The organism is Nostoc sp. (genome assembly GCF_036917755.1).
Lineage (GTDB): Bacteria > Cyanobacteriota > Cyanobacteriia > Cyanobacteriales > Nostocaceae > Nostoc.
Genome location: NZ_JBALFC010000055.1, coordinates 1 through 56114, shown reverse-complemented (window position 1 = coordinate 56114; position 56114 = coordinate 1). Strand labels below are relative to the sequence as shown.

The 56114-nt window shown below is 42.7% G+C and carries 60 protein-coding genes, 1 tRNA gene and 1 pseudogene (1 of these 62 running past the window's edge); 33 read left to right on the top strand and 29 right to left on the bottom strand.

Annotated features, from left to right (window positions below; genetic code table 11):
• A protein-coding gene (locus V7L05_RS13700) for a hypothetical protein (protein WP_335164675.1) crosses the window boundary here: on the bottom strand, positions 1-101 show its 5' portion. Its footprint begins 118 nt before the window's first position; only the first 101 of its 219 coding nucleotides appear in the window; it begins with the start codon at positions 99-101; its stop codon lies off the left edge, out of view.
• 327 nt (positions 102-428) lie between these two features.
• Here V7L05_RS13700 and V7L05_RS13695 point away from each other — a divergent pair, with 327 nt between their 5' ends.
• The 3 genes from V7L05_RS13695 (at position 429) to dhaL (ending at position 3237) form a co-directional block, all read left to right on the top strand.
• Complete coding sequence (locus V7L05_RS13695; RefSeq protein WP_335164674.1) at positions 429-1304, top strand: MBL fold metallo-hydrolase; 876 nt, start codon at positions 429-431, stop codon at positions 1302-1304.
• Positions 1305-1506: 202 nt separating this feature from the next.
• Positions 1507-2580: a dihydroxyacetone kinase subunit DhaK gene (gene dhaK, locus V7L05_RS13690; RefSeq protein WP_335164673.1), complete on the top strand. Its 1074-nt coding sequence runs from the start codon at positions 1507-1509 to the stop codon at positions 2578-2580.
• A 21-nt stretch (positions 2581-2601) separates the two neighbouring features.
• Complete coding sequence (dhaL, locus tag V7L05_RS13685) at positions 2602-3237, top strand: dihydroxyacetone kinase subunit DhaL (protein ID WP_335164672.1); 636 nt, start codon at positions 2602-2604, stop codon at positions 3235-3237.
• 470 nt (positions 3238-3707) lie between these two features.
• Here the strand turns inward: dhaL and V7L05_RS13680 are convergent, their stop codons facing one another.
• Both V7L05_RS13680 and V7L05_RS13675 read right to left on the bottom strand, forming a co-directional pair.
• The gene (locus V7L05_RS13680; protein WP_335164671.1) at positions 3708-4322 is read right to left on the bottom strand and encodes a hypothetical protein; all 615 of its coding nucleotides are present in this window, start codon (positions 4320-4322) and stop codon (positions 3708-3710) included.
• Between the two features lie 101 nt (positions 4323-4423).
• On the bottom strand, positions 4424-6724 hold the full coding sequence (locus tag V7L05_RS13675) for an IMS domain-containing protein (RefSeq protein WP_335164670.1): 2301 nt from the start codon (positions 6722-6724) through the stop codon (positions 4424-4426).
• Positions 6725-7500: 776 nt separating this feature from the next.
• On the opposite strand from V7L05_RS13675, the gene pdhA reads away from it, so the two are divergent.
• The 3 genes from pdhA (at position 7501) to V7L05_RS13660 (ending at position 9612) form a co-directional block, all read left to right on the top strand.
• Complete coding sequence (gene pdhA, locus V7L05_RS13670; protein WP_335164669.1) at positions 7501-8535, top strand: pyruvate dehydrogenase (acetyl-transferring) E1 component subunit alpha; 1035 nt, start codon at positions 7501-7503, stop codon at positions 8533-8535.
• Positions 8536-8609: 74 nt separating this feature from the next.
• Entirely contained in the window at positions 8610-9479 is an 870-nt protein-coding gene (locus V7L05_RS13665) for an aldose epimerase family protein (protein WP_335164668.1), read from the top strand.
• Positions 9480-9540: 61 nt separating this feature from the next.
• Positions 9541-9612: transfer RNA gene (locus V7L05_RS13660), tRNA-Lys, on the top strand.
• Between the two features lie 391 nt (positions 9613-10003).
• Here the strand turns inward: V7L05_RS13660 and V7L05_RS13655 are convergent.
• The 3 genes from V7L05_RS13655 to V7L05_RS13645 form a co-directional block, all read right to left on the bottom strand.
• The gene (locus V7L05_RS13655; RefSeq protein WP_335164667.1) at positions 10004-10369 is read right to left on the bottom strand and encodes a hypothetical protein; all 366 of its coding nucleotides are present in this window, start codon (positions 10367-10369) and stop codon (positions 10004-10006) included.
• 142 nt (positions 10370-10511) lie between these two features.
• Positions 10512-10994: a tetratricopeptide repeat protein gene (locus V7L05_RS13650; RefSeq protein WP_334953114.1), complete on the bottom strand. Its 483-nt coding sequence runs from the start codon at positions 10992-10994 to the stop codon at positions 10512-10514.
• A gap of 417 nt (positions 10995-11411) precedes the next feature.
• Positions 11412-12728, bottom strand: a complete 1317-nt coding sequence (locus V7L05_RS13645; protein ID WP_335164666.1) for a CCA tRNA nucleotidyltransferase — start codon at positions 12726-12728, stop codon at positions 11412-11414.
• Positions 12729-12814: 86 nt separating this feature from the next.
• On the opposite strand from V7L05_RS13645, the gene V7L05_RS13640 reads away from it, so the two are divergent.
• On the top strand, positions 12815-13063 hold the full coding sequence (locus V7L05_RS13640; RefSeq protein ID WP_292790237.1) for a Ycf34 family protein: 249 nt from the start codon (positions 12815-12817) through the stop codon (positions 13061-13063).
• A gap of 309 nt (positions 13064-13372) precedes the next feature.
• Positions 13373-14773 (top strand): esterase-like activity of phytase family protein, encoded by a 1401-nt coding sequence (locus tag V7L05_RS13635; RefSeq protein ID WP_335164665.1) that lies wholly within the window; start codon positions 13373-13375, stop codon positions 14771-14773.
• Positions 14774-15508: 735 nt separating this feature from the next.
• Here V7L05_RS13635 and V7L05_RS13630 read toward each other — a convergent pair.
• The gene (locus tag V7L05_RS13630; protein WP_335164664.1) at positions 15509-15754 is read right to left on the bottom strand and encodes a hypothetical protein; all 246 of its coding nucleotides are present in this window, start codon (positions 15752-15754) and stop codon (positions 15509-15511) included.
• Position 15755: 1 nt separating this feature from the next.
• Positions 15756-15899: pseudogene (locus V7L05_RS34690) on the bottom strand (UbiA family prenyltransferase); the annotation flags it as partial.
• Positions 15900-16264: 365 nt separating this feature from the next.
• Here V7L05_RS34690 and V7L05_RS13620 point away from each other — a divergent pair.
• Positions 16265-18019, top strand: coding sequence for a Na/Pi cotransporter family protein (locus tag V7L05_RS13620; protein ID WP_335164663.1), 1755 nt, complete (start codon positions 16265-16267; stop codon positions 18017-18019).
• 197 nt (positions 18020-18216) lie between these two features.
• Here the strand turns inward: V7L05_RS13620 and V7L05_RS13615 are convergent, their stop codons facing one another.
• Entirely contained in the window at positions 18217-19173 is a 957-nt protein-coding gene (locus tag V7L05_RS13615; protein WP_335164662.1) for a heme o synthase, read from the bottom strand.
• A 256-nt stretch (positions 19174-19429) separates the two neighbouring features.
• Entirely contained in the window at positions 19430-20344 is a 915-nt protein-coding gene (locus V7L05_RS13610) for a COX15/CtaA family protein (RefSeq protein ID WP_335164661.1), read from the bottom strand.
• A 404-nt stretch (positions 20345-20748) separates the two neighbouring features.
• Between V7L05_RS13610 and V7L05_RS13605 the strand changes: the two genes are divergently transcribed.
• Complete coding sequence (locus tag V7L05_RS13605) at positions 20749-21858, top strand: cytochrome c oxidase subunit II (protein WP_335164660.1); 1110 nt, start codon at positions 20749-20751, stop codon at positions 21856-21858.
• A gap of 66 nt (positions 21859-21924) precedes the next feature.
• Positions 21925-23661 carry a cytochrome c oxidase subunit I gene (gene ctaD, locus V7L05_RS13600; protein ID WP_335164689.1) on the top strand — a complete coding sequence of 579 codons (1737 nt, stop codon included), beginning with the start codon at positions 21925-21927 and terminating at the stop codon, positions 23659-23661.
• Here the strand turns inward: ctaD and V7L05_RS13595 are convergent.
• Positions 23608-23769, bottom strand: a complete 162-nt coding sequence (locus V7L05_RS13595) for a hypothetical protein (RefSeq protein WP_335164659.1) — start codon at positions 23767-23769, stop codon at positions 23608-23610. The genes ctaD and V7L05_RS13595 overlap by 54 nt on opposite strands.
• 41 nt (positions 23770-23810) lie before the next feature.
• Here V7L05_RS13595 and V7L05_RS13590 point away from each other — a divergent pair, with 41 nt between their 5' ends.
• The 4 genes from V7L05_RS13590 (at position 23811) to V7L05_RS13575 (ending at position 28041) form a co-directional block, all read left to right on the top strand.
• The gene (locus V7L05_RS13590) at positions 23811-24437 is read left to right on the top strand and encodes a cytochrome c oxidase subunit 3 (protein WP_335164658.1); all 627 of its coding nucleotides are present in this window, start codon (positions 23811-23813) and stop codon (positions 24435-24437) included.
• A 580-nt stretch (positions 24438-25017) separates the two neighbouring features.
• Positions 25018-25152 (top strand): hypothetical protein, encoded by a 135-nt coding sequence (locus tag V7L05_RS13585; RefSeq protein ID WP_335164657.1) that lies wholly within the window; start codon positions 25018-25020, stop codon positions 25150-25152.
• Positions 25153-25546: 394 nt separating this feature from the next.
• Positions 25547-26830 (top strand): serine/threonine-protein kinase, encoded by a 1284-nt coding sequence (locus tag V7L05_RS13580; RefSeq protein ID WP_335164656.1) that lies wholly within the window; start codon positions 25547-25549, stop codon positions 26828-26830.
• Positions 26831-26967: 137 nt separating this feature from the next.
• Complete coding sequence (locus V7L05_RS13575) at positions 26968-28041, top strand: PstS family phosphate ABC transporter substrate-binding protein (protein ID WP_335164655.1); 1074 nt, start codon at positions 26968-26970, stop codon at positions 28039-28041.
• A gap of 71 nt (positions 28042-28112) precedes the next feature.
• On the opposite strand, the gene V7L05_RS13570 is transcribed toward V7L05_RS13575, so the two are convergent.
• From V7L05_RS13570 to V7L05_RS13535, 8 genes are all read right to left on the bottom strand, one after another.
• Positions 28113-28685 carry an REP-associated tyrosine transposase gene (locus V7L05_RS13570; protein WP_335164688.1) on the bottom strand — a complete coding sequence of 191 codons (573 nt, stop codon included), beginning with the start codon at positions 28683-28685 and terminating at the stop codon, positions 28113-28115.
• Positions 28686-28833: 148 nt separating this feature from the next.
• A complete protein-coding gene (locus V7L05_RS13565; RefSeq protein ID WP_335164654.1) occupies positions 28834-29169 on the bottom strand; it encodes a XisI protein in 336 nt (111 codons plus the stop codon).
• Complete coding sequence (locus V7L05_RS13560; protein ID WP_335164653.1) at positions 29157-29573, bottom strand: XisH family protein; 417 nt, start codon at positions 29571-29573, stop codon at positions 29157-29159. The genes V7L05_RS13565 and V7L05_RS13560 overlap by 13 nt, the downstream gene beginning before the upstream one ends.
• 91 nt (positions 29574-29664) lie before the next feature.
• A complete protein-coding gene (locus V7L05_RS13555) occupies positions 29665-31494 on the bottom strand; it encodes a tetratricopeptide repeat protein (protein ID WP_335164652.1) in 1830 nt (609 codons plus the stop codon).
• Entirely contained in the window at positions 31484-32776 is a 1293-nt protein-coding gene (locus V7L05_RS13550; RefSeq protein WP_335164651.1) for an ATP-binding protein, read from the bottom strand. The genes V7L05_RS13555 and V7L05_RS13550 overlap by 11 nt, the downstream gene beginning before the upstream one ends.
• 442 nt (positions 32777-33218) lie before the next feature.
• Positions 33219-33509, bottom strand: a complete 291-nt coding sequence (locus V7L05_RS13545) for a type II toxin-antitoxin system RelE/ParE family toxin (RefSeq protein WP_335164650.1) — start codon at positions 33507-33509, stop codon at positions 33219-33221.
• On the bottom strand, positions 33497-33844 hold the full coding sequence (locus V7L05_RS13540) for a hypothetical protein (protein ID WP_335164649.1): 348 nt from the start codon (positions 33842-33844) through the stop codon (positions 33497-33499). The genes V7L05_RS13545 and V7L05_RS13540 overlap by 13 nt, the downstream gene beginning before the upstream one ends.
• A gap of 228 nt (positions 33845-34072) precedes the next feature.
• The gene (locus V7L05_RS13535; protein WP_335164648.1) at positions 34073-34294 is read right to left on the bottom strand and encodes a hypothetical protein; all 222 of its coding nucleotides are present in this window, start codon (positions 34292-34294) and stop codon (positions 34073-34075) included.
• 171 nt (positions 34295-34465) lie between these two features.
• On the opposite strand from V7L05_RS13535, the gene V7L05_RS13530 reads away from it, so the two are divergent.
• The 3 genes from V7L05_RS13530 (at position 34466) to V7L05_RS13525 (ending at position 35539) form a co-directional block, all read left to right on the top strand.
• Entirely contained in the window at positions 34466-34813 is a 348-nt protein-coding gene (locus V7L05_RS13530) for a hypothetical protein (RefSeq protein ID WP_335164647.1), read from the top strand.
• Positions 34814-35156: 343 nt separating this feature from the next.
• Complete coding sequence (locus V7L05_RS34685) at positions 35157-35330, top strand: DUF6888 family protein (protein ID WP_323231084.1); 174 nt, start codon at positions 35157-35159, stop codon at positions 35328-35330.
• Complete coding sequence (locus V7L05_RS13525; protein ID WP_179073234.1) at positions 35327-35539, top strand: DUF6887 family protein; 213 nt, start codon at positions 35327-35329, stop codon at positions 35537-35539. The genes V7L05_RS34685 and V7L05_RS13525 overlap by 4 nt, the downstream gene beginning before the upstream one ends.
• A gap of 185 nt (positions 35540-35724) precedes the next feature.
• Here V7L05_RS13525 and V7L05_RS13520 read toward each other — a convergent pair whose 3' ends face one another.
• Positions 35725-35964, bottom strand: coding sequence for a hypothetical protein (locus V7L05_RS13520; protein ID WP_335164646.1), 240 nt, complete (start codon positions 35962-35964; stop codon positions 35725-35727).
• Positions 35965-36138: 174 nt separating this feature from the next.
• Between V7L05_RS13520 and V7L05_RS13515 the strand changes: the two genes are divergently transcribed.
• The 3 genes from V7L05_RS13515 to V7L05_RS13505 all read left to right on the top strand — a co-directional run bounded on the left by V7L05_RS13515 (position 36139) and on the right by V7L05_RS13505 (position 39832).
• Positions 36139-37548, top strand: a complete 1410-nt coding sequence (locus V7L05_RS13515) for an NACHT domain-containing protein (RefSeq protein WP_335164645.1) — start codon at positions 36139-36141, stop codon at positions 37546-37548.
• A 201-nt stretch (positions 37549-37749) separates the two neighbouring features.
• A complete protein-coding gene (locus V7L05_RS13510) occupies positions 37750-38715 on the top strand; it encodes a HEAT repeat domain-containing protein (RefSeq protein WP_335164644.1) in 966 nt (321 codons plus the stop codon).
• Positions 38716-38935: 220 nt separating this feature from the next.
• A complete protein-coding gene (locus V7L05_RS13505; protein WP_335164643.1) occupies positions 38936-39832 on the top strand; it encodes an Rpn family recombination-promoting nuclease/putative transposase in 897 nt (298 codons plus the stop codon).
• A gap of 120 nt (positions 39833-39952) precedes the next feature.
• Here V7L05_RS13505 and V7L05_RS13500 read toward each other — a convergent pair whose 3' ends face one another.
• From V7L05_RS13500 to ndhC, 3 genes are read right to left on the bottom strand one after another with little or no spacing between them, the layout of a single operon-like run.
• Positions 39953-40483: an NAD(P)H-quinone oxidoreductase subunit J gene (locus V7L05_RS13500; protein ID WP_335164642.1), complete on the bottom strand. Its 531-nt coding sequence runs from the start codon at positions 40481-40483 to the stop codon at positions 39953-39955.
• On the bottom strand, positions 40476-41213 hold the full coding sequence (ndhK, locus tag V7L05_RS13495) for a photosynthetic/respiratory NAD(P)H-quinone oxidoreductase subunit K (protein ID WP_335164641.1): 738 nt from the start codon (positions 41211-41213) through the stop codon (positions 40476-40478). The genes V7L05_RS13500 and ndhK overlap by 8 nt, the downstream gene beginning before the upstream one ends.
• Complete coding sequence (gene ndhC / locus V7L05_RS13490) at positions 41204-41566, bottom strand: photosynthetic/respiratory NAD(P)H-quinone oxidoreductase subunit C (protein ID WP_196526961.1); 363 nt, start codon at positions 41564-41566, stop codon at positions 41204-41206. The genes ndhK and ndhC overlap by 10 nt, the downstream gene beginning before the upstream one ends.
• A 309-nt stretch (positions 41567-41875) precedes the next feature.
• Here ndhC and V7L05_RS13485 point away from each other — a divergent pair, with 309 nt between their 5' ends.
• The 7 genes from V7L05_RS13485 to V7L05_RS13455 all read left to right on the top strand — a co-directional run bounded on the left by V7L05_RS13485 (position 41876) and on the right by V7L05_RS13455 (position 44318).
• Positions 41876-42211, top strand: coding sequence for a rubredoxin (locus V7L05_RS13485; RefSeq protein WP_335164640.1), 336 nt, complete (start codon positions 41876-41878; stop codon positions 42209-42211).
• 165 nt (positions 42212-42376) lie between these two features.
• Positions 42377-43399, top strand: coding sequence for a photosynthesis system II assembly factor Ycf48 (locus tag V7L05_RS13480; RefSeq protein WP_335164639.1), 1023 nt, complete (start codon positions 42377-42379; stop codon positions 43397-43399).
• Positions 43400-43412: 13 nt separating this feature from the next.
• The gene (locus tag V7L05_RS13475) at positions 43413-43550 is read left to right on the top strand and encodes a hypothetical protein (RefSeq protein WP_335164638.1); all 138 of its coding nucleotides are present in this window, start codon (positions 43413-43415) and stop codon (positions 43548-43550) included.
• A 51-nt stretch (positions 43551-43601) separates the two neighbouring features.
• Positions 43602-43850 carry a cytochrome b559 subunit alpha gene (gene psbE / locus V7L05_RS13470; RefSeq protein WP_012411800.1) on the top strand — a complete coding sequence of 83 codons (249 nt, stop codon included), beginning with the start codon at positions 43602-43604 and terminating at the stop codon, positions 43848-43850.
• A 9-nt stretch (positions 43851-43859) separates the two neighbouring features.
• On the top strand, positions 43860-43997 hold the full coding sequence (psbF, locus tag V7L05_RS13465) for a cytochrome b559 subunit beta (RefSeq protein ID WP_335164637.1): 138 nt from the start codon (positions 43860-43862) through the stop codon (positions 43995-43997).
• Between the two features lie 8 nt (positions 43998-44005).
• Positions 44006-44128, top strand: a complete 123-nt coding sequence (locus tag V7L05_RS13460; RefSeq protein ID WP_012411802.1) for a photosystem II reaction center protein L — start codon at positions 44006-44008, stop codon at positions 44126-44128.
• A gap of 70 nt (positions 44129-44198) precedes the next feature.
• Positions 44199-44318 carry a photosystem II reaction center protein J gene (locus V7L05_RS13455; RefSeq protein ID WP_152589562.1) on the top strand — a complete coding sequence of 40 codons (120 nt, stop codon included), beginning with the start codon at positions 44199-44201 and terminating at the stop codon, positions 44316-44318.
• Between the two features lie 156 nt (positions 44319-44474).
• On the opposite strand, the gene psaI is transcribed toward V7L05_RS13455, so the two are convergent.
• Positions 44475-44624, bottom strand: a complete 150-nt coding sequence (psaI, locus tag V7L05_RS13450; protein WP_292759491.1) for a photosystem I reaction center subunit VIII — start codon at positions 44622-44624, stop codon at positions 44475-44477.
• A gap of 231 nt (positions 44625-44855) precedes the next feature.
• Positions 44856-47879, bottom strand: coding sequence for a hypothetical protein (locus V7L05_RS13445; protein ID WP_335164636.1), 3024 nt, complete (start codon positions 47877-47879; stop codon positions 44856-44858).
• Between the two features lie 785 nt (positions 47880-48664).
• Here V7L05_RS13445 and V7L05_RS13440 point away from each other — a divergent pair.
• Both V7L05_RS13440 and V7L05_RS13435 read left to right on the top strand, forming a co-directional pair.
• Complete coding sequence (locus tag V7L05_RS13440) at positions 48665-48862, top strand: hypothetical protein (protein WP_335164635.1); 198 nt, start codon at positions 48665-48667, stop codon at positions 48860-48862.
• Between the two features lie 81 nt (positions 48863-48943).
• Positions 48944-49420 (top strand): Tic20 family protein, encoded by a 477-nt coding sequence (locus V7L05_RS13435; protein ID WP_322670288.1) that lies wholly within the window; start codon positions 48944-48946, stop codon positions 49418-49420.
• Positions 49421-49423: 3 nt separating this feature from the next.
• Here V7L05_RS13435 and V7L05_RS13430 read toward each other — a convergent pair whose 3' ends face one another.
• Positions 49424-50197 carry a fumarylacetoacetate hydrolase family protein gene (locus V7L05_RS13430; RefSeq protein WP_335164634.1) on the bottom strand — a complete coding sequence of 258 codons (774 nt, stop codon included), beginning with the start codon at positions 50195-50197 and terminating at the stop codon, positions 49424-49426.
• A 412-nt stretch (positions 50198-50609) separates the two neighbouring features.
• Here V7L05_RS13430 and rpsF point away from each other — a divergent pair, with 412 nt between their 5' ends.
• On the top strand, positions 50610-50960 hold the full coding sequence (rpsF, locus tag V7L05_RS13425; protein ID WP_334952830.1) for a 30S ribosomal protein S6: 351 nt from the start codon (positions 50610-50612) through the stop codon (positions 50958-50960).
• Between the two features lie 383 nt (positions 50961-51343).
• Positions 51344-51904 (top strand): Npun_F5560 family protein, encoded by a 561-nt coding sequence (locus tag V7L05_RS13420; RefSeq protein ID WP_335164633.1) that lies wholly within the window; start codon positions 51344-51346, stop codon positions 51902-51904.
• A 480-nt stretch (positions 51905-52384) separates the two neighbouring features.
• Here the strand turns inward: V7L05_RS13420 and V7L05_RS13415 are convergent, their stop codons facing one another.
• Entirely contained in the window at positions 52385-52738 is a 354-nt protein-coding gene (locus V7L05_RS13415; protein WP_335164632.1) for an STAS domain-containing protein, read from the bottom strand.
• A gap of 485 nt (positions 52739-53223) precedes the next feature.
• Here V7L05_RS13415 and V7L05_RS13410 point away from each other — a divergent pair, with 485 nt between their 5' ends.
• Positions 53224-53856, top strand: coding sequence for a DedA family protein (locus tag V7L05_RS13410; RefSeq protein WP_335164631.1), 633 nt, complete (start codon positions 53224-53226; stop codon positions 53854-53856).
• Positions 53857-54020: 164 nt separating this feature from the next.
• Here V7L05_RS13410 and V7L05_RS13405 read toward each other — a convergent pair whose 3' ends face one another.
• Together V7L05_RS13405 and V7L05_RS13400 are read right to left on the bottom strand one after the other, a co-directional pair.
• The gene (locus V7L05_RS13405; RefSeq protein ID WP_335164630.1) at positions 54021-55223 is read right to left on the bottom strand and encodes an argininosuccinate synthase; all 1203 of its coding nucleotides are present in this window, start codon (positions 55221-55223) and stop codon (positions 54021-54023) included.
• Positions 55224-55494: 271 nt separating this feature from the next.
• On the bottom strand, positions 55495-56001 hold the full coding sequence (locus V7L05_RS13400; RefSeq protein WP_335164629.1) for a PEP-CTERM sorting domain-containing protein: 507 nt from the start codon (positions 55999-56001) through the stop codon (positions 55495-55497).
• Between the last annotated feature and the right edge of the window lie 113 nt (positions 56002-56114).

Genomic DNA, 56114 nt, shown 5'->3' with positions numbered 1-56114 from the left:
ATTGGGCATTGGGCATTGGGCATTGGTAACTTCTTCCCCATGCCCCATGCCCCATTCCCCATGCCCAAAAACTCCATCCCCTTGTGGGTGGAGTTTTTCATTTTTGGCAACGCTAGCAGTAGCAAGAAGTGTAGTGGAAATAGGGATGCTATAGGCGGAAAATCAGAGTTGAATTGTATTAATGAAGGAATTTACCTACCAATACATTAGGAATAAATATGTCAGACAAAATAATCGCATTAATGCCTACTTATTGATAATATTTTAGGCATTCAGTTTTCCCATTTTCTGCTGACTCGGTTTCACGAGTCTTTATATTTTTGAGCAAATTACTTCTAGTGGCGTCTCCAGTCTCAAGTTACTTTTGCTAGCTTAGTGATATAGAGTTTATCGCTCCCCAGTAAGCGCCTGGAAGCAAAAGGATTAATATGGCACATTTAAATCAGCGTCGATCGCAAAATGTCAACGGCGATTTTTATGTAGATACTACGTGTATTGATTGTGATACCTGTCGCTGGATGACTCCTGAAGTGTTTTCTCGTGTTGATGAACAGTCGGTGGTTTATCATCAACCAACGAATGAGTCCCAAAGATTAGCAGCCCTTGAAGCACTTTTAGCTTGTCCTACTAGTTCTATTGGCACAGTTGAGAAACCTAAAGATATCAAAGTTGCTCAACAAAAGTTTCCAATATTAGTAGCGGAAAATGTTTACCACTGCGGCTATCATTCGGAAAAATCTTACGGTGCTACTAGTTATTTAATTGAACTTCCAGAAGGTAACATTTTGGTGGATTCTCCCCGGTTTACGCCGCCTTTAGTCAAGCGTTTAGAAGAACTGGGGCCAATTCGTTATATGTACCTAACTCATAAGGATGATGTGGCAGATCATCAAAAGTTTGCCGAGCATTTTCAGTGCGATCGCATCCTCCACATCGATGATATTTCTGCGGATACTCGCAATGTGGAAATACAGCTAACTGGTTCTGAACCATTTACTTTGACTCCAGATTTATTAATTATCCCAGTTCCCGGTCACACCAAAGGGCAAACTGTTCTACTTTATAAAAATAAATTTCTGTTTACTGGCGACCATCTCGCTTGGTCAGAAAGCTTGCATCAACTGGCTGCATTCCACGGTGCCTGCTGGTATTCTTGGTCAGAACAGACTAAATCAATGCGTAACTTGGCTAATTACTCTTTTGAGTGGGTGCTACCAGGTCATGGACGAAGGTTTCATGCTGATCGAGAAACCATGCGCCAGCAGATGCACAAGTGTATTGAGTTGATGGAATCTTTGGATTGACTTAAATAACTGACTTTTCATGTGATATCAAAAGTCCACGAAAAACCTAATCCCCTAATCCCCTTCCCGACGCTCTAAGGGGGAAAACTCAAAGTCTCTCTCCTTTTAGGAGAGAGATTTAGAGAGAGGTCAGACTATATTGCATACAAACGAGCGATCGCTATAATCTGGGTTTTACCACCCTTTTAACCAAACACAGATTATGAAAAAGCTGATCAACAAGCCAGAAGACTTTGTGCAGGAAAGTCTAGAAGGTCTGGCGGTGGCTCATTCCGATTTAATTAAACTGAATTATGATCCCGCTTTTGTCTATCGAGCCGATGCACCTATACAGGGTAAAGTAGCAATTATTTCTGGTGGTGGCAGTGGACATGAACCAATGCACGCTGGCTTCGTGGGTAAAGGAATGCTTGATGCCGCTTGTCCTGGTGAGGTTTTTACTTCACCTACTCCTGACCAAATGCTAGCAGCTGCCAAGCAAGTAAATGGAGGCTCTGGTATCCTTTATATCGTCAAAAATTACAGTGGCGATGTCATGAACTTTGAAATGGCAACGGAGTTAGCCCGTGGTGAGGGTATTCGATCGCTAAATATTTTGATTGATGACGATGTGGCTGTGAAAGATAGCCTCTATACCCAAGGACGCCGGGGTGTGGGAACAACAATACTGGCAGAAAAAATTTGTGGCGCAGCCGCAGAGATGGGGTATGATTTGCCACAAATAGCAAATTTATGTCGTCGAGTAAATCTGAATGGGCGGAGTATGGGAATTGCTCTAACATCTTGTACAGTTCCCGCTAATGGAACGCCGACATTTGAATTGAGCGATCGCGAAATTGAATTAGGTATCGGTATTCACGGTGAACCAGGAATAGAACGCACAGCCATAAAATCAGTAGATGATCTCACCAAAATTTTGACGCGATCGCTCATTGAGGATACAGCATACAGCCGTATACTACGCGAGTGGGATGAAGACAAAGGAGAATGGGTAGATGTAGAACTGATAAATCTCCCATTTGCAAAAGGCGATCGCCTGTTAGCTTTTGTCAATAGTATGGGTGGAACTCCGGTTTCCGAGCTGTATATTGTTTACCGCAAACTCGCCCAAATTTGCGAACAGCAAGGATTACAAATTGTGCGAAACTTGATTGGGCCTTATATTACATCTCTAGAAATGCAAGGTTGCTCCATTACCCTGCTGAAATTAGATGATGAGATGATCCGGTTATGGGATGCACCAGTAAAAACACCAAGTTGGCGCTGGGGAATTTAACTAATTACGAATTATGTTGATATGGTGAGTCAGGCGCAGATATTACAATGGTTGCAGGCATTTGCGACTGAGATAGAGCAAAACAAAGCATATTTGACAGAATTAGATGCTGCGATCGGAGATGCAGACCACGGGATCAATATGGATCGGGGCTTCAAAAAGGCGATCGCTCAGTTACCAACTTTTGCAGACAAGGACATCGGTAACATTCTCAAAGCCGTGAGTATGACCTTGATTTCTTCTATTGGCGGTGCCAGTGGTCCTCTTTATGGCACCTGGTTTTTACGAGCAAGTACAGCAGTAATTGGTAAGCAAGAATTAACACAACAAGATGTTTTAGGAATACTCCAAGCAGGCTTAGACGGCGTGCTGCAACGTGGCAAAGCGCAACTAGGAGACAAAACAATGGTGGATGTGCTATCTCCGGCTGTAGCCGCTTTTAGGCAAGCTGTAGGAGAAAGTAAGGGAACGCTGGAAGCTATGCAACAGGCTGTAGCAGCAGCCCAAATAGGCTTGCAGGAAACTATACCGATGCAAGCGAAAAAGGGACGCGCTAGCTATCTCGGAGAACGGAGTATCGGACATCAAGATCCCGGAGGGACTTCTGCTTATTTGATGTTGAAGAGTTTGTTACGGGTGTTAAAAAGTTCTAAGTAAAAACCTTTGTTGTCATTAGTTTTTATAAATCTAGGGGTAGGTTGGGTTTCGTTCCTCAACCCAACACCAAGAATTCTTGATTTTGTTGGGTTTCACTATTAGGACTTACGCAAAATATTTCTGAAATTCTGATTTCTCCGTGTACTCTGCGCCTCTGCGGTTCGTTATTCCTAGTACTTACGCACTTTACAAATTGAGCATCATGTGGATATCAAGCTTATTAAGATAAAAGTCTTGCCCTGCCTCGTTCCCAGGCTCTGTCTGGGAATGTGATCACTGGGAGGCAGAGCCTCCCACAAGAGCATTACAAGGCTCTGCCTTGTAACGATAGTTGATGCACATTTGGTTATTTCTGTCAATGCGTAAGTCCTAGCTATTAGAGCAAATTGAGAACTTAGACGGCGCAATACACCTGCGCGATTGTGGCTATTATTAAAAGGAAAATAAAAACTATTTCTCTATTTTTACGCCTATTTGAGATTCAGAAGTTGAAGCAGATTTTGAAGCTTGAAATTATTCCAACTCAAAGCTACTGAAGTTTCAATAGTTAAATCTCCTTGTTTAAGGTTAGTAATCAAAGCAGAACCATTTTCAAGACTATAAAAAAGGTCATCTAAAAGCTGCAATTGATTTCGAGGAAGAGTATAGTAAACCTTATTATTTTCAATTCTAACCTCTTTTGGTAAAGCTCCATTCGGAAGTTTACCTCCCAAAAATGTTGTCCAACCTGCAATCAGGTAACGGTAAACTATCGATTCAGTCTCAAACTGAAGGGGTTTCAATAAGCGAAGTTCTCCTTCAAGGCGATCTTCATGAAGAGTTATTTTCTCAGGAGTAAAATGTAATTGCACTTGAATTTTCTTGTACTCTATTGTCGCAATAAGTCCCTCCTCAGAGTGTGGTTCTAAGCTTTTTAATTGCTCAACTCTAGATTCGGCTTGTTGACAGAGAAGTAAAACCATTTTTTTTGTCAAAGTCAACTGTTTAGCGCCTGAGCTAAACATAATGTATTCTTCTAGACTTCTTTTTAGAAATTGTCTAGACTGCTGAAACGTTGCTGTAATTTTGTTAAATACGCTCATCATGCTCTCCGAGGAATATTTAGGTTTCCATTTATAGTATTCCCATAAAATTTCGTAAAATCATCATGATCGGACGACGATTTTTTGAAGTTGGCTTTCCAAACTTATCTGATTTGATTGACAACAGATATATTCTGAATGCGCCATTTACCTTGTTGTCGAATTAGATCATACCGAACTCGCAAATTCTCATTAGAAGAGTTTTGAAACTGACCATTTTCATATAACTGCGACCCTTCCTTAACCGTAGCTTCCACTGCGGCACGCTCTGCAAATAAATCAATTTTCTCTACAGATTCCACCTTCAGGCTATGGTCATACTTGCGGTAGAGATTGTCTGACCTATACTGTTGAGCAGTCTGCCGCAATTGAGACAAAGCTGAACCAGTTAAAATCTGCTCTAAATTATTAATTTCATGATTCGGCCCGAAAACTGCGGCTTTGATAGATAGCCAAGTCCGAATGACTTCCTCTGCCGTTGCATCTGTTAAAGGACTATCTGATGATTGTGGTTTGCTTCGATCAGGAATAGATATTGGTGGTTGATTTATCTGTACAGACAACTCTAAACCAGGCGCAGGTGGTGTAGGGAAAAACAAATTTTTTAACCATCCAAAAGTTGTTGTAACTAACACCCAGAAAACTAATATACTCACCAAAGAAATAAACACCCTCCAGACCACTCGTGTTTTCCCTTCGATGGTGTTAGCAAAAGTTCGTCGCCGCCGGGGACGACGAGCATGAGGACGATTATCTGGTACACGCTCTCGGCTAGCAGATGGAGTCGGTTTTCTCCGCCGACGCTTTTGGTTATGAGCGGGTGCAGCAGTCTTAGCTGAACCGTTCAAATGGTTATTAGTGCCTCTGCTCATCCGTTCGGCGGTAGGAACATCTGATTTTACACTCCCCGATGAATTCCACATGGGTGATAACAAGTTTGAATATTCGGGTGTTTCTTTTGTTGGTGTTTCTGGCAAATCTAGGTCAGGTGTTCTGCTGTAATTAAATTGCCCAGAAGTCTTAGTTGAATTGTTGTGGAAACGGGGATTATTTGTCTGCGGCTGGGGAAAATGCTGGGGGTTAATTACAGCCCATTCATTAGTTGTTTCGGCATCCGTTGGCAGTGCTTCTAAATAAGCTTGCACCTGTTGGTTAGCAAAGTAATCTTTTAGGAAAGCTTGCTGGTTTGCTAAATCTCGAAAATGTGGAAATACTTCGTGTTGCAACCACTGTTCTGCATATAGACACAGCCCCGGTAACAAATCTGGAGAGTCCTGAGATTTTTCCCGAATAAAAGCTAAAGCTTCGTACTCCTGACTAAGTTCTAAAACACGAGTTGCTTCTTGGGTTTGTCCCAAGAGTAAGGCACATAGCGACTGTTCTAAATGTACATCTTGACGCTTGCCCAGACGCATGAGCATTTGTCTTGCTTGACGAATTAAAGCCGGTTGCCGTTGAGCAAATCCCCGTGCTATCAAGGCATAAACAGCTAAGTAAGTGGCAACAGCAGAAGGACGTTTGCTTTGGGCTTCAAATAACTTGTGCTGCTCTGCGACCGTTAAGTGGTTGCGTAACTGCTGGATAAATCGCAGAAAGTCATCTATATTTAAACCAGAGTCATCATTGCTCGTGCCATCAATCCCGCCACGATCTTCTAAGAGGTTTTGTAATAATTCCAAACCTTGGCGTCGTTCGGAAGTCTTCTCTTGAGGTAGTGCCAGCAACTCCAAAATTCGATATGGTCGCAATTTGTAAAGATCCGCCTGAATTTCCGCCTGGACACTGGAGAACAACCCTTCGCGGGCTAGCAGTTCTTGACCAGTTTCTAGGGATATGGCGGCATTTTCATAGTGACCTTGCTGCCACTGTTCGCGACCCAATTCTAGACAAGCAAGGGCTACAGTGAGAACAACATTTGGATGTTCAGCACTTTCGTCTATTTCTTCGTCTACTAAATTATTGCCTTTTCTTGCACTTGTAGCACTATTTTTATTTACCAGGTATGGACGACCTAGTTTTAGTACAAGTTCGTATTCCCCCAACTCTTGCAAAATTAATAAAGCGCCAACTAATTCGTCTTGGGTAATTTCGATGCCCAGACTCTGGGTGTTACTACCCCTTTTAGTGCTTTCTGTGCGATTTTCCAGTGCTACTGCGGCAGCAGCAAGGTTATCAGGGTCATAAGCGTGGGCAAGATAAAGCTGATCGTAGGTACTGCGTTGTTTTGGATCTGATAAAACCACGTAAGCTTCTTCTATGAGTTGTTTACGAGAAGAAATTGCAGCCTGAGAATACTCACGTCGTGGCAATTGGACAATGCGATCGCTGTATGCCTGTCGCAATTGTTCATCACTTGCCGCTAACGGGAGTCCTAAAATTCGGTAGTAATCTAGCGGAATTCGCACAGCCTACTTCCCCTGCACCGTGATCAACATAATTTACCTAGAGCTTTCCAGGCGTGTAAAACCGTGCCATAAGAACGCCGTGTAGAATTTACTCTATAAGTGTATATTGCAACAACTTGTTTTGTACCTTTCCGAAATTTTGAGTCACATTCTAGTACTAATTTTTTGCTTTCGCCTAGAAAGACTCAGTTTTTTGTCTTAATTCTTAGTATTTTTGTTTAACACAACTATTATCAGCCTTCGATAGCACAAACCATAACCACCGCTTTTAGTGACGACATAATTGTGGTTGCAAGAATCTATTGATGGTTGATTTTTTTGGGACTTTCCCAGCATGAGGTAACAAAAATACCACTATTGGGGGTTGACCCTGATAACATGAGAAAAAAATCATATCATAATTAACCTTTAATTACAATTACCTATTTGGGTATAGATATTTGGGTATAGAGATTTTTGCGTCCTTTTTTTAAAATTGTTAATGGATATGCAGAAAGCAGTCTATCTTAATTGCTAGTCTATGAAGGGGAATCGTGAGAGAAAAAACCCAAAACGGTAGATGTTGCCGTTAGAGTCAAATCCTCACGGGGCATGGGCTGAAAAGTTAAAAATCAAAAATTAAAAATTCAGCTATTCCCTAAGACCCTTTTTTGGTGCATAAATAAAGTTTGATTGTTGAGTCTTACAAACGCTAGCCTGTTAAAAGCTGAGGTGTTATCAGACCAATTTATTAAAGACCGTAACTTTAACTTGTACAACACGGATACTCAAAAATAATGGTTCAAGAGCGTACTTTACCCACATTTAATCCTGCTACTACGCATATTACTAAGGAAGAAGCGTTACGGTTGTATGAGGATATGGTATTAGGGCGCTTGTTTGAAGACAAGTGCGCTGAAATGTACTACAGGGGCAAAATGTTTGGTTTTGTCCATTTGTACAACGGTCAAGAAGCCGTTTGCAGTGGTGTTGTGCAGTCAATGCGACCGGGTGAAGATTACGTTTGTAGTACTTACCGCGACCACGTTCATGCTCTGAGTGCGGGTGTACCAGCAAAAGAGGTAATGGCAGAATTATTTGGCAAGGCCACAGGTTGCAGCAAAGGGCGCGGTGGTTCGATGCACATGTTTTCTGCGGAACATCGTTTGTTGGGTGGCTATGCTTTTGTGGCTGAGGGAATTCCTGTGGCAGCTGGAGCAGCTTTTCAAAGCAAATACCGCCGCGAAGTGCTGGGAGATGAAAGTGCTGACCAAGTAACGGCTTGCTTTTTTGGCGACGGTGCAGCTAACAACGGTCAGTTTTTCGAGACCCTAAATATGGCAGCCCTATGGAAACTGCCAATTTTGTTTGTGGTCGAAAATAATAAGTGGGCTATTGGGATGTCTCACGAGCGAGCGACTTCCCAGCCAGAGATTTATAAAAAAGCCAGTGTATTTAACATGGTGGGCGTGGAAGTAGATGGCATGGATGTACTAGCAGTACGAGCCGTGGCTCAAGAAGCTGTAGCCCGTGCCCGTGCAGGTGAAGGGCCAACATTAATTGAAGCACTTACTTACCGCTTCCGGGGTCACTCCTTAGCAGACCCAGATGAAATGCGAAGCAAAGCTGAGAAAGAATTTTGGTTCGCCCGTGACCCAATTAAGAAGTTGGCAGCTTATTTGCTGGAGCAAAACCTGGCGGATGAGCAAGAAATCAAAGCAATTGATCGTAAAATTCAGGATGTAATCGACGAAGCCGTTAAATTCGCCGAAGACAGCCCCGAACCAGACCCCAGCGAGTTATATCGTTTCGTGTTTGCAGAAGACGAGTAACAGAGTTAGGAGTTAGGAGTTATGAATTGTTAACTCCTAACTCCTAACTATCCCTATACCCAGGACTAGAATTTGTGTTTAGCATTGCAGTTCAACAGCAACAGTACAAGACCTACATTCTTTCTGATGAAGCCGCAGGTTCTCAGTTGGAAGTCGTACCAGAACGCGGTGGTATCATCACTCGTTGGCGCATTCAAGGGCAAGAGATTTTCTACCTGGACACTGAACGCTTTACTCATCCTGATTTGAGTGTCAGAGGTGGGAATCCGATTTTGTTTCCTATTTGTGGCAATCTACCAGATAATACTTACACTCACAACGGGCAACAATATACTCTCAAACAACACGGATTTGCCCGTGAATTGCCGTGGAAAGCAACAGAACAAGAAACTGGAGATAAAGCTAGTCTCACTGTCGTTCTTGATAGCAATGAGCAAACTAAAGCAGTTTATCCTTTTGATTTTCAGCTGGCTTTCACCTACGAACTTCAAGGTAATACCCTAGAAGTCCGCCAGCAGTATAAAAACTTGTCATCCACACCAATGCCCTTTTCGGCTGGTTTCCATCCCTACTTTCTGTGTGGTGATAAAACTCAGCTAGAGCTTGAAATTCCCTCGAAGCAGTATCAAGACAATCAAACTAAGGAAATTCACTCTTTTGACGGCAGTTTTGACTTTAGCCGTGATGAAATTGATTTTGCCTTTGGACAGCTAACGAGTCAATCGGCCACTGCGATAGACCACAGCCGGAAGTTAAAACTCACCTTGGATTATGATGATTTCTCTACCTACCTGGTATTTTGGACAGTCAAAGGCAAAGAATTCTACTGTCTAGAACCGTGGAGTGCCACCCGTAACTCTCTCAATACTGGTGATAACCTGACTGTGTTAGCATCAGGAGCTAGCCGCACAGCATCTGTAAGGTTGACTGCTAATTTTTTCTAAATCCCTTTACAAATCTACAGATGTCTATGCTATGATGGCAAAGTTGCGAAATGCAGCGAAAGGGTCGCTAACTCAACGGTAGAGTACTCGGCTTTTAACCGATTAGTTCCGGGTTCGAATCCCGGGCGACCCATATAGAAGTTTATTAAATGACATGAGAGGCCGATCGCTGATATTTTTAATTAAGGGAAGTGCGATCGCCTCTTGATGGTAAAATTTCACTAATTCCGTAGGCTAGGCATAATCTAATCCCAAATCCAAGGGTAAACAACGGTTAGTAAGCCAATCGGCATTCAAGTTGCATAATCAGGGTGGGCAAGACTTGGGCGTGAGGGCTACTTCGACCCTTGTCTACGAGACGCTGAACTTTGACCTAGCCATTGATAGCACAGCTATTTCCGCTAATTTCCAAATAATAGTAATAATTGCAGATTTAGATGACTTTTATGAAAAAATCTACCGCGCCCCCATAAACAATTAAGTAGCACTGGGAGCCTGGGGGACACCCATTTTGAGAGTGACATCTAAATCGTAGTCTTTGTAGATACCCGTGGCGTAGGCGCAGCCCGCACTTCTCTACGAGACGCTGCGCGTAGCTTGCTTCCCGTTCGCCCCTGGCGTCCCGTAGGGAAGGGTACGGCAAGTGTTACCCTGAGCTTGTCGAAAGGCTCAGTGACCATCGTAGACATCGCCTGGTAAAATCGATCTTGTTCTGCTTGTGCTATCCAGTTTGTACCAAACGTAACGTTATCCAACCGAAAACTCCTATTTAACGGTTGGTTGCTGTTAGTATAAGCAGCAATAACGCTACTACCAATCCAGATAAAACTGTATTGAATAAAATTGTGGCAACTAAGGCGATAAATTGCTGTTGATGAGAATGGATTCATAAGACAGTATAGTTGCCTCTTTTAACTGTCTTTGCTTGAATTCGCATCTAGGCAACTATCAGGATGCTTACCTGATAGCGTTTCTTTTCTACCAGATGCTAGGCGAACATTTTGAATTTTGAATGCCTGAATTTTGAATTGCTTATCTGCTGTTGTAGCTGAATCTAAATGTACATTCTAGAATCAACTTTTGATTCACTAGTGAATAGGGCTGAATTTCTAGAGCGCCTTGAAAAGCTCGGATCGCTTCCCCATACTCTCCTAGTGCTGCATAACACAAGCCCATACCATGAAGCGCCCCAAAATGTATTGGATTTATCTGCACAACCATCTGACAATCTGTCAGAGATTTTTGATAATCACCAACACTGTAATAGAGGAAAGCACGGCGATTCCAGGCTTCGGCAAAATCTGGCTGTTCTTTGATTAGTGCCGTCAGCGCTGTTTCAGCTTGAGTAATTTCACCTGCATCCAGTAACTTTTGACTGCGATCAATTATTTCCAGCCCATAGATTCCCTTTTGCTGAAACCAGATTCGCCAGATTTTTCTAGTTGCCTTTTCGCGGACTGTGGCATCCGGGTTTTTCAACTCTTCAAGTAAGGAATTAATAGATAAAGAATCCATGAAGTTGACATCAGTGAATATACCTTTGTATTAACCTTCTCACAAAATATATCTATTAAATCATTTTTAAAGTCATCTTTAAATTTGCGGTGATTAATTGCTAATTATGATGAATTTCCTGATGTAAAAAAATAGCGTTGTTTAATTTTGAGTATCTGTCTGATTTCCTATTTTATTTTTGAATTGTTAATTAATCCACGTTCCCTTTCTGGCATACTAGATGTGCCCCTGTATACCGCCGCCATTGATGACTATTTGGATGAACATCGCTATATTATTCCTGGGTTGAGAAATGCAGGCGATGCCCTTCTCTACGAGACCGAAGGGTACGGCGCAGGCTCAGGGTAAGACCTGCGGCGGGCTACGCCTACGGTTGTTTGGCACAAAATAAGCTCAGGTAGCATTACCACAAATTGATCAGGTTTCAAGTAACTGACGTGCAAATGCGATCGCCTCTGTTGGTGTTGAGACTTTCCCCTCAGCTTGTGCTACACCAATTTCTCTCAACAGTTGGCCAATGATTGCTGAAGCTGGAATATCTAATGCTATAATCAACTCCTTCCCGCTCACTAGTGCAGTGGGATGAGCGACCAGATCATCAGGGTTCAGGTAGCGGTTAATCAAAGGCGCCAAGACTTGGCAAGCCCTTGCTTTGGTTTGCTCTGTTGTAGCAACTGCGGTGTGTAGTGGCTTGTCACCAGACATCGCCTCTACCAAATTATCAACTGCCACAGCTAGCACTGCCGCAGCAGGAAACACCATATCTGCGTCATGGAACAAAAAGTATTGTTCTCGCAACGACATATCGACTACTTGAAACTGCGGTAATAGTTTCAGAGCAGTGGTTACACCCCGGATTTCGGCACGACTATAGGTTAGTTCCTGTAGCTCTATTTCTGCTAATTCTGGATTTGGGTTGACAAGACAAGCAAGTTTGGCAATACCTAACCAAGTGGTTTTGATGCGATCGCGGACATACTCTTGTAATTGTGTCCCTAATTGTGGCCAATTTTGGGTGAGTAAGGCAGCTGCATTGTCAACTGCTGCTAGTTTGATCAAGCTTTCACGGGTGGCGTTTTTGAAGAAAAGGGCAATTAAACCATCTTCCCAAGCACTTGTAATCCAAGGAGTACCCTGAGAATTTGCTAGCAGATAGCCAATTTCTACCCTAACTCGTTCGGCTGCAACTTTGCTGATATGTGATGCCAAAGAACGAATTGCGGCTTGGGTAGCTGGCTCAATCGTAAAACCTAGTTGGGCGGCTTGGCGATAACCTCGCATTAACCGCAAAGGGTCATCTTCTAGGTTCGCGGGTGATACCATTCGCAAAATGCCCTGTTGTAAGTCTATACAACCTTGCAAAGGATCGATAACTTCTTGCGTATGGGGATTATAGGCGATCGCATTTACTGTAAAATCTCGTCTGTGCAAGTCAACTTCTAAACTATTTCCTTCCTGTTGGGCAAAGTCAGCTGTAGCGTGGGGAAAAACCACACGAGCAATTTGTCGTTTGGCATCGAGTAACACAAAACCAGCTTTGTAATGATGAGCGATCGCTCTTGCTACCTTTACTGCCTTAGATGGTATAACAAAATCTAAATCCAGATATTCGCGAGTTCTGCCAAGGATAGCATCCCGGACAGCGCCACCTACCATGTAAGCCGGTTGTGGCAGCCATTCCAAGCTAAAAGGCCAATTTTCGGGAGCTAGGGTAGAAAGAACTGATTCCTGCATTGTAATAAAAATCAACCCAGCAACTCATGAATAACAGTTGGGCTTAAGCTAGATTAACAATAAAGGCGTCTGGAGTTGGTTCTATTATGTGTATTTGCGTGAACTGCCACTATGTAGACAGCTGTTTTACCTATCATGCCGTAGAAGGGCAGCACCAACAGCCTCACTTGACCGAAACACCAAATTTTGATCCGAATGAACCTTCTATCAATGTCAACATTCGGACTAAAGAGGATGTAATTGAAATGGAATGGGATGTTGTTGGTTGTCTCAGCTTTAAGCGGGAAACGGGTAAGTGGTCGAAATTGCGTCCTGGTGAATTAGTGCCGACTTGAGAGAAAATGATTGCTGCATCTCAAAGGTAACTACTGCACCAAACAGCAGTAGTCGTAAATATTTTTGTCACTAACTATAAGGGTAACTTTACCCGCATTTCTCACAACTGAGAAATGCGGGTAAAAAAATTTGTACTGTCGTTTGCCTTCTTCTACCCCGTCCACAGCCCCACCTGAATCAGCCATTCCTGCATTAATTTTTAATTAATCTTTACTTAAAGATAGCTTAATCATTAGGCATAGATAATGAGGAAGTGAAAAAAAATACAATATCCCTCAGTAAATATTGTCTCTAGTAGGAATACTGATATGCTCAAGAGAAATCTCATTTTGTTCTTGTTAGCGTCATTTTTTACTGCCCCCGCCGCCAACGCAGAGGTTAAGCTGGTTGCAATTGGGAGCCTGAGTGGTAAAATCAGCGATCTCTCCAGAAAAACCTCCGCTCCGCTCGAAAGTGGTGTTCCGGGAAACCTCCTTGGTGGTTTTGGGTCAGGATTAGCCTACGCTGGACGTAACACCTTCATCGCCATCCCAGATCGGGGTCCGAATGCCAAGGTATACAATAGCGCTGTGGATAACACAACATCCTATATCAACCGCTTCCAAACCATCAGTCTGAAACTCGTACCAAGCCGCCTTGGTTCAGCTTTGCCTTTTACTCTTACTCCTTCTCTAATTGATACGACCCTGCTATCGAGCAAGAAACCTCTCTACTACGGTACTGGGGTAGGACTGGGAGTGCCTAGCGGTGTCCCGGCGCTGAATGCCAAGAATACCTACTATTTCACTGGACGCTCAGACAACTTCGACCCGAACCAGATATCGACCTATCCCAATGATGCCCGCTTCGATCCTGAAGGCGTGCGTGTATCCAATGATGGTGAATCCATCTTTATCTCTGATGAATATGGCCCCTATGTCTATCAATTCAACCGCGAGACAGGTAAGCGCATCAAGGTCTTTACACTCAATAGCAAGTTTGCAGTCAAAAAGCTAAATCCTGTTGGTGATACAGAGATTAGCAGTAACACGTCTGGACGTGTTGCGAACAAGGGTATGGAAGGTCTGGCGATTACCCCTAATGGCAAGACTCTAGTCGGTATCATGCAGAGTCCGTTGCTTCAGGACGGTGGTACTAATGGCGCTTACACCAGAATTGTTAAGATCGACATTGCAACAGGTGCCACCCAGGAATACGCCTATCAGCTAGATAATATCGGCACCGCAGCTAAACCGAAATACCCGACAGTAAGTGAGATTTTGGCCATCAGCGATCGCCAATTCCTAGTAGACGAGCGAGATGGGAAGGGGTTGGGCGACGGCTCTCAAGCTGCCTTCAAGAAGATATACCGTATCGATCTGACTAATGCTCAAGAAGTAAGCAATATCACCGGGGAAAAGAACCTTGCTGGTAAGGCAGTTAGCAAAACCCTGTTCCTCGATGTCGTAGCTACGCTGACTAAGAATGGGATTAAAACAGAGGACATACCTGCCAAGCTTGAAGGTTTAGCTTTCGGGCCAGATGTGGTTATCAACCGCGTGATCAAGCATACGCTTTTCATCGCCAACGATAACGACTTCGTTGGTACCATCGCGCCGGACACTTACCATCCAGCAGGCATCGACAACCCAAACAAGTTTTTCGTCTTTGCAATTGACACCACCGACCTCCCAGGCTTCGTACCCCAGAAGATTAAAGGAGGGGGATGAATTTCCAGGGTTTCGGGAAAGAGAATGATAGAAGTTGCGTCCTGGTGAATTAGTGCCGACTTGACAAGTCAACAGTAATATGTTATTTTCATGCCCATTAATAACAGAACCTTGACAATTCAATACCAAGTTTCCTAGTGAAAGCAAAAGTATTTATTTTGACTTTGCACACTTAATTTTTTCGAGGGGGTGTAGCGATCGCTCAAACCTTGATTCTTTCGTTGACCCCCTCGACAAGCTGCTGTGTAAGCGTTTGAGGGAATGTGCAGTTACATTTTTGTCAATAATTTAGGCTTATTGATAAATAAATTAGACCCCCTCGAAAACGACCCTTGAAGAGCAGTCACAGTAAGGGTTCTAGAAGGGTGGGGTTTCTTCAATCACTTCCCCTCACGGGGATGGAAACATCTCAATTTAAGAATCTTGATACAGGTAATAGAATTAAAGGTTTCTTCAATCACTTCCCCTCACGGGGATGGAAACCGCCGCAGTCAAACTCAAAACGCTGAGTATTCCTAAGTTTCTTCAATCACTTCCCCTCACGGGGATGGAAACATTATGGCTTCTACAATTCGCCCAATCTTTGTTGGCAGTTTCTTTAATCACTTCCCCTCACGGGGATGGAAACCCATAAGCTAATCCTGCTGAGTCATAGTAATCTTTAAAGTTTCTTCAATCACTTCCCCTCACGGGGATAGAAACCTTGATCTTCTTCTCTTGGGGCATGATTAATTCCTAAAGGGCATCACCGTGCCAAAACGGGTTGCATTGTAGGCTTGTATATTGAACTGACTTTTCACGGTATGTGGAAAAGTCAGAGGGTGTGGGGTGTTTGTTTGTTGCGATCGCTTGCTCAATAGCAGTTGCTGGTATAGCTGTCTCTATCACTTTTAGCACATCGTTGCTTTGTTCTGGCGATCGCACTGCCTCTGCCATTTGAGTAAAAGTTTCCGGCAGCACACCACACAAACGATCTGGCAACCACTAAAGCCGGAATTACCCCAGCCGCCCCACCAATAACGATATTCTGGGTGCTGTGACGTTTTAGCCAGTGGGTGTAGACCAAAATATAAAAGACGATGCCAGAAAAAGCTAATAGGGCGGCTAACAGATTGGCAAATACTGCATAAAAAAATATCCCAAAACTAACGCAAAAATCCTCTCTATTTCTCCTCTCTGCGTCTGGAGTGGTTCGTTTATTTAGATAATTTATTTCTTGGAAATCCCTAAGAATATTCGTAGCGATCGCAAAAATTGCTGACTCAAGTCTTTACAATCTGCTAATCGTTTGGGTGACACCATCTTTTACAAATTATTGCCCAATCAGTCCTTGTTGCGATCGCGCACTTAATACGAATTATTTAATACACCGTACTAGGTTCATTTAATGTTCATTTAATCTTCTTTTAACTTTTCTGAAATTACTATTAAAATACGGTTAGTTGATTTACTTCTAGTCTCTTTTTAAACCTTTAAAAGGTAAGTGTGCTGATGCTCAAGACTCACGACCCTACACAAATCCTGATTCTGTTAATTGGGGGTTGCACGCTGCTTCTCTATGGTGTGAAACAAGTTACGGATGCAATGGAGCGGGTCTTGGGTTCACGTCTGCGGCTTGCCATGATGACGCTGGCGAAGCGACCAATAGCAGCTTTTGTGTCAGGTATGATCGTAACAATGCTAACCCAAAGCTCCACAGCAACTGCCTCGGTGATTGTGGGACTAGTCAGCGCCCAGTTGGTGCCATTAGCAACAGCAACGATCATCCTACAGGGATCTGCCGTTGGTTCTACATTGGTAGTACAATTACTGGCTTTCCACATCACTGACTATGCACAAGAGTTCCTGGGTCTAGCGGCAGCGTTTGCTTTGTTGACCCGACGCAAGGCTCTGCGGGATCTTGGGCGTGGCGTATTCAGTTTTGGATTGGTGTTGCAGGGTTTGGCGATGATTGACGCCAGTAGTGCCTCTATTGCCGATAGTTCCATTACGAATGAGATTATGAAGGTACTTTCCCAATCTCCTCTGGTGTTGATACTACTAGGGATGCTGCTGGCAGCTGTGTTTGTCTCCAGCATCGCGGCGATTGGAATCGTAATGGTGCTGGCTGGGGCACACGCCCTCCCACTGGAAGCTGCTCTGGCAGTAACACTGGGTGCAAATATCGGTACAACACTGATGCCGTTACTCACTGCATTGAACCGAGGCAGCATCGTCGCACGCCGACTAGGATTCATCTATGTTGGCACCAGGCTAGCTGGGGTAGCATTGGCGTTGGCATTGTTAAATCCCTTGGCGGTGTTATTGACTCGTCTGCTACCCAATCCATCAACACAAGTAGCATTGGCACACCTGGGATTCAACTTGATTTTGGCGATCGTTTTTGTCCCACTAGCAAATTCACTTGCAGACTTCGCTACTAGACTGCTACCAGAACCTGAAGCCGAAAAGAAACTGAGTGTGCGCTATCTTGATCCCAATGCATTGACATTACCTGCCGTCGCACTCGGTCAAGCAATGCGCGAAATTCTGCGGATGGCAGATTTCGCAACAGAGATGCTACAGCTTAGTATTCAGGCGTTTGAAGACGGGACGAAAGATTTGCCTAAACAAATTGGGGCACTCGATAACCAGCTTGACGATCTGGAAACTGCCATCAAGCATTACCTAATTCAACTCAATGATGAATTGCTGACGGAGGAACAGTGGCAACGGGAGTTGACATTGCTTCATATCAGTACGGAGTTAGAGGCAATTGGCGACATCATCGATCGACAAATCATGCGATTAGCTAGACGCAAACGACGCAAGCAAATTACTTTTTCTCCGCAAGAGTGGAACGACATTGTTACTTACCACGGCGATGTCCTGGCACTGCTGCAACAAACACTGACAGGGCTGGCTGCACAAGACCCAACTATCGCAGATGCAGTCTTGTCCCAACGCCAGTCGCTCAACCAAATTAAACGGGAAATTTATCTACGGCATCACCAGCATCTGAGTTCAGGAAATTCTGTGAGTCTTAATGCCAGTTCCATTCATTTGGAGATGGTTAATGCGATAAGTCGTATTCTCTCCCATACCTGTAGTATTGCTCGTGTTATCGAAACAGAATTCAGGAGTGAGGAGTCAACCCCTTCTCTGCGAGACGCTACGCGAACGGGGAATTCAAAATTCAAAATTATTAATTCAAAATTAAAGACAATCAGTGGGGGCTTGAACCCACCACTGATTGTAGACCAGTGAATTTTATTCAGTGGGGGCTTTGACTCGAAGGATAATTAATTCAAAATTATTCTTATTCTTCCTAACAGAATTTTGAATTCAAAAAAAGTAACTTGTTGACAGGTTTGAGCCGAAGAAGGAGCGTTCGCCTATGCGCCTTTGAGAAACCGGGTTTTTCCCAAACCCGATTTCTATAGGCTAAAATCCCTAGCTAAGAATTAGCCGATTATTAGATACAGCTGATTAATCACTGCACTAATTAGATTATGGGTGACAGGAAGACTATCAACTACCATCCCCAGACACAACAGCATCATGTAGGAGATGGAATAGAGAAACAACTCTTTAGCGACAGTGCGATCCTCTGGATTTTGCAACAACCGCCAAGATTTGTAGATAAATAATCCTCCCAGAATTAGGGCGATCGCAGCATAAAGAATTCCACTCGCTCCCAAGGGATAAACCAATAACCCGGTTGCAACTACCGTAAGCAGGGTATAGTACCAAATCTGCTTCACTGTTGCTGTGTCACCTTCAACTACAGGTAGCATTGGTATCCCAACCTTTGCGTAATCGTCCCGAATCATTAGAGCTAAAGCCCAGAAATGGGGCGGTGTCCACAAAAAGACGATGGCAAAAATTAACCATGCTGACCAGCTTAATGTGCCTGTGACAGCAGCCCAACCCACTAAAGCCGGAATTGCCCCAGCCGCCCCACCAATAACGATATTCTGCGTGCTGTGACGTTTTAGCCAGTGGGTGTAGACCAAAATATAAAAGACGATGCCAGAAAAAGCTAATAGGGCGGCTAACAGGTTGGCAAATACTGCTAGGAGTGTAAAGGAAATCGTCGCCAGTGCGATCGCAAAAATTAGAGCATCGCGTGGCTGCACCTTACCCGAAGGCATCGGACGATGGCGCGTCCGCTCCATGTCATAATCAATATCCCGGTCATAGACACAGTTAATCGTCTGGGCGCTTGCAGCAGCCAAGGTGCCACCAGTGAGAGTTACTAGCAACAGCAATGGGTCTACTTCTCCCTTAGCAGCAATCCACATACTCCCAGCCGTAGTAATCAAAAGCAACGGAATAATCCGAGGCTTCGTTAGCTGGTAGTAACTTTGAATTACCTGTAAAAATGTTTCGTGGTGGCGAGAGACATTAGTCTCAATCATTTTGGCTCTGGTTCCTTATTTTTCAACAACTTATATGCAGCCCCCGCTCAAGCTGGCTCTTTCAGGCAAACGAAAACACAGATTTTCTGCACCTGCGTGGGTCGCAATACTCGCCGTTGCGGCCATCATCAGTACTCAGTTATGAGTGCTGAGTGTTGAGTTATGAGTTAGGAATTCTTCCCCTGCTCCCTCATCTCCCTCATCTCCCCCATCTCCCTCATCTCCCTCATCTCCTCCACTCCCCACTCCCCACTCCCTACTCAGCACTAACTGAGTCACGCAGTCCAAGAACTGTGAAAGCCACCAAAGTACCCAGCAAAGTAGCTCCTATAGCTTGGTGAGAGACGGTGAGAGGCTCGACTTGGAGATGTAATTTGAAAGTGGCTACTCCCAAGAAGATTTGTAAGATCAACAACCCACCAGCCATATTTGCCAGTCGCCGCAAAGCTGGATGTAGTGCTGGTGTCAGCCAACACATAAATACCATTGCCAAGGTTGCTACTGTTGGCGGCACCAAACCAGCAATATGGCTGTACATTACAGTACAAAGTTGAGAACCGCCGAGGCATTGGTGTAGCGCCCAGCGAGAGCCTACCAAAGCACCTAGCAGACTTTGCAGGTAAACCAGAACAGCCGCAGTTAAACCTACCCAAGGCAACTTACCAACGGTTCCATTCCCCTGATAGGGTGTGAGTGCGGTGCCGATAATCAGGAGGGTGGTAAAAAACAACAGCGCCGTCCCCAAGTGGGCGGTAACGATATCAAACCGCAACAGTTCGGTAACGGTGAGTCCCCCCAAGATACCTTGGAAGACGATTAAAAACAGGGCGAATGTAGATGCCCAAGGCAGCCAAGAGGGTAAGAAACGACGATGCCACCAGGACAAACCGAAGAGTGCGATCGCGCTTACACCAATTAAAGCTGCATCCAATCTGTGAAACCATTCCAAGAACACTTGGAAATTCATTTGCTTGGCTGGCACCAGTTCGCCATAGCATAAAGGCCAGTCTGGGCAAGCAAGTCCAGCATTCATCACGCGAGTGGCACTGCCTATTGCCATCAAAATTAAGGTGGCTATGCAGATTTTCCACACCAAGCGCCGAATCATTTCCTTGGGCTTTTGCTGCTGAAGTGCCGCTTCATTTTGTTGTTGGAGGACAAATTCGCTCATGAACGATACCTTCTGCCCGCTCTTGGTGGATCTCTTAAAATTTTCAATTTTCTTTTAGCGTCCCATCTACACCCTAGCGTATAGGCTAAAGGTTTATAGATTAGCACTCACTTATACTTTGAATCACTCCAGCAATGTTTTGCCTGAAGCTTTAGGTATTTTTCAAGATGTGGGAAATTGATTAATGACCATTAATTTAAACATTCTAAATTTTTCCTTAAGTTTTTACATTGATTTACATCTATTTTTGGCGTTATATGATATTAGACTCATACTCAAGATTAGTAAAATAGTCAAAAAAATTAATAAAAATTTCAGACCTTTGGACTCTATCTCTTACAGCCTAGACTACCTTAGTAAGTGGGTAGCTTTGAGCTAACGTAGTAAATTCATTTAAGTAAGCCGTGAAGATTCCAAGTTCAATCTGGACATTACTCATTGGCATCGTGCTAACATTAGTCAGCCTTTGGTACGGTCAAAATCACGGTCTGTTGCCAGCAGCAGCAACGGATGAAGCCGTATTGGTGGATGGTCTATTCAACGCGATGATGATCGTTTCTACAGGTATATTCCTGCTCGTAGAAGGTATTTTAATTTACTCTGCAATTAAATACCGTCGGCGTCCAGGTGACAATGAAGACGGCCCACCAGTTGAGGGCAATATACCTCTAGAAATTCTCTGGACGGCAATCCCAGCAATTATCGTTTTCGGCATTTCAGTTTACAGCTTTGATGTGTACAACGAAATCGGTGGCTTTGATCCCCATGCTATCCATGAAGCGCCGATGATGAATCAGGAATCGATGAAAATGCCTGGGGCTGCAATGGCGCAGCGTGCAGGAAGCGCACTCGCGGCAACTTTAAGCGATACTCCTGGCAGCAGCGAACCCAACCTCAATCAAGAAAAATCTGATGAGGCAATGCAAGACCCAGCTACCGCAGAAGTCCGCAATGCTGACCAAATTCCCCAACTGCGGAATGCCCCAGGTGTAGGTAGTGTTGCCCCGACAATTGGCGGCAGTCCTGAAAAAGCAGGCAAACCAGCAGAATTACAGGTCAACGTCACTGGTCTACAATATGCTTGGATTTTCACTTATCCTGAAACTGGTATAACTACAGGTGAAATGCACGTCCCCATCGGACGGGAAGTGGAAATCAATATGACAGCCAACGATGTCATTCATGCCTTCTGGGTGCCAGAGTTCCGGCTGAAACAAGATGCGATCCCCGGTAGGCAAAGCGAGATTCGCTTCACCCCCAAAAAAGCAGGCGATTACGTCCTAATCTGTGCTGAACTTTGTGGCCCCTACCACGGAGCGATGAGAGCGCCAGTAGTCGTTGAGACAGAAGAAGCCTTTGAGAAATGGGTGCAAGAACAGTTAGTTGCCAGCAAAGAAACGCTAAATCAAGCCGTTGCTGTTAACCCTGCCGATCTATCCGCAAATGATTTTCTTGCTCCTTACATTAAGGACATGGGAATTAAGCCAGAAATCCTGCATCAAGTTCACCATTAATCAATTGTTATTTAGTCAAAATCCAATGACTAATGACTAATGACTAATGACTAATGACTAATGACTATGACACAAGCTCAGTTGCAAGAAACTGCCAATATCCCAGTCCTTGTTGATGAACCAGGGAGCAGAAAATGGCAAGATTACTTTGGCTTTCAAACCGACCATAAGGTGATTGGGATTCAATACCTAGTCACTTCGTTTATTTTCTACTGCATTGGCGGCGTAATGGCTGAATTGGTTCGCACAGAACTGCGAACCCCAGAGGTAGATTTTGTCACCCCAGAAGTCTACAATAGTCTGTTCACGCTGCACGCCACGATCATGATTTTCTTGTGGATCGTGCCAACAGGGGCAGGGTTTGCTAACTATCTAATTCCCCTGATGATTGGGGCAAAAGATATGGCATTTCCTCGGCTGAATGCTGTTGCCTTTTGGATGATTCCCCCTGCGGGTGTATTGCTAATCGCTAGTTTAGTAGTGGGCGATGCACCGGATGCCGGTTGGACTTCTTACCCTCCCCTGAGTTTGGTAACAGGACAAGTGGGTGAAGGCATTTGGATTATGAGTGTCCTGCTACTGGGTACGTCCTCAATTTTGGGGTCGATAAATTTCCTTGTCACATTGCTGAAGATGCGTATTCCCAGCATGGACATACACAAAATGCCCTTGTTCTGCTGGGCGATGTTCGCTACTTCGGCACTGGTTTTGGTATCAACCCCAGTTTTAGCAGCAGGTTTGATTCTGCTTTCCTTTGACTTAATTGCCGGAACAACATTTTTTAACCCGACTGGCGGTGGCGACCCGGTAGTATACCAGCATATGTTCTGGTTTTACTCCCACCCAGCCGTTTACATCATGATTTTGCCCTTCTTTGGCGGAATTTCAGAAATTATCCCGATTCATTCCCGCAAGCCGATTTTTGGCTATAAAGCGATCGCTTATTCCTCTCTCGCCATCAGCTTTTTAGGGCTAATTGTTTGGGCGCACCACATGTTTACCAGTGGTGTCCCCGGTTGGTTGCGGATGTTCTTTATGATCACCACCATGATCATTGCCGTACCCACGGGAATTAAAATATTTAGCTGGTTAGCAACCATGTGGGGTGGAAAAATCCAGCTTAACAGCGCTATGCTATTTGCCATCGGCTTTGTTGGCACCTTTGTAATTGGCGGGATCAGTGGCGTAATGTTGGCAGCAGTGCCTTTTGATATTCACGTTCACGATACCTATTTTGTCGTTGCACACTTGCACTATGTCCTATTTGGTGGTAGCGTTCTCGGCATTTTTGCGGCGATTTACCACTGGTTCCCGAAAATGACGGGACGAATGCTGAACGAATTTTGGGGTAAGGTTCACTTTGCCTTGACTATCGTCGGTCTAAACATGACCTTCTTACCTATGCACAAGCTGGGTTTAATGGGCATGAATCGCCGTATTGCCCAGTATGACCCCAAATTTACCTTACTGAACGAAATCTGCACCTATGGTTCTTATATACTGGCAGTCTCAACATTCCCCTTCATCATCAATGCGATTTGGAGTTGGTTGTATGGCGAGAAAGCTGGTAATAATCCTTGGAGGGCACTGACCTTAGAGTGGATGACAACCTCACCGCCCGCGATCGAGAATTTTGATCAAACTCCAGTACTGGCTACAGGCCCCTATGATTACGGTTTGGAAAGGGCTAAAGAAGGTGTACCTTTGTATGATCCCAATCCAATCTTATCTGGCGGCCCAAACTCAGTATTAAGAGCAGAACCCGATCCGGCGGTTGCCGCCAATCCCGAAGACCGGAAATAAAAAGGGTATTGGGCATTGGGCATTGGGCATGGGGCATTGCTCAATAATTAATAGTTCTTCTTCCCCATCTCCCTCATCTCCCCACTCCCCCACTCCCCCACTCCCCACTCCCCACTCCCCACTCCCTCACTCCCCACTTATCAAAATTCATGCAAAGTCAAATAATTGACCCAGCTAAAACTGAACTAAATCATCACCAAGCGGCGGAAGCGTCCGTCGGTCATCATGAAGAACATCCAGACCATCGCTTGTTTGGGCTGTTTGTCTTTCTAATTGCTGAAGGGATGATTTTTATGGGACTGTTCGGAGCCTACTTGGCTTTCCGTGCTACCTTACCTGTGTGGCCTCCAGCCGGGACCCCAGAATTAGAACTGTTGCTACCTGGAGTTAACACCATCAATCTAATTTCTAGTAGTTTTGTCATGCACAATGCCGACACTGCGATCAAAAAGAACGATACCCGGGGGGCGCGAATCTGGTTAGCAATTACCGCTATGATGGGTGCTATTTTCTTGATAGGTCAAGTATATGAATATACCCATTTAGAATTTGGTTTAACTACCAATTTATTTGCCAGTGCATTTTACGTTTTGACTGGTTTCCACGGATTGCACGTTACCATCGGCGTTTTGGCGATTGTTGCCGTGTTGTGGCGATCGCGTGTTCCGGGTCACTACAGTAACGAAAAGCACTTTGGTATTGAAGCAGCCGAAATTTACTGGCACTTCGTTGACGTGATTTGGATTATTTTGTTCGGATTACTGTATCTACTGTAAGTATTAATTATTAGTTGTTCACTCTACGCGAACAACTTAATCAGCCTCCATTAGGGGGCTTTTTTAATTAACAGAATGCTGCTGTTGCAGCTAGTTCCCAAGGCGGAAGTTATAGCAACGGACAGGTAGCTTAGGACGGCAATAAAATCACAAAGTACGCTGTTGAAGGCGCGTTTCCCGCCAACTGTCCTAACGGCTTTGGCGACTGCTATAAAAGTCACTCATGCTTTAATTTTAGGCTTTCTGGCCGTAATGAAATGGTAGGTTTATTTCCGCCGATCTGTACTAGCTACCCTTACTTTTCAATATTAAAACAAGCGTAGACTATTCCCACTATTGCTTTTGCTAAATTCAACTGAGTTATTGCAAGTCATACAGACGCGAATAAAAGGTGGGAAAAGTCGGAAAAGTGGGTTGTTTTGTAGAAACTATTGAATAACTACTTAATCTGCTGTAAATTAATATGTTAGGGATAGAGAAAACCAATAAATAAAGTTCGCAAATTGAAGCGAATTTAATTTAAAAGCCATTAGAGATTTCCCAGGATTTTAAGTAGACTGAGATCATAAAATATGAGTGATTGAGAAGTTACACCTATGTACCTCAAAAACCATCACTCGATATTTACCTCAAGGACTTACCTGCTCTTTTTGATTTTCGTCGAACTTACGTTGATATGGCAACGCGATCGCGGTTAGTAATGAATAAAATCTAGTAACAAAATTGTGGTGGACACTGTAAGGATATTTGTGCTTTTAAATTCCACTGTTCAAACTTTTGTCAGTAATCAGACCCAACAGTTAAAATAAATAAATCTCCTGACTCCTGAATATTATTTTCTGCCCACAGTTCTTAATACTGTGGAGTAGTGTTAAAATTTATTTAAATGATAAAATTATTGAACTATTCCAGAAATAAATTTTAGATTAGAATACCTATGAAAAAAAGGTATTAAATTAACCAGTCAAGCGGCTAATGATAAAACTACTCCAAAGCATAGGTAGCCGGAAAAGCTGACTGCCATCAAATACCAACAAATCTAGCGGTAGGTATTCATAACCTCACTCAAGCTCTGAATGGTCAGCAAATTAACAAGTAGTATACGCCACATGAGCCAGAACCCTCTAGTCAGAAAAACACTTCGGAGTCGCTTTGAGACTGTCAAACTGCTCGAAAGCGGAGAATCTGGTAATACTTACTTGTTAACAGGTGCTAGACGTAACAGACATCAACACTATCTCGCCAGAAAAACACTTCGGAATCGCTTTGAGATTGTCAAACAGTTAGGAAGCGGAGGCTCTGGTGATACATACTTAGCAATAGATTTGGATTTACCAGGACAACCCCATTGTGTCGTCAAACATTTCCACCCAAAAGATCCCAATCCTGCTATTCTACCCATCGCTAAAAGCCTATTTGATCGGGAAGCGGAAGTTTTATACCAGCTAGGCAACGACCATGATCAAATTCCTAGACTGTTTGCCCATTTTGATGAAGATGGGGATTTTTATTTAGTCCAGGAATTTATTGACGGTCATGCCTTGACTCAAGAAATTGTACCAGGTCAGCGTCTTAGTGAGAATGCAGTCTTAAATTTATTAAAAGAGATCCTGGAAGTGCTGGTCTTCGTTCACCAAAATAACATTATTCACCGGGATATTAAGCCCCAAAATTTAATGCGACGGCACTCCGATCAGAAAATTGTGCTAATTGACTTTGGGAGTATTAAGAAAATTGGTGCTTTGGGAGCAGGCTTAACAATTGCTGTTGGGACTCCTGGGTATATGCCAAGCGAACAGGCTAAGGGAAAGCCAAAACTTTGCAGCGATATCTATGCAGTAGGGATAATGGGGATTCAAGCTTTGACAGGTTTAATACCTGAGCAACTACAAGAAGATCCCAATACTGGAGAAGTTATCTGGCGCGATCAGGCAGAGGTAAGTGACGCTGTTGCAAATGTTTTAGATAGAATGGTTTGCGATCGCTATAACCAGCGTTACCAATCTGCCGCAGAAGCTTTGCAAGCGCTTAATTCTGATCTGGGGTTGTCACAGTCCTCACAATCTACTAGCATAAACCAAAACACTGATGATAGCTATTGGCTAACTTATAAAAACTTTCTTTTGCTACTAGGAATAGGCCTTGGTGCTACCACTAGTTTGATAGTCATAGTTTTAATCTATACATTTATTAATACAGGTACATCGCCTCCAAACCAACCTACTCAATTAAATAATTTTAGAGAAAAATTGCTTGAGCCCCTGTTTACTAATGTTAATGTGAATAGCCTAGTAGCCAAATCACCAGATCACAAAGGAGTCTATAAAAGCAATTCCACCATTGCAAAGACTATCAAAGAGCAAATTGAATCTCACTATATTAGAAAGAATTAATCATCTACTAGCAATCATAAAACTGGCTATTAACTGGCTTATTCGCGATTTATTTTGACCTAAATATCTAGATATTATTGTAGGATAAATACCTATATATTACTGTAAGATAAACACCATAAACAACATTTAAAGATATGGACAATACAAATCAAAAAAAAGCTTTAATTAACAGTGAAATCGCCCTGTTTCTGAGAGGTTTGATTATTGGTAAAGTGCTGACACTTATAGTTATTGGCGGATTGCTTTGGTGGTTACTGAAGCCAAATTTATTGTCCCGTCGCAGCATTAATTCCTCTAATCAAAGTTCCAACACCGTTTCTAGTACTGCATCAACTTTTCAGACAGTTGCTGATGTCCCCACTGCCTCATTTAATTACGGAGGCAGTACAGCTTGGGCATCTATCCGGCAATTGGTAGATTCTCAGATCCAGAGCGATCGCCCTGAACTACAATTACGTTATGTAGACCCTGTTAATGGTAGCCCTGGTTCTAGCTCAGGCATTCGGATGTTACTTGATGGGAAACTGGACTTTGCTCAGTCCTCCCGTCCCCTTACAGATGAAGAACAAGCTATGGCAAAAGAGCGAGGCTTCACCCTTGAGCAACGTCAGGTGGGTATGGATGGCATAGCAGTGGTAGTCAACCCATCACTCAATGTGCCTGGTTTAACTGTTGAGCAATTGCAGCAGATTTATTTGGGGAAAATTACTAACTGGAATCAAGTAGGTGGGCCAAACCTACCCATCACACCTTTATCTCAACGGCCAGAGGACGCAGATACAGTAATATTTCCTAGCAACACCGACTTGAAGGGGCAAGCACTTAGCTCGAATGTGCAGTATGTTTATTCTACTACAGAGGCAGTGCGCCAACTCAGTAAAACCCCAGGTGGTATATACTACGCTTCTGCCCGTTCAGTAGTACCTCAATGTAGTGTGAAGGCTTTGCCATTGGGTAGCACTTCTGGTCAGTTAATTCCCCCCTATAGCGAACCTCTGATGTCGCCTGAACAATGTCCACGTCAGCGCAACCAGCTAAATACTCAGGCGATCAAAAATGGCAGCTATCCGATTATTGCTAACTTGTCTGTGATTATTAAGCAGAATAAAGGTCGGGAACAGCGAATTGGGGATGCCTATGCCAAACTTTTATTAACTGACCAGGGGCAAAAGGCAATTGAGCAAGCTGGTTTCGTCGCGGTTCGCTAGTACAGCACGGGGTAAATCCAGCTACCATCAGATCCCCGACTTCTTAAAGAAGTCGGGGATCTTATCCCAGGCTAATCATCCAGCAGCAGTCTTTTGAAACCAGCGCTATCAGGTAGGTTATGATCTGTTAAAAATTGCTGATAAGCTAATTCTGACTGAATTTGCATCTTGATATACTCTGTTTTGGGTAATGTTCCTCCTCGTAATCCTGCATATTCCAAAAAGCTGGAAAACTCCCATTCTTCAGGTTGCTTTACCAGTTCTGCTTTCACCGGATTTAAATGAATATAACGTGAGAGGTTGAGAAGATAATCAGTTTGTAAAATATGAATACTTTGAAACCTTCCCTGAAATAGCACCCCAGAACGATTAAAACGCTTATTAATTGCCTTTGTGTAGGAAAGAGAGAGAGATTTCATTGCATCAGACAGAGTTTCATCTCTCAGATAGACCAAAAAATGATAATGATTGGGCATTAAACAGTAAGCAACAATATCTACTGCATTGCTGATGAGATGTTCCCTTATCAACCGGAGAAAATAAATATAGTTCTCACGCTCAAAGAAAATCTTTTGGCGATTGTTCCCCCGATTATAGACATGGTAAAAGTTGCCAGTTTGCAGGGGGGTTTGTCGTCGCGGCATAGGCTTTGAATATGAGATTTTGCTTTTAGTATGCCCTTTTAATCCAATCAGATCCCCGACTTCTTTAAGAAGTCGGGGATCTTGGGGAAGCGATGGCATCATTCACTGCTTATTCAATATTCATCACTTAAGTTGAAAATATTTACATTCACTCGACAGCATAAGAGGTAAATTGGCGTTTAAAAGGAGAATGAAACCCAATGACAATATCAGAAGGGGTTACACCTAATTCAACCAATCGTTCAGCAACAGACTCTTCTGTACCGTTATACTGAATCCATATTTTTCCATTTTGAATATCAAAATGCATAACCGGCCCAAATACCCGCTTATCTCCTTGCCAACCAACATAAGCTAATTGATAATGGTCGTTTTCGCTATCAAGAATTAGTTCGGAATTGACTGTATCCGTGTTAGTTCTAATTTGTGCATGTTCTGTCAATATTTGTTTTATTAGTTGTCGATAATGTTTTATCTTATCCATTGCCGAATCTCCTCCTGTTTAGGATCATAGACTATTAACTTCACTTGGTAGCGTTGAAGGGCACGTTGGACGAAGGGGAGTTGAAAAAAATTTTGATAGGTTTCGCTAGGGACAGCTAAGTATAAGATTCTGTCTGCTTCTTGTTCTTCTAGAGCTTGGCAGTAATTGAGATATTGTCCGAGTGCAGTATGAAATTCACTGATATCTGAATCTGCAATAAAACTCTTAATTTCAACAGCGATTTTCTCTGTATTACGTTCTGCGGCGATCGCATTTTCAGCCGCTAAATCTATTTGTAGTTTAATTGCTTCACTAATCCGAATTGTAAACGGGTCGTGAGTAATTATCCAGCCATCTTTGATTAATGCTTTTTTTACCTGTTGATGGAAAACATCTTTAGCCACTTTGCTATCTCTAGATTAGAGTCTCAAAATGAAAATATGCCATTTTTTATTGTATTTTAGCGTTTAGCTTAACCCAAAATCATATTTTGCTCTATGTAATGCATTCCCCGAAGGGGTTGTCGTTCGCGCAGCGTGTCGTAGACAAGACATCGCACTCTCCATTATTCTGCATTGCTGCGGCAAGTTTTTCTAAATTTTCACGAACAGTGACACTACGAATATGATTCACACCCCAAACTCGTTCAGAAATATCTAAAGCTTGCAAATAAAGAGGTTCCGCTTCACTGTAACGCCCCGTTTCACGATAAATTTCTGCCAAATTGTTGAGACTTTCGGCAACATTGGGATGATTTTCTCCCAATAGGTGCTTGTCAAGTTCCAAGGCTTTTATACATAAGGGTTCCGCTTCATTGTAACGCCTCTGTTCTCTGTACATATAACCAAGAGCGTAGATAGTATCTGCTAGAAGCGGATGCGCCTTTTGTAATAGACGCTGCTTGAGTTCCAATGATTGCAAAAACAAAGATTCGGCTTCGCTGTAGCGTCTTTGAGCGCGGTATATTAAACCTAAATTGTGCAAATCTGTTGCAACATCGGGATTCTCTTCTCCCAAGAATCGCTTATCTAATTCTATTGCTTGTTGCGATAAAGGTTCCGCTTCACTATAACGTCCTTGATGATAATAAAGTAGCGCTAAATTATTCAGTATAAGAGCAAAAGAAGGATGATTTTCGCCAAGCAAACGTTTTTCCAGTTCTAATGATTGCAGATACAAAGGTTCTGCTTCCTCATAACGTCCTTGTTCATCATATAGTAGTGCTAAATTGTTCAGACTGGCGACAACATCAGCATGGTTTTCTCCCCACAGGCTTTTCCTCAGTTCCAAAGCTTGTTGATATAAGAGTTCCGCTTTAGTATATTGTCCAGTAGATTTGTAGAGTCCTGCCAAATTATTCAGGCTAGTAGCAAAAGAAGGATGGTTATCTCCTAATAGACGTTTCCTCAATTCTAAAGCTTGTTTATATAAGGGTTCGGCTTCGCTGTAGTGTCCTGTTGCACGATATATTCCTGCTAAATTGTTCAGGCTATTAGCTAAGTCTATCTGCAAACCTAATTCATTTTGCAATTCACTCGCCTGACGCAAATACTTAATTGCTAATTCTTGTTCTTCTTGATAATTTTGAGATTCACCCCGATCTAATCTGCTGCGGTAAATATCACCTAAGCTTGAATATAAAGTAGCCAAAGTGGGGTTTTTCGTTTCCCCTTCCTGTTCTAATTTCTCGATTAGCCTTTGTAAATCTTGGATGGGCAAGAAAAAGTGATTATTTTCATTAGTATTTGTGCTGGCTAATTCTGTGTCTCTAAAAACAAAGCGTATATGTTCTAGTTCTTTACCAGGAATAGCATTTGTCTTTTTAGATTCAAACCGGAATACACCGTTGCGCCAACTCCAAAAGTCAGGGGCTTTTTTAATCAGGTTGACTAAAATTTGATTAGTTACCCAAAGCACGATCGCAAAAGGAAACTCGCGCAATCCTTCTCTTGTCCACTGTAAGTAACCAAAAAATTTTTCCTGTTCTGATTGCTCATTTCCAAGTCTGAGAAAATAAAGTTGTTCAGCACTAGTCACAGTAATTACCGCCGGGTTCTGCTGACGGAGATATTCTTCTTGTTGTACCAGTTGGTTAAGAGCAGCTTTTAGGCTCGGTTCCTGACGTGCTAAAGTCACTCGATATGCACGAAACTTAGGTTGTAATTCGGTTTCATATTGGGCAATAATCTCATCACGAAAACTAGGATCATCGCAAACTGCAATCAGTAAATTTAATCCCCGTTTTTGAGCTTCAATAGAAACAATTAAATCATCATAAGCATCTTGATTTTCTCCCTGATCATCTAAGGATTCTTCATTTAACATTAATAGCTCCCTTTATTTTCAAGGTTTCTATAATAATTGGATGAACATCATACCAAGTTTCATCAGTGCGATATTCTAGAACATACAGCCCATGTAGTAAATCCAAAAACTCTGCTTGTTTGGGGTCATTTGGCATAAATTGCTCATAAACACTCTGTAAAATATCTATATCAACCTTTCCTAAACGTATGGAAAAATCATTGCGGATTTTATTGATTGCTTCCAGGAGAATTTTATCATCAATGATAACTTCTGCTGAGGGATTTCGCCGGATAGTCCGCAAACAAATGCGGCAACATTCCTTAGCAATCCGAATTAGCTCTCGCAATACGCCACCACTGTAAATCACCATTTTTTCAGCAGTTTCTGCGGCAATTAATTCACTGGATATCCGCTTTTGTAAAACTTCACCGAGAATCTTTGTTGCTTCCTGGCGAGGTTGGGCGTTAGGGAAACGATTTTTACCTTTCTCAAAGATTTTTAATACAGGCATTGCCACAACTTGGTCGTTGGTTTCAGTGGCAATTATTGTGCTGATAAATGTTTCCCGAAGTACTGCGATCGGGATAGTGTAGATAATTTGAAAGTTAGGTTGACAAAGAGCTTTGATGTTATCTCGATAAATTTCGTTAACTCTTCCTAAGTCAAGTTTATCTAAATCATCAATAATTACTAAAACGTTTTGTTTAGTTGCAGTTTGAATAAGTGCAGCAATTTCATTAATTCTGGCAACTAAATCTGATAACTTGCGTTCAAATTCTTGTTTAATTTCATCCCGAACACTAGCATCAGCTTTTAATTTAGAGCTAATCAATTTTAGGAGGTCAAAACCTATACTTGCTTCTGCCTGCAAATTTAATTCTTCAGTGCGAGTGCGGGTAGCAAACCACTTATAAAGAGCTTCTTTAGTAGATTGAGGAATATCAACTTGTCGTGCTTCCGCCTCTGTCATTAAATTGACTGCGATCGCAAACAATATATTAATATGATTAACCGCCGACATTTCAATTTTGTCAGCAATAGAAAATAGAACTACAAAATATTTATTTTGAATTTGTCTGCTAAACTCAGCTAACAAAGTAGACTTACCACATCCTCGATGTCCTGTAAAGACAATTTTGCCATCTCGATTAGGGCTATCTTCCACTAATTGGTTAAGGTCTGCAATCAAATCATCACCATATTGGACTCTAAATCTTTCCATTTCGTTCCGTTCCATCAACGGAAACAGTTCGAGATTGCTGTATGCTTCTTGAAAGGAGTTTAATAATTCTTGAGACATTGGATAGTGCCATAAATATGGGAACTATCCATATAATGGCTCATGATTTTTGAAGTAGAAGTTGAGGTAATTACAACTTCCCTAACTCTGTCAATAAAGGACTACTAGGTGATACTGTCTTATATTTTAAAAGAAGATACTCTACCTTATAGAATCCCAACCAAGACACAAGTAATAGAGGTGAATATAAATATAAATAAAGAATAGATTATACATTCAATAAATATAAATAAAAAATAGATTATACATTTGAAATAGTAAAAGTTACCTAACAAACAAAGAAAATTAAATTTTCATTTATAAAATTAAATTTACCGCATCATGGGTTTGTCTCTCCTCTACCTATTTTTGCTACAGTAGCGGTTTCTGAACTTAGGTAGGTTATTGCTGAGGTTGTCGAGAAGGAGCAGCCAGCCCAATCTTCTTAACGTAAAAATTAATGCTAACGAGGTCGATTCTCTCGCCCGTGATAGACGCGCAAAATAACAACATCATCCTCAAGAATAACGTAGTGAATTATAAAGCCGTATTTACTAAAAGGAACTAAAAGTTTTCGCAAGCCTTGTATTTCATCTAGGATCGCACCTCGACGGGCATTGTGCTGTAGACTCTCGCCTGAAGAGACAATTGCTTGTATTGCGCGTGCTGCCGCATCTGCATTATTCAGTTTGATAAAATCATAATGACGATTTAAGTCATTAATTGCAGTTTCAGTCCAAACTATCTCGGACATGGGCGTTCTTGATCGGTTCCCAAACTGTCAGCCCATTCACGCACGCGATCGTGCGCCATTCCTGAACCTGTACGACGGTACGCTTCGAGAGCGGATTGGCTCTGGTGAACCATTTGGGCTTCAGTAAGAGGTTGAAAATTTAATGCTGCATCTATCTCTCCGTACTCAAATGATTCTTCTGTCGTTTGAGTAACTTGATGTGTCAGTAACCGCTCAAAATCTTCTAAAGAAGTGGATGTACCAGTCAGCCATGTTAACAGGAGAGTTTTCACCTGTTCTCCGGGTAATGTTTTAACATGCTCTAAAATTTGCTGCCTAATATTACTTGCTGTCATAAGCTTTTAATTTTTGTAGTAGCTCTTCTATAAATACAACTTTTTTCACGAGCATATTTAATTTTAACCTGGACTATAGGAATCATATTTGATTTTTGAAATTATCTACGTAGGCGGGGAGTGGCGAGTGGAAAGTGGGGAGAGAGGCTTTGATTCTTGCTCCCCAACGCTAGCAGGGAAGGGCTGGGGGTTAGGTTTCCGGGGCTTTGCTATTACAAAAAATACTTTTCAAACATCCTCTAAACCAGCTTTTGCCACTTCTAAACCAGCTTTTGTAACTTCCAAACCAGCTTTTGCGACTTCCAAACCAGCTTTTGCGACTTCCAAACCAGCTTTTGCGACTTCTAAACCAGCTTTTGTAACTTCTAAACTAGCTTTTGTGACTTCTAAACCAGCTTTTGTAACTTCTAAACCAGCTTTTGCGACTTCTAAACCAGCTTTTCTCAACAAATTTCAGCAAATATACCCTCTATCTAGTTACCTAATGCCATCCAATGCTTTTATAGTTGTGTAACTTCACTGTGGCTGGTGCATCTGTTTATTGCATATTGTTATGATATATAAATAACTCAGTGTATAACATCAGGGTTGTTTATAAATTAATCTAAACAGGAAAATTATATGACGCAACGGAAACGAAACTCCATGCCACTGACCAAAGCTGAACGACGGATTGAAGGAATGCAGACAATTAACCCTGAGTTAGACTTTAGTAATGGGTTTTCAATTACTACTTACAACACTAAAGTAATTGAGTTACGAGAAAAGCTAGGCGCTTATAATCAAGCACAAACAATAGTAGATAAGACACACAATGCATTAATAGAAGCAGAACGAGAGTTGAATACTTATTCTGAGCAAATGCTGTTGAATGTTGCATCTCGCTATGGCAAAAGTAGTGATGAGTATGAAATGGCTGGTGGAACGCGCAGGTCAGACCGTAAAAAAGCACGTCCAGCAGTAAACTAAACAGTGACATCTGTGAAGTGATTGTTTGGACTCGCCGTTTCTTTAGATAAGGGTGCGTTGACCTTTGTGACAACGCACCATTAAAATTAATATAAAGCTAATCAAACTCTTCTTTACAATAAAGCCCTAATGCTACAAACCCCATCTAAATCGATAATTTTAGATGAGTTTCTCAAGCTACCAGAAACAGAACCTTAGAGTAATATTGTGACAGATTTTGTCGTGATATTTGATGGCGAGATTGAAAAACACTGCCTTATCAATTTACAACATAGATGGTTTGATATTTTCCCCTTACCTGCTATTCTGATTCCAAGCTATGCGGTTATGAGGTATACAAATCTTGCCAACTGCTGAACAAGGCATCAGGTGTGTCATACTATGTCAATCTTTGACCAATACATTCACTCCTATTTACATTGTCCGCCTCGATGAACAAACAGGTAATGTGTTTATTTTGGCAGGAGATAACATAGAGGTAGAAATCTATCGCAATGGTTTTTGGAGGTTCTTGTGATTGAGCCAGAATTTAGCAGCATGAGCAAAACTGAGTTAAGAGCCTTCGTCATTGCTCACCCCGACAACAAAGCAGCGTTTCGTGCTTTTGTTGACCGCTTTACATCTGAAGCGTCTCCAGAGACTTTTGACATCCCAAAATCGAATGCTGAGATTGAAGAAGTTGAAATTTTGATTAGACAAAAATTAGAACAATTAAAAATGAGCTAGATTTTAGGGTTTTAATCAGTCCAGCGATGTCTACGACTAGTGTAGCTGCGGCACCAACTACGATAGAGATGCTGAGTGCGATCGCACTTTGCGTATGAATCCGTATAACTCTATTCTGGTAAATATTTATCATTTGCGTATGGGTCTATTAGCCCAGAAGTTAACTTCTGGGCGGAATGTTAGGACTAGCCAGATTTTAGGGTTTTAATTAGTGCAACGATCGCACCAATGACGATAGAGATGCTGAGTGCGATCGCAAATGGGCTAAAAGGTTGTTCCACTAATACAGGCGTAAGATCAACTTGGTATGGTGTATGACCAGCATCAACCACTTGGATAGCTTTTTGCGGCTTCACATCAAGTCTTTCTGCTCCCTTTTTCACTTGCGGGGTGGGGTTCTCTAACTTTTTATTAACCTTTGTCATTGCCATAACTCCGTTTCATCTGCTTATGAAACCAAAGTAACTTTCAGTGATAGTGCTACGTTGGACATTTAAAGACAGGACAGGGACAGAGATTAAATGACCTTTTCTGACCCTCATAAAATCAGCTAATCTCCCTAAACTAAAAATATCCTTAACCGCAGAAACACATTAACAATGGGAGAAACACGAAACCGCAATAGTGTTCGAGTCAATGAAGAAGGAAAAGAAAAACTTTTAAATGCTAAAGCTAAGAAAAATAATTATGACGACAGTCCTTTGACTTATTTAGAAATTGCAATAAAAGCTGGAGTGAGTGAGAAGACGGTTCAACGCTTTTTTGCTGAAGAATTTATTAGTAGGAGTCATGCTGAGTGGATCGCCAAAGCCTTAGATTTAGAACTAACAGACTTAATTGATGTAAAAGCGACGACTCCGCCACCTGAAATTTTAGCTACTCTTATTAACTGGCGCAAAGTGTGTAGCACGATGTTGGAACCCCATCGGCGGATAAGCAGCAATTTCCTAATGCAGGATGAATGTGCCAGAAAAGACAAAGAACAAATTTATGTTCCTTTAGCGCTGGTGCAACGGACAAAAACAGATAAACGCGACAAGGGTAATTTTTCCCCAGATGTGGGAACACGTCTTTATGAACCGCAGTATGAAACACAGCAACGATTTGAGCATGAGGCTTTCTTAAGTCAGATTCTAGAAAGCGGCGAAGGTAAAACCAAAGGCCAGCAAATAGCTATGATTGGAGAACCGGGTGCAGGAAAAACAACACTCCTGCAAACTATAGCTTTTTGGGTGTTAGAGAAAAACTTAGGTTTACCAGTCTGGATTTCTCTGGCAGACTTGGAGCGAAATGGTATTTTGACAGATATTCAAACATATATATGTAATAGTTGGCTTGAGCAAGCAATTCCTGCAACACAATTAACTCAGGAAGTACGGGAAGACTTTACAAACCAAATTCAGCAGAGACGAGTGTGGCTGCTGTTGGATGGCGTAGATGAAATGTCTGAAGCGTCTCACCAGCCATTAGAGGAAATTTCCCGTCAGTTGAATGGATGGCTACGTTCATCACGAGTAGTGTTAACTTGTCGGCTGAATGTTTGGCAAGCGGATGTCAACGCCCTAGAAACCTTTGAAACCTATCGCCTACTGGACTTTGACTATCCCCAACAGGTGCATCAGTTTATTGATAACTGGTTTGGAAACCTAAGTGAAAAAGGAGAACGGTTAAAGACAGAATTAGACTCTGCCGAACGGCTACGGTTGCGTGACTTGGTGCAAACTCCCCTGCGGTTGGCGTTGTTGTGTGGTATTTCGCAGACTGAGGAGGGGAATTTACCAGAGACAAAAGCGGGATTCTATCATCAATGTGTGCAGCAGTTCTACAGATGGAAACAAAACCGTTTCCGCACCAGTAAAAAAGAACAACATGACTTAAACCAGGCTTTGGGACGTTTAGCCTTGCAGGATATCAACGAAGGTAGTTCACGATTTCGCTTACTGGAAAGTTTTATCAGTGAAGAACTAGGCTATCCAGATGATGAGACTTCGCTGTTTTACAAAGCTTGACAACTGGGCTGGCTAAATCATGTAGGGATTGCGGCTGAATCTTCTAGCAAAGAAAAGGTTTATGCCTTCTACCATGCCACCTTTGAAGAATATTTCGCCGCGTTAGCTGTTGACGATTGGCACTATTTTCTAAAGCACGTTCCTGAAAACCCAGAACAAGGAATATATCGCATATTTGAACCGCAGTGGAAAGAGGTAATTTTGTTGTGGTTCGGGCGAGAAGATGTAAAAGAGCAACAAAAGAAAGATTTTATCAAAGCATTAGTAGAATTTGAGGATGGCTGCAACAGTCAGAGTCAAATTCCTGACTGGAAGGGATTTTATGAATATCGAGCCTATTTTATAGCGGCAGCCGGTATCGCCGAGTTTAAAGATTGTGATTTAGCATATGCGATCGCAAAGCAAATTGTCACATGGGGCTTTGGTTATTTCAACATTGAAAAACAGAAGTGGCAGACATTTGACGAAGGGATAGAAGAAAAGGCTAAAGCTGTACTGGCAGAAACGGATCGCAAAAAAGCGATCGCGGCATTAGAGGAGTTAATTCGTGATTTTCAAAATGAATCTACCCGTAGGCAAGCGGCATATAGTTTAGGGGAAATAGCTGAAGATAATCCCACTGCGATCGCGGCATTAGTGGAGTTATTTCGTGATTCTCAATCTGAAGATACCCGTAGGCAAGCGGCATATAGTTTAGGGAAAATAGCTGAACATAATCCCACTGCGATCGCGGCATTAGTGGAGTTAATTTGTGGTTCTCAATCTGAATATACCCGTAGGCAAGCGGCATCAAGTTTAGGGGAAATAGCTGGAGATAATCCCACTGCGATCGCGGCATTAGTGGAGTTAATTCGTGATTCTCAATCTGAATATACCCGTAGGCAAGCGGCATCAAGTTTAGGGGAAATAGCTGGAGATAATCCCACTGTGATCGCGGCATTAGTGGAGTTAATTCGTGATTCTCAATCTGAATATACCCGTAAGCAAGCGGCATCAAGTTTAGGGAAAATTTTAACAAAATCTGACAAGATGACGGCAGTTGTCACCGCTTTGAAAAATGACTTATCAGATGAGGCTTACAAAGTTATCTGGCACTGCACCCAAACTATGACTTATCCAGCCTTTTATCAAGCTTGGCATAGTGACTCATTCCCACTTCAAAATTGAAAAACTCAACTTACTGATATTGATTCCATCTTTTTATTCAGTGCTATTTAAAGCCGGATTAATCAGATTAAGTGAGGGATTGAAAAAGCGATCGCACTCTCTCAAATTATCTCAAATTGGGTGCGATCGGTTTTTATAAGTAGTCTAATCAAAAATCTGAATATCTGTAATCCAGTCTTAAGTATAATTATTTTATAACTTTCAGTACGTTTACAACCCCATGATCAAACCCGCCGATGTCAGCACCAAACGCTTAATCAGCCTTGCGCCTGATAACTGGGAAAAATCGGTAACACAAATTCCTGATATTGTTGCTGGCGAAATTCTCAACTCAGAATTTCAGTGGATAAGTCGAGAAAGTGATGTTTTAATCCGTGTCGAAAGTCCCCAGTATGGAAAATTTCTCGTTCTTAACGAATTACAACTCCGCTATAAACCAGAAATGCCGCGCAGGATGCGTGCCTATACAGCACTTGCAGAAGAAAAATATAATTTGCCAACGTATCCAGTACTAATTAATATCCTCAAGGCAAGTGATGCTGAAATACCGACAAGTTATGCATCAAATATTGCTGGTTTACGTGCTATTCAAGATTATCGTGTCATTAACCTGTGGGAAGTTGATGTAAACATTGCCTTTGCACAACCATTACCATCACTACTTCCATTTGTACCCATCCTCAAAGGAGGTGATAACGAGTCTACGATTCGGAACGCATTGCGAATATTACGTGCAGATGAACAATTGAATCAATTAGAAACAGTATTAGGATTTTTTGCTACCTTTGTATTAGATAGTGCAATAGTTCAACAAATTCTGAGGTGGGATATGGCACTTTTAGAGCAGTCGCCTTGGTATCAAGAAATTTTTAGCAAAGGGGAAGAACGAGGAGAAGCACGCGGAGAAGCACGCGGAGAACTGCGAGGAAGAAAGGAAGAGTTATATTCAGGGATTGAATTGGCATTAGAAATTAAGTTTGGCGATCAAAGTTTAGAATTGATGCCGATAATCTCTCAAATTACGGATTTGCAGAAATTAAAAGCAATTCAGCAGGCAATTAAAGCTGTAAATACAGTCAATGAATTACAGCAAGTTTTGTCAACCAACTTGACATGAAACACCAAAAACATAACCCCTCTCCGCCACCGGAAAGGGGTTAATCATTGCCGAATATTGTACAGACGCGATTCATCGCGTCTCTATTCGCGGATTCATCGCGTCTCGATTCAGTAATCTCTAATAAGCGTCTTGCAACTCGTAGAAATCAGGCGAGATATAATCCTTCCGCAAAGGCCAACCTACCCAATCTTCCGGCATCAAAAGCCGCTTGAGATTTGGGTGTCCTTGGTAGACAATGCCGAACATATCGTAAGACTCGCGCTCTTGCCAATCTGCGGTCTTCCAAATCCAGTACACAGAAGGCACTACAGGATTTTCCCGTGGTAAAAACACCTTTAAGCGTACTTCTTCGGGGCGATCGCTATTATCACCCACTTTAATCAAGTGATATACACTCACCAATTCCTGTCCTGGCCCAAGGTCAATACCACCTTGAAACTGGAGATAATTAAACCCATAGGCATAAAGGGCTGTAGCGGTGGGAAGCAAGAAATCTGGCTCCACCTTAATTATCTCTACACCATTCTTGTCTGGTGCTAAAAACTCATGGTCAAAACCATTTTCCGTCAACCACTGGGAAACTTTACCGGCTTGTACCAATGACTCTTCTTTGGCTGCTACTACTGGTTGAGATTCTTCTTCAGCCACGGGTTTGTTCCTCCTTTTGCGCCTTTGCTGTCAGCAGTGCAGGTGGTACTGGTAGACCCATCGCTTCCGTCAATTCTTTCGGTGGTACAGAGCGAGTTTCTGACTGCAAATACTTACCAGTTAAGATTTCCTCTACTGGTTTAAAATTATGAGTCGTGCTGTAGTAGCGGTGAGTTTGCTTAATTTTATCCCGCTCTTGCATCGATTCATTGGCGATTTTCTTCCGCAGCTTAATGATCGCGTCAATAATTGCTTCTGGACGGGGAGGACAACCAGGTAAATACACATCCACAGGAATCAGTTTATCGACTCCGCGCACTGCTGTGGGAGAATCAACGCTGAACATCCCGCCCGTAATTGTGCAAGCACCCATCGCAATTACATACTTCGGCTCTGGCATTTGTTCATAAAGACGTACCAATTGGGGAGCCATCTTCATCGTAATCGTCCCTGCCGTAATAATTAAATCGGCTTGGCGGGGGCTAGAACGGGGAATTAGTCCAAAACGGTCAAAATCAAATCGGGAACCAATTAAAGCTGCAAACTCAATAAAACAGCAAGCAGTACCAAACAGCAACGGCCACAGACTAGAAAGCCGCGCCCAGTCATAGAGATCATCAACCGTAGTCAAAATGATGTTTTCTGACAGGTCTTGAGTGACATTGGTACGCTCAATGGGGTTGATGATTCGCTCTTTGTCCTGAGTTGTTAAGTTAGAATTCAAGACCATTCCAAAGCTCCTTTACGCCATGCGTAAACTAAAGCGACTACAAGAATTGCAATAAAGACTAGCGCTTCAATAAATGCCAATAGCCCCAAACGGTGGAAAGCTACCGCCCAAGGATACAAGAATACAGTCTCCACATCAAAGACGACGAAGACCAAAGCAAACATGTAGTAGCGAATGTTGAACTGAATCCAGGCTCCGCCGATGGGTTCCATGCCAGATTCATAGGTGGTGTGCCGTTCTGGGCTGTAACCACTGGGTCGTAAGAGCTTGGATGCTGAGAGCGCTAAGGCAGGAACTAGGCTACAGATGATGAAGAAGCCTAGAAGGTACTCGTAACCGCTGAGGACAAACACAATGAGTATCTACCGCTTATGGAGTATTTTAAGTAGGGAGTGGGGAGTGGGGAATGGGGGGATGAGGGGGATGAGGGAGAAGAATTAATAACTAATGCCCAATCCCCAATGCCCAATGCCCAATGCCCAATCCCCAATCCCTTAGCTGCGTAACTTTCTTTTACATTATATCTGTTTGATATTTCTGAAATCTGGGAAACAGACGCACTTCAGGTATTTGATTCGTTTTTGGTAGCGATAGAAAAGTCTAACAATTATGTCATAATTTTTAACGTATATTTAAGATTTCTCCTCTGCGAGGACTTAGCAATGAGCGAACCAGCTGTTGAGACTACGGCGTTAGATCGCTACGAGTGTCGCGCCTGCGGTTATGTTTACGAACCCGAAAAGGGAGACGACAAGGATGATATTCCTTCCGGGACACCCTTTGCAGAACTGCCCATAAATTGGCGCTGTCCAGTTTGTACTGCTAAGAAAACCGCTTTTGCCAACATCGGACCTGCGGGTACTGCATCCGGCTTCAAAGAAAATCTCGGTTACGGTTTGGGTGTCAATAACCTAACGCCAGGCCAAAAGAATATCTTAATTTTTGGCGCTTTGGCTCTTGCCTTCTTGTTTTTTATCAGTCTCTACGGACTACAATGACAGCCGTTAAGCAATTCAAAATTCAAAATTCAACAGGACTTACGCAAACAATAGCTGAAACCCTTATTTTTAGGTAGGGGCAATTCATGAATTTCCCCTACAGCGTGTAGTTTTGTGTAAGTCCTATTCAAAATGAAAAACTTTAGAAACAACTAAGAAATACTGATGCATTCAATTGTGAAAAGTTGGCAACGAATAGCTGCCTTGTTGATAGTAGTCCTGATGTGCATAGGTTGTAGCAAAATTCCCTCTGTTAGCTACAACCCCTGGAAAATCATTTCTGTGCCAACAGACTCGAATCTATTAGATATTGCTTTTACTGATAACTCTGAGCATGGCTACTTAGTAGGTAGTAATGCCACTCTGTTGGAAACCAATGACGGTGGTAATACCTGGAAACCAATAACACTGCAACTAGATGATCCAAAGTATCGCTTTGACTCAGTAAGTTTTGCAGGTAAAGAAGGTTGGATTGCCGGAGAGCCTGGACTATTACTGCACACTACCGATGAAGGTGGTTCTTGGTCGCGTATTCCCCTGAACGAAAAGCTACCGGGTAGCCCGATCGCAATTAAGGCACTGGCAGACAATACAGCTGAAATGGCTACTGATGTCGGAGCTATATATAAGACCACAGACGGCGGCAAAAACTGGAAAGCCCAGGTGGAATCAGCAGTCGGTGTAGTGCGTAATTTAGAACGTTCTGCTGATGGTAAATATGTTGCGGTTTCGGCTAAGGGTAGTTTTTACTCGACTTGGGAACCGGGGCAAGATGCTTGGGTACCCCATAACCGCAATAGTTCTCGGCGCGTAGAAAATATGGGCTTTGCTGACAATGGGCAATTGTGGTTGCTAGCTAGAGGAGGTCAAATTCAGTTTAGTGACGAAACTAAACCTGAAGAGTGGCAAGAGGCACAATATCCAGACTTCTCCACCAGTTTGGGTTTACTGGATTTGGCATATCGCACACCCAATGAAATTTGGATAGGTGGCGGTAGCGGTAATTTGCTACGGAGTGGCGACGGTGGCAAAACCTGGGAAAAAGACCGTGCGGTGGAAGAAGTTGCTGCTAATTTGTACAAGATTGTGTTCTTAGAGCCAGACCGGGGATTTATAATTGGCGATCGCGGCGTTTTGCTCAAATATCTACCAAACCCTGAAACGACTTCTCCAGCAGAGGCGGCTTAGTTACTAAGAGGGAGTGGGGAGTGGGGGAGATGAGGGAGATGAGGGAGATGAATTAATAACCAATGCCCAATGCCCAATGCCCAATGCCCAATGCCCAATGCCCAATGCCCAATTTCTGAGAAGAACGTTGCAACTTGTAACTCTTTCTTAACTTTGTAGGATAATAAACTCTATAACACTCTATGTAAAGGCAGGGATCTAAATGTCAGGTACCACTGGAGAACGTCCGTTTTCGGACATCATTACCAGCGTTCGTTACTGGGTAATTCATAGCATCACCATCCCAGCATTGTTTATTGCTGGTTGGCTATTTGTCAGCACCGGGCTGGCTTATGATGCTTTTGGCACACCTCGTCCCAATGAGTATTTCACACCAGCACGGCAGGAAGTGCCAATTGTGAAGAACCGGTTTGAAGCTAAAAAACAAGTTGAACAATTTATTGGAAAGTAGTTTGAAATCATGACTAGCAGCAATAACATCAATCAACCAGTTAGCTATCCAATTTTTACCGTTAGATGGCTGGCAGTTCACACTTTAGGTGTACCAACTGTATTCTTTTTAGGCGCGATCGCCGCAATGCAATTTATTCACCGTTAGGAGCAATTATGGTCGAAAGATCGCCCAATCCCAATAATCAGCCGGTTGAACTAAACCGGACTTCGCTATACCTGGGACTACTACTAGTTTTCGTTCTGGGAATTCTGTTTTCCAGTTACTTCTTTAACTAAGTAGAAGTACTGTTGTTAATCTTTGTTTATTGAACGTATGTTGATTTGTTGTTAAGGGAGGAGAGAAACTGTGTCTGAAAGTGGGAGAATTCCCCTGTGGGTCGTCGCTACGATCGCAGGCTTAGGTATAATTACAGTTTTAGGCATTTTCTTTTATGGTGCCTACGCCGGACTCGGTTCTTCGATTTAACATAAGTTTGAACCGAACACTATAAGTTAGAATTTTCTAGCATTTGTTGAGAAATCAACGTTAAAAAAAACCGCCTGTCTCTATGAGATGGGCGGTATTAATTTTGGTCAATAGTCTAGAATGACCAGAGCAACGCAGTGGCTCCTAATGACTACATCAGTTAATATCGCTGATATCGTCGCTTTCAATGTATAAAAATAGAAACGCGAAGATCACACCGGGCAAAACCCAACCAATTATGGGAACGAAGATAGAAGACAAGTACGAAGTACTAGCCAAGATAGAAGGCAAAAAAGAAGCTGCCATAGTAAAGGTTCCTATGAAATGACAATACAATTCAAAATGAGCTTACTGCAAATTCTGCCAGATTTTTGAAATTCTTTCATATTTTTAACACAGACAATATTGGGAATGGGGAGTGGGGAATGGGGAGTGGGGGGAGACAAGAGAGAGATTTGTTGAATAATTCCCCCTCATCCCCCTCATCCTCCTCATCCCCCTCATCCCTAAATTACTATCTTTACTCGCTACTGGCGATCACATACCCAATAACTCATCTAGCTGCAAGCTTGGCAAGTCTGGAGGAACCACCGTTCGCACTATTGTGACTTTGTGACTCTCCTGTTGGGTTGTCAGATCAAGTGCGATCGCTTCCAAGCGAATTTCCAAACAGCCAAAGGGAATGTTTAATTGCGTCATCACTTCCAACTCTCCCAAGGCATTAGGTAGTAAATTTGTCAATAAATGGGGACTATCTAGTAACCAGCGAGTTTGATAATCTTCAACCCATAGCTTGACAACAACTTGCGGAGGTACTTCCGGCAGTACTACGCGCACTATGATAGATTTGCCAGCGATTAGTTCACCTTCTGGCACTAGCAGTTGGGGAATTGGCAAAGGCTCAGTGGCTACCGCAATGATCGGTAAGGAAGGCGATAAATCTAACAGTGGTTGCTCCTCTTCTTCAAAGGGGTAACTCCTCGTTGCATCGGCTTCCAGTTCACTATATGTATCATCTACAACGATTTCTTGGGCTAACCAAGCTGACGCTATATTTATTTTTATCGCAGCAGGGGGAAGCGGTAGTTGTGTTAACAGAGCCGATGAGAGTGTTGGTTCTAATACTTTTTCTATTTCCGTATTTTCTCCGATCTCCAGATCCGCTTCCTGCGCTGTGTCTACATCTTCCCCGTAATTCCCCAGTTCGGAAGCCCAAGGATTGACTTCTTCCCATGTACTCTGTCCATTGCGTGTCTTCGTCAGAACAAGTTCTGAGCGAAGGCTGGGGTCGCTCAGATTCTTCTCCGTGTTGGCATCTAGGTTTAACGGCAAGTTGACATCAACATTCGCATTTTCTGCACTTAGAGAAAGCGGCGTCTGCTGCGCGGGAAGATAGTTATCGTAGTCTTGAGGTTGCAGATCATTGAGAGATTCAGGCAAAGAGTATCCTTGGCTTTGCATCCACTTCCTGAGTAAAGGAGATGAGTAAAGGTTCCCTGTTGTAGTCAATTGTGCATTTGGTTGGGCTTCTACTTCAGCAATAAATTCTTCTTGGAATTGTGCATTTGGCAGGGCTTCTACTTCCGCAACAGATTCTTCTTGAAATTGTGCATCACCTACTACTAATTCAGGTGTATTTTCATCTTCAGCTATAGTTGCGTCCAACTGCGGTAAGTCTTCAGCAGCTGGAACTTGCAATGCATCTGGGGGAACATTGCTTTTTACTTCCTCTGCATCACCTGACAAAGCTTGTAGCCGTCTCAAGTATGGAAAAGTAGTGTTGAGTATTGGCATTCGACGTTGGCTGATGACCAACTGCTCCAAGTTGATGGTAGCGACAGTAGCATCCTTTTCTAGAAGCTCCTCTTGTATAGGGGATTCTGCAATAACATCTGTAGAAGGGCTGGCATGTGTTTGAACAGGTGGCAGTTTCGGCAATTGAGGCGAAGTGCCTGAATTGTTCAGCTTAGATGTCCGCAGGGTGGCTTCTTTTAGAAGTTGCAGGTTAATTTGCGGTGGTAGAGGTATGTTTGGGGATGGATTGAGTATCAGAGACTGGCCTGTTTTTGGAATCTTGACCAGATTGAGTAGTTTCAAATCGAGCCTCATAGCTGCCTCTGGTTCTGTGAAAGTAGCAGATGAGTCCGATGCTGCTATGAGTCCATTTCCATTTGATGTACTAGGTTTTGCTACGGCTGCGATCGCCAGTAATTCTTTGACATCTGCTGTAATAGTAAAGGACTGGCTAGCTAACCGGATGACTTCACCAACATCGGCGAATTTGCCATACAAACTGATATCTGCCAAAATTAACTTAGATTCACAGTCAGCAGGAATATCAATTGAGGTATTGATGGTAAAGGGCAACTCCTGGTCTGGTAAGGGTTGCCGTACCTCGGTCAAGATTTTCGAGTTCTTGGGCGATCGCAGTTCAATTCCTAGTTCAAGCGCCCGCAAGCTTTTTGGGGATAATATTTCAGCCTGATCTAGATTTGTCTTTTCTTTGAGTTCTATGTCTCCATTGATTGTCAGAGCTTGTCCCCAACGAGCAATGTAAGTATCCTGACTTAAAGTTAGCAGTAATGGTAGCGGTGGTTGTGTTGCTGGAGAATCTGTAACCTTTTCATCTTTAGGCAGAGGTTCAGAGGCGGGTAAAGCTAAATCTATTAAATTTTGTAAAATCTGCTCTGCCGTCTCACCTTTGAGCCACACAGGACTCACAGGCTCATCAATAACTATATCTTCTTCGCTTTCATCTGGCACAACAATGTTATCAGGGTTGCTGTCTGTAGCAATTGCCAGTTCTGGGGAGACAGGGATCGCTTCATCTAACGTAATTGCGGCTTCTGCTGCGCCAATAGATTCTAAGTTTCCTTGTTCTGGCACAACAATCTTAGCAGAGTTACTGTCTGTAACAATTGCCAGTTCTGGGGAGACAGGGATCGCTTCATCTAACGTAATTGCGGCTTCTGCTGCGGCAATAAATTCCAAGTTTTCTTGTTCTGGCACAACAATCTTAGCAGAGTTACTGTCTGTAACAATTGTCAGTTCTGGGGAGACAGCGATCGCTTCATCTAACGTAATTGCGGCTTCTGCTGCGGCAATAGATTCCAAGTTTTCAGAAACAGTATCTGGGTGATCAAGTGAATTTGATTCTACATTCTCCCCCTGCTCCGCCTGCTCCTCTTGCTCCCCCTGCTCCCCCTTTCTTTCCTGCGGCAATACTTGAAGTTGGACACTGTACTGCCAAGATTTACCGAACAGATCCGACATCAAATCGCCGCAACAGCGCAACTCCCAAACTCCTGTCTGGAGGAAGGTAAAAGGAATTACCGCCATTAAGCCTTCTGAGTTAGTGCGACGCGATCGCTTTAAAATTCGCCGCGTTGGTTGAACTTCCTGGGTTGAAGAGTGAGTTACCCGCACTTCCACGTCTGTGTTAGGAAGTTTAGAACGAGCCAAAATTCTATACTGCCCTTCCAAAATTTCCAAATTTGGCGATTCTAGGATATGCCACGAGCGAGCGCCTTGTTTCTGTATCAGAAATTGCCAGTGTTCCATTGTGATTGATGCCCAGACCGACGAGCCGCCCAGTAATATTGTCTATTACCTTGCTTGCCAGTTTACCTCAGTATTTTGTAAATGCATCACTTAAATCGCTATCAAGTGAACTCAGTTTTACTTACTTGAATTCTCGCCCTTTAACTAAGTTTAGGGGTTTAAGTCCCCTGCTTTTTAAGCAGAACGTTTTGGGTCGGGGTCTAAATCCCCGTCACAAAACTTACTTACGACTTGCGACTTGTTTTAACTAGTCGCGTCAAATGTATTTCAAAGGGTTGTCGTCTGGCTTATGCGTAAAACTTTTGTTGTTTCCTAAATATTAAGTTTGACACTCTCCAGTGCTAAATTCACAGAGATGCAATGAATACCGTTGGCTGAGTCTGCTAAACTTATTGCAAATATTTTTGTATTATTTTTTACTAAAATTCCAATTTTTAATAGACACAACATACAATAAATTAAGATTCACTTGACAATTTTTATTGAATTTGTGATTGTTCACATTTTTGCTACAAAGAGTTAGAATCTGGCTCTTTAGTGTCCTCTGCGATCGCCCATCTGGGCGCAAAGCGCGATCGCCAATCACAACACTTAACCCTAGATATATTTATGGGGTCAATCCAAAATCGTTCGATGGTTCCTGAGTCTTGCCGTACCCTTCCCTACGGGACGCCAAGGGCGAACGGGATCTTGCTACGCGTAGCGTCCCGCTTTTTAAGGACTGAGCGAAGTCGAAGTCCAAAATCCAAAATTGTTTGACAATGAGAATTTACAGGAGGGATTCGATGCTAGTCATTTTAATAGACGAGCAAATCCTTGCCCCTGAGCAAGTTTGCCAGTCTTGTTTACTCGCTGACCGGAGCGGTCAACCCCGTTGGCGTGGGGGTCAACTGCGCTGTGGTCAAGCCATTCGCAAGCTTACTCAACAGCAGCCAGACCAGTATGAATGTATGATGGGCTTTCGCATCGCCCATATAGAATAGTTTAATTTATCAGCAAAACCAAGCAACTGCGTTATCCTAAGCTCAAGTAACTATAAAAATTTAACCACAGGAGAACGCATAATGTCTTGGCGTGGATCTACAACGGTTTCAGATCGGATTTTTGCTTCCTTGCCTTATTTGCTCCCTCTAATTGAAGTTTTTGTATTTGGTAGATATTTGCTCTCAGAGTTTCCACCACTACAACTCCTATTTCTGCCGCTTCTGCCATTATTGAGAATCTACTACGGCGTGCGTTATGCAGGAATGATTATTTTCTTTGCTTTATTTTTGCTGGTAGTGAGAAACGAAAAAATTAGTCATTTTATTCGTTTCAACACCATGCAAGCAATCCTTTTAGACATCATTATCTTTTTGTTTAGCATCCTGACTGATGTTGTGGGACTAGTTCCCTCTGGTGGTTTTGCAATCCAAACCCTATCCACAACCATTTTTATCGGCATAGTGGGAGCCGCCGCATATTCAGTCATCCAGTCTGTAAGCGGGCGTTATGCGGAAATTCCGGCGATTTCCGATGCAGTGTATATGCAAGTGCGTTAGAAGTTACCGGATCACTACGGTGTTTTCCAGGCGACCAATACCTTCAATTTCTACGCGGACGCGATCGCCTGGATGCAATGGACTTACACCCTCCGGCGTACCTGTAAGCACCAAATCACCCGGTAATAGCGTCATCACCTGACTGATATAGGAAACTAGAACATCGGGGGAAAACACCATCTGATCGATACAGGCAGATTGGACTGGATTGGTGTCGTCATTCAAAAAAGTCTGCAATCTCGCTCCTGGATTTAATTCCCTCACAATCCAAGGCCCCAAGGGACAAAAAGTATCAAAACCTTTGGCTCGCGTCCATTGACCATCCAGTTTTTGTAAATCCCGCGCTGTGACGTCATTAGCGATGGTGTAGCCCCAAATTTTGGTTTGGGCTACCTGTGGTGTACATTCAAAGGCGTAATCGCCAATCACTAATGCTAACTCTCCTTCGTAGTCAACTCTTTGTGACTGCGGAGGATATTTAATTTCTCTCTCAGACGGAATTATCGACGTGGGTGGCTTGAGAAAGATTAGTGGCTCAGAAGGTACTGGAGTTCCCATTTCGGCTGCATGGTCTGCATAATTCTTACCCACCGCCACAATTTTTGAGGGAGCGCAAGGAGCCAGAATTTGGTAATTTTCTGGTGTCAAAGTTAAATCAGTGGGTTGTCCTTGTAACCAGGGCGGAGCATCTAGCACCTGGACATTGAGGGATAGTTGGAGTAACCCATAATAAATCTGTCCTTCTGGATTTTGAATTCGCACATAGCGCTGCGCCATAACCTTCATGAATATCCTTTTATCTGCTTTTTTGTTGCTGTGAGCGGGTAGAAATCCTCAGTTAGCTGTTTAGGGAACCGATTCAGCCTTGAAGACTGAATGCGATCGCTATAGATGCCCTTAAAGAAAGATACCCGTTTACGAAGCTGATAGCTTGATCAATTTGCTCTCCAGCACAAAAGCTGGATTCTTACCTGCTAAATAAATATCGGGGTCGCCTCCCGACCTAGTTTTGATTAGGGACATCCAAAAAAATCCAAACTCCGGCGATTTGGCTGATGATTCAAATAGAAAACTGGTAAGATTATAGTTCCTTGTTGCTTCAGATGTTGATTATTACTGGAATTTTAAATTTAAATGAGGTATAAATTAACATCAGCAGCCACTTTTGTCCATGAGGAAACTGAAAAATATGACTACAAGTTACGAAACAATGTACATTCTGCGTCCTGACCTGGGAGACGAACAGGCAGAGCAAGCAATTACTAAATATCAGAATTTACTTCGCGATCAAGGCGCCCAGGATATCCAAATTCAAAATCGTGGTAAGCGTCGTCTGGCTTATGAAATCAAAAAACACCGCGATGGCATCTACATCCAGTTAAATTACAGTGCGCCTGCAACTGCGATCGCTCCCTTTGAACGCGCCATGCGCTTGAGTGAAGAAGTGATTCGCTATTTGACAGTTAAGCAGGAAATTGAAGAGGAAAAACCTGCTAAAGAGGAAAAAGAAAAACCCACTAAAGTAGCTGCAACGGTCTAAGGTGTAGGGATGACGGAGATGAGGGAGATGAGGGAGTAAAGAATAGTCAATAAAACGCGATGTGCGACGTGCGACTTATTTTTAAAACCCCGCTTCCATTCCTCTCCCCGAAAGGTCGAGAGCCTTTGATTCTTGCTCCCCAACCCTGGTAGGGAAACGGTTGGGGGTTAAGTTTGAGAGTAAAGTTGCACACGGCGTGAATAAATTCTTCCCAATGCCCAATGCCCAATGCCCAATTTCCAATTCCATTCAATAAAATTTTGTCTCTTTCTTTTCTCGTAACTTGTCTGGGAATGCTAAATTAACAAATACTTGCCAAAGGTAGTACTCCCGCAGTTATACCTAAGAGTGGACAAGATTCTGAATGGGAGCTGTAAGCTACTGTGAGCCAATCTGATACACCCAACATTCAAGTTCTCTCTACGGAAGTATCGCAGCTACGCCAAGAGTTGCAACTTCGCGATCAATTAGTGCAACAACTATCTCAAGAACTCTTCCGCCTGGTAAAGGGTAACACTAGTTTTATGCCCCAGCAGCCGGAGTTTGAGCAGGATATAACCCAGTTGCAGGCTTTACAAGAACAACTCCAAGCTGTAGAGCAGCAGGTGGCGTTCTACCAAGAGCAAATTACAACTCGTGACTCCGAAATTTACCAATTGCGACAGTCAGTTCAAGAACTCACCGATCGCAGTCGGATGTTGGAGCAAGTAGTACAAGAGTTGCCTCAAATTTACCGGCGGAAGTTTGAGGAGCGGATGACACCAGTTAGAGAAAAGGTAGCAATGCTACAACGGGAAAACCGCCAACTACAAGCAGAACTGCAAAGTGTGAGTTATCGTTTGGCACTCAAAACTCGCAATGCTAGTCATAGCGGCATTGATTTGCCAAATTTTCCCCGGACAGCATCCGAACAAACTAATATTTCGACTCCCCAGAATGCCTAAAGTTACCATCATGGTGGAATCGAAGAGGTAAGAAATTAGCGCGGTAAAGCATCTTGGAGACATCCAAGTAGTACATCAAGGCAAAAATAAATAACTATAGAGTTAGAAATAACGCAAAGGCTGAAATTCTAACCTTTCTTACCTCCTGCTTCCTTGCACTAGTTGCGTCGCACATAGAGCAATTAGCTCAGAACAATTTGAAAAGCCTTCTCTTTTATAGGCTGGGGAGTGTCACAAACAATTGCATTGCTTTGACCAATTTTGGTCATTTTCTACTTTACTGGTTTAGGTAGATTGGCTTACAACAAGCAGATACATTCATCTGCCATTGATATTACCTACCTCAAAACCATGAATTTTACTCAACATTCTTCTCTAGATAGAAAATCAGCCTGCTAGCACCAGACTGTTATCTTTGAGAATGTGAAAAAATACAAATATTGCTTGACTCCACCATCCTTCTATAGGTAGATTTATTAACTAGCCTGCTAGCACCAGACTGTCATCTTTGACGATGGGAAAAATATCTTCGTAAGTGTGAAAAATTTCAAACACTGAATCTAGTTGGGTAAGTTCCAAAATTAACCGTACAGGAGCTTGAACGTTGCATAAAACTAAGCGGCAACCACTCTGACGTGCAGCTCTCAACCCTTTTACTAAAGGCACTAACCCAGAACTGTCCATGAAATTAACTTCTCTTAGGTCGATAACCCAGAGTTGATCAGCTTGGGGCACGACTCCAGCCATCTGTTCACTCAAAACCTTACCGCCTTGCAAATCTATGCTTCCTTGGGGTTTAAACAAAATCACTTGAAGTTCTTGTGTGAGGGTCATGAATTTAACAGGGTAATTGGAACACTTGACGAAAAATTGAAAAAAGACATCAATACCTCTTCTCTTTAAACAGCAAAATGACTGTTTTACCCAGATATTTGGGCAATTGCACTCGTGCAATTGAGAGTGATTATTTCAGTATTCATGCCGTATAATTTATGATAACTTTCATCAATATAGGCATAACCGCCTAACAATTTCGGTATCAGCCGTATCTTTTACAAGATTTTCATAATTGTAGTGGATATTTATAAATTTTTTATAAATTTTTTAATTTTTTTGAAAAACTATGAACTGGTGGTGATGATTTCTAAAAATTACATAGTTGATAGTCAAAACTAATAGTTACCATAGACTATAAGTTATGGATTATTTAGAATTAAACTAATGACTTGATGACTGAGTGTAGTGGTTTGATTGACACCCCACCCAAAAACAAGCAAAGATATAGTAAAAGTAAAAATTTGTAAACACGGCGGTGCGGAATGTCTTTAGAGTTGATTTCACTAGAAAATATCCAGAAAGTCGCCCACAGTTACGGCTATTGGGCAATTTTTTTGGGTATTTTGCTAGAAAATTTAGGCATTCCCCTTCCTGGTGAAACCGTGACCTTAGTAGGCGGGTTTCTAGCTGGCAGCGATGAACTAAATTTCTGGCTAGTTCTCGGTGATGCAATCATGGGTGCTGTCATTGGCGGCACTTGTGGCTATTGGATTGGTAGAGTTAGCGGTTGGCCTTTCCTGGTAAAAGTTGGTAGCATATTTCGGATTTCGGAAGTGCGGCTACTGAATATTAAAGATCAATTTACTCAAAATGCTGCTAAAGCGGTATTTTTTGGACGTTTTCTGGCATTGTTGCGAGTTTTTGCTGCACCACTAGCTGGTATAGCCGAAATGCCCTTCGGAAAATTCTTTTTATACAACTTTTTAGGAGCAGTTGCTTGGGCTAGTTTGATGGTGACATTGGCTTTCTTTGCTGGCAAAATTATCTCTTTAGAACAATTGGTTGCTTGGGTGGGTCAATTTGCGATCGCAGCCTTACTGATCCTCGTTGCCTTAATTGTTGTCCCCCTGTGGCTAGAGTCTCGCCAAGTCAAAGAAGTGAGTAATGAGGAGTGAATAGTGAGGAGTGAGGAGTAAAGTAAAAAGTTATTTTTTTAACTTTCACTTTTATATTTTGCTTTTTGAACTCCTAACTCCTAACCCTTCTCTACGAGACGCTGCGCGAACGGCAGGTGTTACAGGTAGCTCTGCCGAACTGCTCAGGGCATCGCTCCTAACTCTTAACCCCTAACTTGCTGCGACCAAATGCGAGTTGGTAGTCCCCAAACATAGATAAAGCCTTCAGCAGCTTTGTGATCAAATTTGTCTTCGGCTCCGTAGGTTGCCAAATCCGGAGTATAGAGGGAATTATCGCTCGAACGCCCAACTATCGTAGAGTTGCCCTTGAACAACTTCACGCGTACAGTTCCAGAGACTCGCTCTTGTGTCTTTTGAATAAAGGCATCAAGTGCAACTTTGAGTGGACTGTACCACAAACCGTTGTAAACGATTTGGCTATAAGTTTCTTCAATCCCACGCTTGTAATGGGTGACATCTGCTGTTAAGGTCAAGCTTTCTAAATCCCTATGTGCCTGAATTAGCACCAACATCGCGGGTGATTCGTAGATTTCCCGCGATTTGATCCCCACCAGACGGTTTTCAATCATATCGATCCGCCCGATACCGTGATTTCCTACCACCTGATTGAGTTCTTCAATTAGCTCAACTGGCTTTTTAGCTATACCGTTGAGGGTTGTGGGAATACCACCGTGGAAACCAATTTCGATGTACTCTGGCTGATTGGGAGTGTCAGCGATCGCTTTGGTCATCTCATAGATTTCTTCTGGTGGCTCAAATGACGGATCTTCGAGTAAACCAGCTTCAATGCTACGACCGAGCAAATTCTTGTCAATGCTGTAGGGAGACGATTTTTTGACTGGTGAGGGGATACCAAAGTTTTCACCATAGGCGATGGTTTCCTCACGGCTCATCCCCCATTCTCTGGCTGGTGCAAGGATCTTTAGGCTGGGGTTCAGGGCGGTTACAGAGACATCAAAGCGAACCTGATCGTTACCTTTACCAGTGCAACCGTGAGCGATCGCATCAGCACCATATTTTTCAGCCGTTTCTACTAATACCTTAGCAATCAGTGGACGGGCAAGGGCAGTTCCTAGAGGATAACGATTTTCATAAAGGGCGTTGGCTTGAATCGCTCCAAAGGCGTAATCTTTAACGAAACTGTCTTTGACATCCGCCACTAGGGATTCACTTGCACCGGATTTCAGAGCTTTTTCTCGAATTGGCTCTAATTCATCTCCCTGGCCTAAATCTGCTGCTAGGGTAATCACCTCTTCCACGCCCCACTCCTGTTTGAGGTAGGGGATGCAAACTGAGGTATCCACTCCGCCAGAATATGCCAGGACAACCTTTTTGGCGCGACCCATTAATTTCTCCAGTTAGGATAACAAAGAATGAGTCATTATTATATCTGAACTAATCCATGTATATTTTCTTGATGCAACAACCTATAGATAGATTGTCAGCAAACCCAGACAGCACAATCTGTATAAGTAAGTGGGCAAGAATAAATCAAACTATCTTATACAATTTAAAATTAATTAAAAATTAGATTAAAAATTTGCAGGGTGGATAATCCCACCCTGTTATATGTAGATGCCAATTAACCACCTAACAGTTTATTTTTGATAATTTGGTTTAAGCTTTTGGGCTTGATGACCTAGAAGATGCTGTCTTTTTCGCCAAGAACAAACCCAACCCAAACACAGACAATCCAAGTATAAAACTTGGCTCTGGGACACTTGTGTAAGTGATGGTTTGAACACCCGCAGCAGTGGAATCATTCGGATCGATAAAACTATTACGGTAGACATTAAAAGTGCTAGGTGTAAAATTCAAGCCCAACCCCGCTTGGTTCAAAATTGTTCCGGAAAAGTCGGTTAAAACTGATGCTAAAGGATCATTGGCTTCAGTGTATGACTGACCACCGTAGGTAGCAAAAATCTTTAAACCTTCTGCGATCGTTACTTCTTGATCGTTTGCTGTTGCTTCGTCAAATGAAAAAGTGCCTGTGAGAGTTTTATTCTCGTTAGAGAAATTATAAGTGAGTTGTCTAGCTTGGACGGGCATAGTTTCCCCTACCGCAAAAATCAGAGCAGTTCCCACCGTTACAGCTGCTAACTTCTTGAAGATGGAGTCAGTCATTTTTTTACCTTAATTAAAGAATAGACCTCTTGCAAAAGTCACTCAGGAAGATTTGATTTTGGGGAGAAAAAGCTCGTAATTGTAGAGAGCAGCAATCAGATTAAACCGCAAAC

What these genes read in the sequence shown, in the direction of transcription:
- V7L05_RS13440 (WP_335164635.1), top strand. Translation starts at nt 48,665, where the DNA reads ATGCTAGTCATTTTAATAGACGAGCAAATCCTTGCCCCTGAGCAAGTT.
- V7L05_RS13415 (WP_335164632.1), bottom strand. Translation starts at nt 52,738, where the DNA reads ATGACCCTCACACAAGAACTTCAAGTGATTTTGTTTAAACCCCAAGGA.
- V7L05_RS13505 (WP_335164643.1), top strand. Translation starts at nt 38,936, where the DNA reads ATGATCAAACCCGCCGATGTCAGCACCAAACGCTTAATCAGCCTTGCG.
- V7L05_RS13590 (WP_335164658.1), top strand. Translation starts at nt 23,811, where the DNA reads ATGCAAAGTCAAATAATTGACCCAGCTAAAACTGAACTAAATCATCAC.
- ndhK (WP_335164641.1), bottom strand. Translation starts at nt 41,213, where the DNA reads ATGGTCTTGAATTCTAACTTAACAACTCAGGACAAAGAGCGAATCATC.
- V7L05_RS13620 (WP_335164663.1), top strand. Translation starts at nt 16,265, where the DNA reads ATGCTCAAGACTCACGACCCTACACAAATCCTGATTCTGTTAATTGGG.
- V7L05_RS13645 (WP_335164666.1), bottom strand. Translation starts at nt 12,728, where the DNA reads ATGCAGGAATCAGTTCTTTCTACCCTAGCTCCCGAAAATTGGCCTTTT.
- V7L05_RS13515 (WP_335164645.1), top strand. Translation starts at nt 36,139, where the DNA reads ATGGGAGAAACACGAAACCGCAATAGTGTTCGAGTCAATGAAGAAGGA.
- V7L05_RS13545 (WP_335164650.1), bottom strand. Translation starts at nt 33,509, where the DNA reads ATGTCCGAGATAGTTTGGACTGAAACTGCAATTAATGACTTAAATCGT.
- V7L05_RS13565 (WP_335164654.1), bottom strand. Translation starts at nt 29,169, where the DNA reads ATGGATAAGATAAAACATTATCGACAACTAATAAAACAAATATTGACA.
- V7L05_RS13635 (WP_335164665.1), top strand. Translation starts at nt 13,373, where the DNA reads ATGCTCAAGAGAAATCTCATTTTGTTCTTGTTAGCGTCATTTTTTACT.
- psbF (WP_335164637.1), top strand. Translation starts at nt 43,860, where the DNA reads ATGACTAGCAGCAATAACATCAATCAACCAGTTAGCTATCCAATTTTT.
- V7L05_RS13575 (WP_335164655.1), top strand. Translation starts at nt 26,968, where the DNA reads ATGGACAATACAAATCAAAAAAAAGCTTTAATTAACAGTGAAATCGCC.
- V7L05_RS13460 (WP_012411802.1), top strand. Translation starts at nt 44,006, where the DNA reads ATGGTCGAAAGATCGCCCAATCCCAATAATCAGCCGGTTGAACTAAAC.
- V7L05_RS13580 (WP_335164656.1), top strand. Translation starts at nt 25,547, where the DNA reads ATGAGCCAGAACCCTCTAGTCAGAAAAACACTTCGGAGTCGCTTTGAG.
- V7L05_RS13555 (WP_335164652.1), bottom strand. Translation starts at nt 31,494, where the DNA reads ATGTTAAATGAAGAATCCTTAGATGATCAGGGAGAAAATCAAGATGCT.
- dhaL (WP_335164672.1), top strand. Translation starts at nt 2,602, where the DNA reads ATGGTGAGTCAGGCGCAGATATTACAATGGTTGCAGGCATTTGCGACT.
- V7L05_RS13435 (WP_322670288.1), top strand. Translation starts at nt 48,944, where the DNA reads ATGTCTTGGCGTGGATCTACAACGGTTTCAGATCGGATTTTTGCTTCC.
- V7L05_RS13410 (WP_335164631.1), top strand. Translation starts at nt 53,224, where the DNA reads ATGTCTTTAGAGTTGATTTCACTAGAAAATATCCAGAAAGTCGCCCAC.
- V7L05_RS13540 (WP_335164649.1), bottom strand. Translation starts at nt 33,844, where the DNA reads ATGACAGCAAGTAATATTAGGCAGCAAATTTTAGAGCATGTTAAAACA.
- V7L05_RS13655 (WP_335164667.1), bottom strand. Translation starts at nt 10,369, where the DNA reads ATGAATCCATTCTCATCAACAGCAATTTATCGCCTTAGTTGCCACAAT.
- V7L05_RS13570 (WP_335164688.1), bottom strand. Translation starts at nt 28,685, where the DNA reads ATGCCGCGACGACAAACCCCCCTGCAAACTGGCAACTTTTACCATGTC.
- V7L05_RS13610 (WP_335164661.1), bottom strand. Translation starts at nt 20,344, where the DNA reads ATGAGCGAATTTGTCCTCCAACAACAAAATGAAGCGGCACTTCAGCAG.
- dhaK (WP_335164673.1), top strand. Translation starts at nt 1,507, where the DNA reads ATGAAAAAGCTGATCAACAAGCCAGAAGACTTTGTGCAGGAAAGTCTA.
- V7L05_RS13480 (WP_335164639.1), top strand. Translation starts at nt 42,377, where the DNA reads ATGCATTCAATTGTGAAAAGTTGGCAACGAATAGCTGCCTTGTTGATA.
- V7L05_RS13550 (WP_335164651.1), bottom strand. Translation starts at nt 32,776, where the DNA reads ATGTCTCAAGAATTATTAAACTCCTTTCAAGAAGCATACAGCAATCTC.
- V7L05_RS13695 (WP_335164674.1), top strand. Translation starts at nt 429, where the DNA reads ATGGCACATTTAAATCAGCGTCGATCGCAAAATGTCAACGGCGATTTT.
- V7L05_RS13615 (WP_335164662.1), bottom strand. Translation starts at nt 19,173, where the DNA reads ATGATTGAGACTAATGTCTCTCGCCACCACGAAACATTTTTACAGGTA.
- psbE (WP_012411800.1), top strand. Translation starts at nt 43,602, where the DNA reads ATGTCAGGTACCACTGGAGAACGTCCGTTTTCGGACATCATTACCAGC.
- psaI (WP_292759491.1), bottom strand. Translation starts at nt 44,624, where the DNA reads ATGGCAGCTTCTTTTTTGCCTTCTATCTTGGCTAGTACTTCGTACTTG.
- V7L05_RS13400 (WP_335164629.1), bottom strand. Translation starts at nt 56,001, where the DNA reads ATGACTGACTCCATCTTCAAGAAGTTAGCAGCTGTAACGGTGGGAACT.
- ctaD (WP_335164689.1), top strand. Translation starts at nt 21,925, where the DNA reads ATGACACAAGCTCAGTTGCAAGAAACTGCCAATATCCCAGTCCTTGTT.
- V7L05_RS13530 (WP_335164647.1), top strand. Translation starts at nt 34,466, where the DNA reads ATGACGCAACGGAAACGAAACTCCATGCCACTGACCAAAGCTGAACGA.
- V7L05_RS13680 (WP_335164671.1), bottom strand. Translation starts at nt 4,322, where the DNA reads ATGATGAGCGTATTTAACAAAATTACAGCAACGTTTCAGCAGTCTAGA.
- rpsF (WP_334952830.1), top strand. Translation starts at nt 50,610, where the DNA reads ATGACTACAAGTTACGAAACAATGTACATTCTGCGTCCTGACCTGGGA.
- V7L05_RS13640 (WP_292790237.1), top strand. Translation starts at nt 12,815, where the DNA reads ATGTGTATTTGCGTGAACTGCCACTATGTAGACAGCTGTTTTACCTAT.
- V7L05_RS13405 (WP_335164630.1), bottom strand. Translation starts at nt 55,223, where the DNA reads ATGGGTCGCGCCAAAAAGGTTGTCCTGGCATATTCTGGCGGAGTGGAT.
- V7L05_RS13445 (WP_335164636.1), bottom strand. Translation starts at nt 47,879, where the DNA reads ATGGAACACTGGCAATTTCTGATACAGAAACAAGGCGCTCGCTCGTGG.
- V7L05_RS13485 (WP_335164640.1), top strand. Translation starts at nt 41,876, where the DNA reads ATGAGCGAACCAGCTGTTGAGACTACGGCGTTAGATCGCTACGAGTGT.
- V7L05_RS13650 (WP_334953114.1), bottom strand. Translation starts at nt 10,994, where the DNA reads ATGGATTCTTTATCTATTAATTCCTTACTTGAAGAGTTGAAAAACCCG.
- V7L05_RS13430 (WP_335164634.1), bottom strand. Translation starts at nt 50,197, where the DNA reads ATGGCGCAGCGCTATGTGCGAATTCAAAATCCAGAAGGACAGATTTAT.
- V7L05_RS13520 (WP_335164646.1), bottom strand. Translation starts at nt 35,964, where the DNA reads ATGACAAAGGTTAATAAAAAGTTAGAGAACCCCACCCCGCAAGTGAAA.
- pdhA (WP_335164669.1), top strand. Translation starts at nt 7,501, where the DNA reads ATGGTTCAAGAGCGTACTTTACCCACATTTAATCCTGCTACTACGCAT.